Below are 41,871 nucleotides of genomic sequence, written 5' to 3' on the forward strand. Positions count from 1 at the left end.
CCAACAATTCAATTACCTCGAAACCGCAAGAAATTGCTGCTATCGACCTGGGATCTAACAGTTTTCATATGGTCATTGCCCGCGTCGTCAACGGCGCGTTGCAGGTTTTAGGGCGCCTGAAGCAGCGCGTGCATCTGGCTGATGGTCTGGATAGCAATAATATGCTCAGTGAAGAAGCCATTGAGCGGGGTCTGGCTTGCCTGGCCTTGTTTGCCGAGCGTTTGCAAGGTTTCTCACCAGATAATGTCTGCATAGTGGGAACACATTCACTGCGACAAGCGGCGAACGCAGAGACTTTCCTCAAGCGCGCCGCCGAAGTTATTCCTTACCCGATCGAAATTATTTCGGGTCAGGAAGAAGCGCGTCTGATTTTCATGGGAGTCGAACATACCCAGCCGGAGAAAGGCCGTAAACTGGTGATTGATATCGGTGGTGGTTCAACCGAGTTGGTGATTGGCGAAGATTTTGAACCTCTGCTGGTTGAAAGCCGCCGTATGGGGTGTGTCAGTTTTGCGCAACAGTTTTTCCCACATGGCGAAATCAGTAAGACAAACTTTAAACGCGCCCGCCTGGCTGCTGCACAAAAGTTGGAAAATCTTGCCTGGCAATACCGCATTCAAGGCTGGCAATATGCTCTGGGTGCATCCGGCACCATTAAGGCCACCTACGAAGTATTGGTGGAAATGGGCGAGAAAGACGGCTTGATCACCCCAGAACGCCTCGAAATGCTGGTTGAGCAAGTACTGCAATACAAACACTTCTCTGCACTAAGCCTGCCGGGGTTATCGGAAGATCGCCAATCGGTATTTGTGCCAGGTTTGGCTATCTTGTGTGGTGTGTTTGATGCATTAGCAATCAAAGAGTTACGTCTGTCTGATGGTGCATTGCGTGAAGGCGTGTTGTACGAAATGGAAGGCCGTTTCCGTCATCAAGATATCCGTCAGCGCACAGCTAAAAGTTTGGCCGAACACTACAATATTGACCGGGAGCAAGCCCGTCGGGTACTGGAAACCACCGAGCAACTTTATGCTCAATGGATGGCGCAGAATACCAAGTTGGTACAACCGCAGCTGGAAGCCTTGCTAAACTGGGCAGCCATGCTGCACGAAGTGGGGCTGAGTATTAATCACAGCGGGATGCACCGCCATTCTGCCTATATATTGCAAAATACCAATCTGCCCGGCTTCAATCAGGAGCAGCAATTGCTGCTGGCAACCTTGGTGCGTATGCATCGTAAAGCCATTAAGCTTGATGAGTTGCCACGCTTGAATTTGTTCAAGAAAAAGTATTATTTGCCGTTAATTCAGTTATTACGCTTAAGCACGTTATTGAATAATCAGCGCCAATCGACCACCACACCGGAAACTCTGCGACTGATAACTGACGATAGCCATTGGACATTACGTTTCCCAGCCGGTTACCTGGCACAAAATAATCTGGTACAACTGGATTTTGAACGTGAACAGGCTTATTGGGATGATGTGGTTGGCTGGAAGCTAATCATTGAAGAAGAAGCAGCGGAAGAAACCGAATCTGAGGCCGATAAAGCGTAATCAGGATAAGTGATTGCAGCAAGGCAGCAAATAAGAGAGTCCCGATGAGCTTACTTATTTCTTAAGATCAAGACCAGTAAGTGATTCGGGTGAACGAATGCAGCTAACATTTATTGATATAAATCAGGCTGCAATTTCAAGGACGCAGGGGAAAGGGTAAATATGAAGAGACGGCCATCGACCCAACTAACAAAAATCATCTTGCTGGTGAGCTTTCTCATTCTATTTGGCCGCTTATTGTTCGCAGGGATCGCCTCTATTTCTCATCATCAGGAGCGACGTGAAGCACAACGAGTTGAATTGTCAGTGGATGGTGAACTTCCTGGCCCGCATGAGACAGATGTTAGCCCCTAGATTTTCGCACTCATGCGCTCGTTTTATATACACGGACATCACACATTATGCCAGTACCAATCATTCCGGTTTCGTTTTCTGCTGCGGCCAAAAAAACCTCTAAAAATAACGCGAAAAAACTGGCAGAAATACGCAATCGAATACTATCCCTCTTATTAAATAATAAAGCCTTAGTCGATGGCATTCTTGGCCGTCAGGATGAGCGGGAAAAACTCAGTGATGAGCAATTAGCTGAACAAACTTTAGAAATCAAAACACTGCTCGACGATCTGCACGCCGCTGACCTTGCCGACTTACTCGAAGCCTTACCCAACGATGAACGTTTGGCATTGTGGCGGTTAGTCAAAAACGAGAAACGCGGTCAAACGCTGGTCGAAGTCTCTGAAACAGTGTGGGATACACTGATCAAAGAGATGAGCGATAAAGACCTGTTGAAAGCGATGCGCACCTTGCATGTCGATGAACAGGCTTATCTGGCTGAATACCTGCCGCGTAACTTGATGGGCCGCCTGTTAACGTCACTGGATCCGGATCAACGCGCTCGGGTACGGGAAGTTATCCAATATGGCCGTGATACTGTCGGTCAGATGATGGATTTCGAACTGGTGACGGTTCGGGCTGATGTCACCCTCGCCACCGTGCAGCGCTATTTGCGTTATCGGAAAAATATCCCTGATGCTACAGATAAAATCTTTGTTATTGATCGCAAGAATACCTTACTGGGCGAACTGCCGTTAACTGCCATCCTGCTCAACGCGCCAGATACCCAGGTATTTGAGGTAATGGAGAGCAACCCGACGACTTTCCAACCGGAACAGAAAGCAGAAGATGCCGCAGGTGCCTTTGAGCGTTATGACTTGATCAGTGCCGCCGTTATTGATGCGAAAGGCAAACTGATGGGCCGTTTGACCATCGAAGAGATCGTTGACGTGGTCAATGAAGAGAGCGACACCACCTTAAGGCGCATGGGGGGGTTGAGCCCGGAAGAAGACGTGTTCTCCCCTGTAGGCCGTGCGGTTCGTACCCGTTGGTCATGGCTGGCCATCAATCTCTGCACCGCGTTTGTCGCCTCAAGGGTCATTGGATTATTTGAAGACACCATCTCACAGTTAGTGGCATTGGCCGCATTAATGCCGATTGTCGCCGGCATTGGCGGTAACACCGGTAATCAAACCATCACCATGATTGTGCGCGCCCTGGCATTGCACCATATCCAACAGGGTAATGTGACCTTCCTGATGTTCAGAGAGCTAGGTGTCGCACTGATTAATGGTCTGGTGTGGGGTGGGATTATGGGGGTGGTCACCTACCTGCTCTATGGCGATCCCGCTATGGGCGGCGTGATGACGCTGGCAATGATGCTTAACTTGTTAATGGCGGCACTGATGGGCGTCATTATCCCGATGACCATGGCCCGTTTAGGCCGAGATCCGGCAATCGGTTCCAGTGTCATGATCACAGCTATTACCGATACTGGCGGCTTTTTCATTTTTCTGGGACTCGCCACTCTATTCTTAGTTTAATAATTATGATAATAAACAAATAATTAATTCAGCATCGAGCCAGAAAATCGCAACCATCCATGCTTAGCTATACTAAACTACTGAATATGACCGTTTTTCAAATACGGTCTATTTTTATGTGATGGATTTCCCCATCACAATCAACATGTTTGCGAGCAAAATAAGGCGTTATATGGATCTCAGCGCGGCTGAAAAACCGGCTCCTGACAATAAAACACTGCTACACATCACTATCATCAGCATCGTGGTGTTTTTGCTCGCATTATTTTGTATCCGCCTTTCTGAGCAATCAGAAAATCTGGCTCCTTTATGGTTCCCAACCGCAGTATTGATGGTGGCACTGTTCCACCACCCCATGCGCTATTGGTCGTGGCAATTATTGTCCGCAGGAATATGTATTGTTGCCGCCAATTATATTTTATATGGAATCAGTTGGTTCCCGCTGCCGCTGACATTGATAAACCTGACAGAAGCGGCTGCCGGCGCCTGGTTACTGCGTAAATTTCTCCAACCTAAAGATCCGTTAAATAACCTGTTCAGTTGGCTTAAATTCTCAATTTGTACCGTGGTTATCGTCCCCCTGATAAGTGGGCTGGCAGCGGCGTGGTATTTAGCGCCGCAAAACGGCAGCTTTACCCAAGTGCTGACGGTGTGGTTTATGTCTGAAGCCATCGGTATGTTGGCTTTAGGGCCAGTCGGGCTACTGTACCGCCGGGGTTATTTTAATATAACCAACAAAACCAAAGCGCTGTTCGACATGACATGGATGATGATAGTGTCACTGTCAGCTTGCTATCTTGGTTTGATGTATCTGCCATTTCCCTTTACTTTCATCATCATGGCATTGATCTGGACCTCCATCCGCTTGCCGCGTTTTGAAACCTTTACTATCTGTTTTCTGGCCACCTTGCTGATTGCAATGATGATCAATTTCAACCTGTTTACCCTTCAGGTTGATACCAAACTATCAGTACAGGCATTTTCCTTTATTCCATTATTGATGGTGCTGATTCCACCTCACGCTATGGCGATGGTGATGCACGCCTTTCGCATGGAAAAAGAACATATCGTTGAAAGTGAAAACCGCTTTCGCAATGCGATGGAATACTCGGCTATCGGCATGGCTCTGGTGTCGCCGGAAGGTAAATGGATGCAGGTCAACCAGGCACTGTGTAAATTACTGGGATACCGGCAGGAAACCTTACTCACCCTGACTTTTCAGCAAATTACTCACCCGGAGGATCTCTCCGCCGACTTGAAATTGCTTGATGATTTGTATCATGGTCATATCCCCAGTTATTCGATGGAAAAACGCTATATCCGCAGTGATGGCGAGGTGGTATGGGCGCTACTGGTGGTCAGTGTGGTGCGAGACCATGAGCAACAGCCGCTCTATTACATCTCGCAGGTCGAAGATATTAATGATCTGAAAAAGAGCGAGATAGTTAACCGCCGTCTGATGGAGCGCATCACGCTGGCAAACGAAGCCGGTGGGATCGGTATCTGGGAATTGGATATCAGAAAGCAGCTGATCAGTTGGGATAAACGGATGTATGAACTTTATCATGTTCCGCTCAATACCCCGGTTGATGAAAGGGTCTGGCAGCAATACATTCACCCGGAAGATATCAACCGCGTAAAGCGTGAGTACAGTGCAGCCCTCACTCAACGTCAGCCGTACCGGCTTGAATTCAGGCTATTGCTGCCCAATGGCGATATCGTCCATTTGCGTAATCAGGCCAATATGATTTGCGACAAAAATGGCAATATTTTGCGCCTGATTGGTACCACGCTGGATATGACCGAAATCAGAAATCTGACTGAAGCACTGCATGAAGAGAAAGAGCGGTTACATATCACGCTCGATTCCATCGGCGAGGCTGTGGTGTGTACTGATCAGGAAATGAAAATCACCTTTATGAATCCAGTCGCAGAGAAAATGACTGGTTGGGCAAATACCATCGCACTGGGCCAACCCATACAGCATATTATTAAGCTCACTGATGGTATCGATGGGCCGGAAATTGATAATCCGATAGAACATTGTCTCACCCAGCGCCCTTATTCCTCACTGAATGAGTCGATGGTATTGCATCATCGTGACGGGCAACATTACGACATTCAGGAATCTGTCGCGCCACTGAAAACACTGGAGGGAACCATTGTTGGGGCGGTTCTGGTGTTCCAGGATGTCGGTGAGTCGCGCGCTATGATGCGCAAGCTCAGCCACAGCGCCTCTCACGATAACCTTACCGGGCTGCCAAATCGCGCCAATTTTGAAAATAAGTTGAAGGCCGCCATCCAAAAAAGCATCGATTTTGACCAACAACACGCGCTGGCCTTCCTTGATCTGGACTATTTCAAAGCGGTTAACGACAGCGCAGGGCACCCTGCGGGTGATGCGCTGCTCAAAGAACTCAGTCAATTAATGCGCCAGCATCTGCGCAACAGTGATTGTGTCGCGCGGCTGGGAGGTGATGAATTTGGTTTACTGATGCTCAATTGCACCCTACCTCACGCCAAAGCTATCACCCAAAGTCTGGTATCCATGATCAATGGGTATCATTTTTACTGGGAAGATAAGCTATACCGTATAGGTGCCAGTGCCGGTGTGACACAAATCAGTAGCAGCAATAGCCAGCGCAGCGAAATCATGGCGCAGGCTGATATCGCCTGTTATACCGCCAAACACAGCGGGCGTGGTCAGGTTTATCTCTATCAGCCGAGGCAAAAGCAGCTGTTAGCTCGCCAGCACGAATTGCTGAGTCGGGAAGATGTAGAACGTATTCTCAGCGAGAATCAACTATTGCTACAGGTTACCCCGACCGCACCGCCGAAAACGCCGTTGTCAGTGTGTTTCTATCAGGTCAGTTTCGAGATTGATCGGCCACAAAGCCCGCTTGTCAGCCAGTCTGCCTTTGAGGAGGCGGCAACGTTGTATAATTTGCTGCCGAAAGTCGACAGTTGGATATGTGAGCAATTGTTAGTGGAACATGCCCAGGCCATTCATCAGAAAGGACTGGCGCTGGCGATCCCGCTATCAGAATTGGCGCTGCTCAAAGAGGATTTCCGTCAATCACTGCTCACACTGGTGCAACAGACCCTATTGCCGCCACAAAGCCTGTATTGGATGATAGATGAGTCCACATTACTGCAATATCCGTTTGCGATTGGTAACTTCCTCGCCAAACTGCAACAGCTAGGCTGCAAGCTCATTGTGAAAGAGTTTGGCCATAATCTGAATGATTTTGAATTATTAGCTGAGCACCGCATTGATTACCTGAAATTTAACAGCGAATTAATCGCCCATATTCATATTAATCAAATGGACGAAGTGCTGATATCCATTATCAATGGCACCGCACAGCGCGCGAATATCGCTACACTGGCAGGCCCGGTAGAATTAGCGCCGACTTTGAGTAAATTGATTGATATCGGTGTTGATTTAGTCGACGGCACAATGATTGGCCGCACTGAACCCTTATCTGAAGTACTTAACAACGGCTATTTCGCGATAAAATAGCACGATAAAATAGCCCGATATCCTGTCTTGACGATTGCCCCACTGACCACTCTAAGGTAAAGTCGCCCCCTTTTATTTGGCCTGGGGGCAATTATGTTCATTGGATTTGACTACGGCACAGCAAACTGCTCAGTTGCCGTGATGCGGGATGATGCTCCCGAGTTGCTGGTGCTGGAAAATAATGACGTCTATTTGCCCTCTATGTTGTGCGCCCCTACCCGCGAAGCCGTGAGTGAGTGCCTGCACCGCCACTGGCAGGTACCAACCGGCAGTGACGAAAACCAGCAACTGTTACGCCGCGCCATGGCGTTCAATCGCGAAGAAGATATTCCGGTGACAGCTGACAGTGTGATGTTCGGCCTGTCAGCGCTGGCTCACTATATTGAAGATCCCGAAGAAGTTTACTTTGTAAAATCGCCTAAATCCTTCTTGGGTGCCAATGGATTAAAACCGCAACAGTTGGCGCTGTTTGAGGATTTAGTCTGCGCCATGATGTTCCATATCAAGCGCCAGGCAGAATCGGTCTTGGCCGCTGAAATCAGCCAGACAGTAATTGGCCGCCCGGTTAACTTCCAGGGTTCTGGCGGTGAAGAAGCCAACCAACAAGCTGAAGGTATTTTACTGCGCGCCGCGCAACGCGCTGGTTTTCGCGATATCGCCTTCCAGTTTGAACCGGTGGCCGCTGGGCTGGATTTTGAGGCCACACTCAAGAACGAGAAAACCGTGTTGGTGGTAGATATCGGCGGCGGGACCACTGACTGTTCAGTACTGCTGATGGGGCCGAAATGGCAAGGTCTGGCTGATCGCCAGCAAAGCCTGTTAGGCCACAGTGGTTGCCGTGTCGGCGGGAATGATCTCGATATCATGTTGGCATTCAAGCAGCTGATGCCGCTGTTTGGTATGGGTAGCGAAACCGAAAAAGGGATTGCGATGCCGTCGTTACCCTATTGGAATGCTGTTGCCACCAATGATGTTCCGGCTCAGAGCGATTTCTATAGCACAGTTAATGGCCGTTTCCTGCGGGATTTGATCCGTGATGCCGCTCATCCGCAGCAAGTTGAGCTGCTGCTGAAAGTCTATCAACAGCGCTTAAGTTACCGCCTGGTGCGGGCCGCAGAAGAGAGCAAAATTGCGCTTTCCGAGCAACAACAGGTCGCCGCGGCACTGGATTTTGTGCAACCAGAGTTGGGGCAAACTATCAGCCAACAACAGCTCGCCGAAGCCATATCCCAGCCACTGCAACGCATTCAAGAGCAAGTCAGTCTGGCGCTAGCCACCAGCCACGTCACTCCAGATGTGATTTACCTGACCGGCGGTAGCGCTCGTTCCCCGCTACTACGCGCGGCATTACAGCAGCAATTGCCGGGTATTCCATTAGTGGGTGGTAATGATTTTGGCTCCGTCACCGCCGGGTTAGCGAGGTGGGCGCAGACGTTATATCGGTGATATTGATGGTGGTGATTGGTGATCGATTCGGTTGTTAGAGCAGACCGGAGCATCTTTCGGTTGATAGTCGTTCAGTGATCACTTTACCTCTGCGGCCTCAACCGAGCAGGAGGGCAAGCCAGCGCGAGTCGCATCCATGCTCCAGCGCGGTTTTCGCCGCCGTCCATGGCGGCTCACTCGGGCCATCGTCTTTGTCGGTAATATCCCTAATTGCGCTCAAGGTCAAAAGCCAATTCAAAACCCTTGTTTTGACCTTGAAGTTAAAAGCACATTTGAGCAGCCGAGTGAAGAATGAAGGTAGGTGCATCGGAGGCTAAGTTAGCTCGGTGCTCTAACAACCGAACCGGCTCACTTAATCAATCAACTAAAACAATTTTAAATGTCAGAATTGTAAACTCCACTCCCCAACCCCTGACAATACTTTCATATTTCCTCCATTTTTATCCGGTAAATCCCCGCTAAACTAGTAACATATAAAAATTCTCATTTTTGCACCTGCGTGCGCATAAACAGATCAATAAAAGGGATTCTCCGCCATTATGAAAGCTCAATCCAAACGCACTTCCCGGTTACTGATGTTATTGGGGGTAGTGGTGGCGATTATTGTTGCTGTGTTTGTCTGGCGTCATTTCAGTGCAGCCCCGCAGAGCAGTGCGCCCGGCGCACAACAAGTCGCGAGTGGCAATAGTTCCGCCCGCGCTGGGGGGCGGCGTAATATGCCGATGTCTCCAGTACAAGCCGCCACGGCTACCGAACAAGCGGTGCCACGTTATCTCACCGGTTTAGGTACGGTGATTGCCGCCAACACCGTGACGGTCACCAGTCGGGTTGACGGTCAGCTAATGGCTATCCACTTTGCCGAAGGCCAACAGGTCAACGCTGGCGACTTACTGGTCGAAATTGACCCGCGCCCATACGAAGTCCAACTGACCCAAGCTCAGGGGCAGCTCGCGAAAGATCAAGCCACACTGGATAACGCGCGTCGTGATTTAGCCCGTTACCAAAAACTGGCGAAAACCGGCCTGATTTCACAACAGGATCTGGATACCCAAGCCTCGCTGGTTCGCCAAAGCGAAGGCAGTGTAAAAGCTGACCAAGGGGCTATCGATAGCGCCAAACTGCAACTGACTTATAGCCGCATTACCGCGCCTATTTCCGGCAAAGTCGGGCTAAAACAAGTGGATGTCGGCAACTACATTACCAGCGGCACCGCCACTCCGATTGTGGTTATCACTCAAACACATCCGGTTGATGTGGTCTTTACCCTGCCAGAAAGTGATATCCCAGCCATTATGCAAGCGCAGAAAAATGCGGCAAAAAATAATACGACTGTCCCGGTTGAAGCCTGGGATCGCACCAATAAACAGCTGTTGGCTCAGGGCTATCTGCTCAGCATTGATAACCAGATTGATACCACCACCGGCACCATTAAGCTAAAAGCCCGCTTTGCCAATGAAGATGACGTGCTGTTCCCGAATCAATTTGTCAACGCGCGTATCAAAGTAGATTTACTGCAAAACGCCGTGGTAGTTCCAACCGCTGCGGTACAGATGGGCAACGAAGGCAGCTTCGTCTGGACGTTAAATGACGAGAACAAAGTCAGTAAGCACTTAGTTACTACCGGAATTCAGGATAGTAAACAAGTGGTTATCAGCGCCGGGCTGGATGCCGGTCAGCGCGTAGTCACTGACGGTATTGATCGCCTGACGGAAGGTTTACAAGTTGAAGTGGTCACGCCGCGCGCAGCGGATACCACGCCAACCGATGCAGCAGAAAAACCCGCTACGGCTGAGAAAGCCACACACCGTCGGGGCGGAAAACCAGCGACGGACGCATCGGCGGGCAGTACCACCACTGTGGCGGAGAAATCCTGATGCAAGTGATGCCTCCAACTCCGGGCGGCGGGCCATCACGGCTATTTATCCTGCGCCCTGTCGCCACCACCTTATTTATGGTCGCCATTTTGCTGGCGGGGATTATCGGTTATCGCGCTTTGCCGGTTTCCGCCCTGCCGGAAGTGGATTACCCCACCATTCAGGTGGTCACACTCTATCCCGGCGCGAGTCCGGATGTGGTGACCGCCTCCATTACCGCACCACTCGAGCGCCAGTTTGGTCAGATGTCTGGCTTGAAACAGATGGCGTCACAAAGTTCCGGTGGCGCGTCGGTTATCACCTTGCAATTCCAGCTCACTTTGCCGCTGGATGTGGCCGAGCAGGAAGTGCAGGCGGCGATTAACTCCGCCACTAACTTGCTGCCAAGTGATCTGCCCTATCCACCGATTTACAGTAAGGTAAATCCGGCGGATCCACCGATTCTGACGCTAGCCGTCACCTCCACCGCCATCCCGATGACACAAGTGGAAGACATGGTGGAAACCCGCATTGCGCAAAAGATCTCGCAAGTCACCGGCGTCGGTCTGGTCACCATTTCAGGTGGGCAGCGCCCTGCCGTGCGGGTTAAATTGAATGCCCCGGCGGTAGCTGCTTTGGGGCTGGACAGTGAAACCATTCGTACCGCCATCAGCAATGCCAACGTTAACTCCGCCAAAGGTAGCCTGGATGGGCCAACCCGTTCGGTAACCTTATCCGCCAACGACCAGATGAAGTCGGCTGAGGATTACCGCGACCTGATTGTTGCTTACCAAAACGGCGCGCCAGTCCGCTTGCAAGATGTCGCCACCATCGAGCAGGGCGCAGAAAATAACAAACTGGCGGCCTGGGCCAATAACCAGCAGGCCATTGTGTTGAATATCCAGCGCCAGCCGGGGGTCAATGTGATCGCTACCGCCGACAGTATTCGCGAAATGCTGCCGGAGCTGATCAAAAGTCTGCCTAAATCGGTTGATGTCAAAATACTGACCGACCGCACCACCACTATCCGCGCCTCGGTCAATGATGTGCAGTTCGAGTTACTGCTGGCCATTGTGTTGGTGGTGATGGTGATTTACTTGTTCCTGCGTAATGCAGCGGCCACGATTATCCCCAGTATTGCTGTGCCGCTATCACTGATTGGGACTTTTGCGGCGATGTATTTTCTCGGTTTTTCAATCAATAACCTGACATTAATGGCGCTGACCATTGCCACCGGTTTTGTGGTCGATGACGCCATTGTGGTGATTGAGAATATCTCGCGCTATATCGAAAAAGGCGAAAAACCGCTGGATGCCGCGCTGAAAGGGGCCGGTGAGATTGGCTTTACCATTATTTCACTGACGTTCTCATTAATTGCCGTATTGATTCCACTGCTGTTTATGGGTGATATCGTCGGCCGCCTGTTCCGTGAGTTTGCGGTGACATTGGCGGTGGCAATCCTGATTTCAGCCGTGGTATCCCTGACACTGACGCCAATGATGTGCGCACGCATGCTCAGTTATGAGTCACTGCGCAAACAAAACCGCTTGTCACGCGCCAGTGAGAAGTTTTTTGACTGGGTGATTGCCCATTATGCGGTGGCACTGAAAAAAGTCCTTAAGCACCAATGGATTACTTTGGGTGTCGCGCTGAGCACTTTAGTGCTGACAGTATTGCTTTACCTCATCATGCCCAAAGGATTTTTCCCATTACAGGACAACGGATTGATTCAAGGTACGCTGGAAGCGCCACAATCGGTTTCATTCAGTAATATGGCGGAGCGCCAGCAGCAAGTGGCCGCTATCATCCTGAAAGATCCGGACGTCGAAAGCCTGACCTCGTTCGTCGGGGTGGATGGCACCAACGCCACACTGAACAATGGCCGGTTACAGATTAACCTTAAGCCATTGGAGAGCAGAAAGGATCGCATCCCAGAAATCATCACCCGCCTGCAACAGAGTGTATCCGGCGTTCCGGGTATTAAGCTCTATTTGCAGCCAGTGCAAGATTTGACTATCGATACTCAACTGAGCCGCACCCAATATCAGTTCACCCTGCAAGCCACCTCGCTTGAGGAACTCAGTACCTGGGTGCCGAAACTGGTCAGTGAATTGCAGCAACAAGCGCCATTCCAAGATGTGACCAGCGACTGGCAGGATCAGGGGTTAGTGGCATTTGTGAATGTCGACCGAGACAGCGCCAGCCGTCTGGGGATCACTATGGCAGCCATCGATAGCGCGTTGTATAACGCATTTGGTCAGCGGCTAATTTCCACCATTTATACCCAAGCCAATCAATATCGGGTGGTGTTGGAGCATGACGTCAAAGCCACGCCGGGGCTGGCGGCCTTCAATGATATCCGCCTGACCGGCAGTGACGGCAAAGGCGTCCCATTGAGCAGTATTGCGACCATCGAAGAGCGCTTCGGGCCGCTTTCTATCAACCATTTGAATCAGTTCCCGTCAGCCACCATCTCATTCAATTTGGCACCGGGCTATTCTCTGGGTGAGGCGGTGGAAGCCGTGACACAAGCGGAGCAAGCCATTCAACTGCCGGCTGACATTACAACGCGTTTCCAAGGCTCGACGCTGGCGTTTCAGGCCGCACTCGGCAGCACGCTATGGCTGATTATTGCCGCCATTGTGGCGATGTATATTGTGCTCGGCGTGTTGTACGAAAGCTTTATTCACCCGGTCACTATCTTATCGACCCTACCGACCGCCGGTGTCGGCGCGTTATTGGCTCTGATGTTGACCGGCCATGAGCTGGATGTGATCGCCATTATCGGGATCATTCTGCTTATTGGCATCGTGAAGAAAAATGCCATCATGATGATCGACTTTGCGCTGGCCGCCGAGCGCGATCAGGGTATGACCCCCTATGACGCAATTTATCAGGCCTGCTTATTGCGTTTCCGCCCAATTCTGATGACCACCCTGGCCGCGCTGTTTGGCGCATTGCCGCTGATGCTCAGTACCGGAGCCGGTGCCGAACTGCGCCAGCCGCTCGGGGTGTGTATGGTCGGAGGGCTGATTGTCAGTCAGGTGCTAACTCTGTTTACCACACCGGTTATCTATCTGTTGTTCGATAAACTGGCACGCAACTCCCATGGCAATTCCCATAATCATCAGGATATTGATACACCAGCATTGCCGAATGGACGGGAACAGCCGTGAAATTCTTTGCTCTGTTTATTCAGCGCCCGGTGGCCACGACTCTGCTGACACTGGCGATAACGCTAAGTGGGGTGATCGGCTTTAGCTTATTGCCGGTCTCACCACTGCCGCAGGTCGATTACCCAGTGATTATGGTCAGCGCCTCCATGCCCGGCGCGGATCCGGAAACGATGGCGTCATCCATTGCCACACCACTGGAGCGCGCACTGGGAAGAATTGCTGGGGTCAATGAAATGACCTCAACCAGTTCATTGGGTAGCACGCGGATTATTCTGCAATTTGATCTTAGCCGCGATATTAATGGCGCAGCTCGTGATGTGCAGGCCGCACTCAACGCCGCTCAGAGTTTGCTCCCATCAGGGATGCCCAACCGCCCGACCTATCGCAAGATGAACCCGTCGGATGCGCCGATCATGATAATGACCCTGACTTCGGATACTTTCAGTCAGGGGCAATTATATGACTTTGCCTCAACCCAACTGGCGCAGAAAATTGCCCAGACCGAGGGCGTCAGTGATGTCTCCGTCGGTGGCAGTTCCCTGCCAGCGGTGCGGGTAGAACTGAATCCAAGTGCGCTGTTCAATCAGGGCGTGTCGCTGGACGCGGTGCGTCAGGCGATCAGTGCTGCTAACGTGCGCCGCCCGCAAGGTTCAATCGACAGCAGTGAGCAACATTGGCAGGTGCAGGCCAATGATGAGATCAAAACTGCCGAGGGTTATCGCCCACTTATCATTCACTACAACAATGGTTCACCGGTGCGGCTACAAGATGTCGCCAATATCGTCGATTCTGTGCAGGATGTGCGCAATGCCGGGATGTCCGATGGCAAACCTGCCGTGCTGTTGGTGATCAGCCGTGAGCCGGGCGCAAATATTATTGCCACCGTCGACCGAATTCGCGCCGAACTCCCTGCACTGCGCGCCTCGATCCCCGCCTCGATTGAGTTGAATATTGCTCAGGATCGTTCGCCGACTATCCGCGCCTCACTGGATGAAGTGGAGCGCTCACTGGTGATCGCCGTAGCATTGGTGATTTTGGTGGTGTTCCTGTTCCTGCGATCGGGCCGCGCTACTTTGATCCCCGCGGTCGCCGTGCCGGTTTCGTTGATCGGCACCTTTACTGCCATGTATTTGTGCGGTTTTAGCCTCAATAACCTGTCGCTGATGGCGCTGACCATCGCCACCGGTTTTGTGGTTGACGATGCTATTGTGGTGCTGGAAAACATTTCTCGCCATTTAGAAGCTGGCGTGAAACCGATGGCTGCTGCCCTGCGCGGGGTGCGCGAAGTCGGTTTTACCGTGCTGTCGATGAGTATTTCTCTGGTGGCGGTGTTTATTCCGCTGCTGTTGATGGAAGGATTACCGGGGCGATTATTCCGTGAGTTTGCCGTCACATTGTCGGTGGCAATTGGTATCTCACTGGTTATTTCGTTAACCCTAACGCCGATGATGTGCGCCCATTTATTACGTGCACAACCGACAGGGAAACAACAACGTATTCGTGGATTCGGTAAAGTGCTGCTAGCTATTCAGCAAGGTTATGGCCGCTCGCTCAATTGGGTGCTGGGCCATACACGCTGGGTGATGGTTGTGCTGCTTTCCACTATTGCTCTGAATGTTTGGCTCTATATCAGCATTCCAAAAACCTTTTTCCCCGAGCAGGATACCGGCCGCATGATGGGCTTTATTCAAGCCGATCAAAGTATTTCGTTCCAGGCGATGCAGCAAAAACTGAAAGATTTCATGAAAATTGTCAGTGCTGACCCAGCGGTCGATAATGTCACCGGCTTTACCGGCGGTTCGCGCACCAACAGTGGCTCGATGTTTATCTCATTGAAACCACTGAGTGAACGTAGCGAAACGGCGCAACAAGTGATTACCCGGTTGCGTGGAAAATTGGCAAAAGAGCCGGGAGCCAGCCTGTTCCTGTCTCCAGTCCAAGATATCCGTGTTGGCGGCCGTCAATCTAACGCCAGTTATCAATTTACGTTATTAGCCGACGATTTAGCGGCTCTGCGTGAATGGGAGCCGAAAGTGCGGGCTGCTTTGAGCAAGTTACCGGAGCTAGCGGATGTTAACTCCGATCAGCAGGATAAAGGCTCAGAAATGGCCCTGACGTATGACCGAGAAACTATGGCGCGGCTGGGTATCGATGTGTCTGATGCCAATGCGTTGCTCAATAACGCCTTTGGTCAGCGGCAGATTTCCACCATTTATCAGCCGTTGAACCAATACAAAGTGGTGATGGAAGTCGCGCCTCAATATACGCAGGATGTGAGTTCGCTGGATAAGATGTTTGTGATTAACAGCGCCGGCCAGTCTATCCCGCTGTCCTATTTCGCTAAATGGCAGCCCGCTAATGCGCCGCTGTCGGTTAATCACCAAGGCTTATCGGCTGCCTCGACTATCTCATTTAACTTGCCCGATGGCGGCAGCTTGTCTGAAGCGACGGCAGCCGTTGAACGAGCAATGACAGAACTGGGCGTACCGAGTACTGTGCGCGGTATGTTTGCCGGCACGGCGCAAGTGTTCCAGGATACCTTGAAATCCCAGCTCTGGCTGATTATGGCGGCGATCGCCACGGTGTATATCGTGCTGGGGATTTTGTATGAAAGTTATGTCCACCCGCTGACCATTCTTTCAACACTGCCTTCCGCCGGAGTCGGGGCATTACTGGCGCTGGAGTTGTTCGATGCGCCCTTTAGCCTTATCGCCCTGATTGGCATCATGCTATTGATTGGTATCGTGAAAAAGAACGCCATTATGATGGTCGATTTTGCCCTTGATGCCCAACGCAATGGCAACCTTAGCGCCCGCGATGCCATTTTCCAGGCCAGCCTATTGCGCTTTAGGCCAATTCTGATGACCACCTTGGCTGCCTTATTCGGTGCGCTACCACTGGTGTTAAGTAGCGGCGATGGTGCGGAACTGCGCCAACCGCTGGGGATTACCATTGTCGGTGGGCTGGTGATGAGTCAGTTGTTGACCCTGTATACCACGCCGGTGGTTTACCTCTATTTTGACCGGCTGCGCAGCCGCTTTAGCAAAAAGCCGTTAATGAGACTGGAATAATGGCAAATGCTATAGACTTTAAAGTACAGCCAATACACTTGCGGTTTAGGAAGCAGCACCGTGCTGAATACCCTATAGATTTCAAGTTGCAGGAAGGCGGCCAGCGAGGGAATCCCGATGAGCTTACACCAGTAAGTGATTCGGGTAAGCGAGCGCAGCCAACGCATCTGCGGGTTGAAAGATGACGGGTATACGTTGGCAACTGTGGATAGTGGCCTTCGGCTTCTTCATGCAAACGCTGGACACCACCATCGTCAACACTGCCCTGCCCTCAATGGCGGCCAGTTTGGGCGAGAATCCGCTGCGCATGCAGTCAGTAATTGTCTCCTATGTGCTGACGGTGGCGGTGATGTTACCCGCCAGCGGCTGGTTGGCGGATAGAGTGGGCGTTAAATGGGTATTTTTCTCCGCCATTATTTTATTTACCCTCGGCTCATTACTGTGCGCGCAAGCTGAAACCCTGAATGAGCTGATTTCTTCCCGCGTCATTCAGGGAATTGGCGGTGCCATGATGGTGCCGGTTGGCCGCCTGACGGTGATGAAAATCGTCCCGCGCGAGCAATATATGTCGGCGATGGCATTCGTCACATTGCCTGGCCAGATTGGGCCATTGGTCGGGCCTGCGCTGGGCGGTTTTTTGGTCGAATATGCCAGTTGGCACTGGATATTTCTAATCAATTTACCCGTCGGAGTTGTCGGCGCATTAGCTACTTTATGGTTGATGCCCAATTACACCACCCGCACCCGACGCTTTGATATCAGCGGTTTTATTATGTTGGCAATCGGCATGGCAACTCTGACACTGGCGCTGGACGGACACAAAGGATTAGGCCTGCCGCCGCTGGCGATTGCCGGTCTGGTATTGTGTGGAATATTAGCGCTGGCCGGTTACTGGTGGCATGCCAAAGGTAACAGTTCAGCACTGTTCACACTGCGGTTGTTCAACCATAAATCTTACTCTCTTGGCCTGATAGGCAGCATGAGCGCCCGTATCGGCAGTGGCATGTTGCCATTTATGACACCGGTTTTCCTGCAAATCGGGCTGGGATTTACCCCCTTCCATGCCGGTTTGATGATGATTCCGATGATTATCGGCAGCATGGGCATGAAGCGAATTATCGTGCGCGTGGTCAACCGTTTCGGCTACCGGCGGGTGTTGGTCAGTGCCACATTGTTGCTGGCGATCGTCAGTCTCAGCTTCCCATTGGTAGCTTTGATGGGATGGACATTACTTTTGCCGATCGTGTTATTTTTCCAGGGAATGCTCAATGCCCTGCGCTTCTCCACAATGAATACATTAGCGTTGAAAGATCTCCCTGATCGCTTGGCCAGCAGTGGCAATAGTTTATTGTCGATGGTGATGCAGTTATCCATGAGTCTGGGAGTCAGTACCGCGGGGATATTGCTCGGCATATTTGCTCACAATGAAGTTGTCACAAACACACCGGCGACTCACAGTGCATTCTTATACAGCTATATCTGTATGGCCATTATTATCGCGCTACCCGCCCTGATATTTAACCGTGTGCCGCCAGATACCGGCACTAACCGTAATCTGCCTCGCGCATCCGCGAAAGCGGCCAACCGATAAAACAGGTGGAAATATCATGAGAATCGGCATTACCGGAAAACTGTTTATGGCGATATTTGCCACTTGTATGCTGGTGCTCATTACTATGCATTGGGGGGTTAGAGCCAGCTTTGAGCGCGGTTTCATCGATTATATTAAGCAAAGTAATGAACAAAGGATTGCCATGCTGGGAGATGCGCTTGAAGTACAATATCAGCGCTACGGTAACTGGGATTTTCTGCGCAACAATGACCAAATTATCTATCAGATAATGAAGTCTTTTGAGCAAAGTGGTGATAACAGCCGCAATATGCCGCCACATGGCTGGCGTGCTCAGTTTTGGGTGGTCGATAGTCATAATAATCTGCTGGCAGGCCGTACCGACCGAGTACCTAAAGAAGCCAGCCGCCAGCCGATAACGGTAAATAAGCAGGTGGTGGGCTGGGTGATGTCTACCCCGCCGGAAAAACTAACCCGTAATGCTGATATTAACTTTGACAGGCAACAGCGCCGCACCAGTTGGATTATTGTCGGGCTGTCGACCTTACTGGCTGCCGCCGCCACCTGGATTTTATCGCGCGGCATGCTAGCCCCGGTCAAACGTCTGGTAGAAGGAACTCATCGGCTGGCGGCGGGTGATTTTAGTGCTCGCGTGGCCGTCAGTAGCCGTGATGAGTTGGGGCGTTTGGCGCAAGATTTTAATCAGCTTGCCAGCTCACTGGAGAAAAATGAGCAGATGCGGCGCGACTTTATGGCCGATGTCTCGCATGAGTTACGCACTCCGTTGGCGGTACTGCGCGGTGAACTGGAGGCACTGCAAGATGGTGTCCGCGCACCCACACCAGAATCGTTAATTTCACTGCAAGCTGAAGTCGGGATACTGACCAAATTGGTTAACGACTTACACCAGCTCTCACTCTCCGACCGGGGCGCGTTGGCTTACCGTAAAACACAGCTCGATGCAGCCCGTCTGCTGCAAATTGCCATTGCCAGCTTCCGTGGCCGCTTTGAAAGCAAAAATATCACCATCACTACCCACTTTCCGGAACAAGCGGTCATGTTCGGCGATCCCGACCGGCTAAACCAATTGTTTCACAATCTGCTGGAAAATAGCCTGCGCTACACCAACGAAGGCGGCCAGTTAGACATTAGCGCACAACAAGAAGAAGAAACCTTAACGCTGCGCTGGCAGGACAGTAAACCCGGCCTGAGCGACGAGCAGCTACAACGTATCTTTGAGCGTTTTTATCGCACCGAAAGCTCACGTAATCGCGCCAGTGGTGGCTCAGGATTGGGATTGGCGATTTGTCACAATATTGTCGAGGCGCACGGGGGGAAAATCAGCGCCGAACATTCACCTATGGGTGGTCTGCGGATTACGGTAGTATTTCCCCTATTCCATTCAATAGGGTAATTCATGTCATGCACGAACCGCTTCAGTCTGCCAGCCAGTCAGGCACCGTATTGATTGTTGAAGATGAACCCAAGCTCGGCCAACTATTGGTCGATTACCTGCAAGCTGCGGGTTACAGCACTCAGTGGATTACTAATGGAGCCGAAGTGGTCGCCGCAGTTCGCCAGTCTCCTCCGGCCATTATCTTGCTGGATCTGATGTTGCCCGGCAGTGATGGCATCAGTATTTGCCGTGAAATTCGCCGTTTTTCCGATGTTCCAATCATGATGGTCACCGCGAAGACAGAAGAAATTGACCGATTATTGGGATTAGAAATTGGTGCTGACGATTATATCTGCAAACCATACAGCCCACGGGAAGTGGTGGCTCGGGTCAAAACTATCTTGCGCCGCTGCCAGCAACAGCGGGAACAGCCCAGTGAGAGTGCGCCGCTGCTTATCGATGAGTCCCGCTTCCAGGCAAGCTATCAGGGCCATCTGTTGGAACTGACCCCGGCAGAATTTCGTTTGCTGAAAATCCTGGCGACCCAACCTGGCCACGTTTTTAGTCGCGAACAACTACTGAATAACCTGTATGACGATTACCGTGTGGTGACTGACCGCACTATCGACAGCCATATCAAAAACCTGCGCCGTAAATTGGAAGCACTTGATGGAGAGAAGCCATTTATTCGCGCGGTTTATGGCATGGGGTATCGCTGGGAAGCAGAGATCTGTCGTTTACTTTAATCTCATCATCTTAGGTTGGTGGTGACTCAGTGATTGACTACACTCATTAGAGGTACCACCACCAACAGGAGAAACATTATGGCCACGGGTCACTATGAGATTAAGAAGGCAAAGAATGGGCAGTATCATTTCAATCTGAAAGCCAGTAATGGCGAGATCATTCTCACCAGTGAGATGTATGCCAGTAAAGCCTCGGCGGAAAACGGCATATCATCGGTGCAAAGTAACTCCCCACTGGAAAGCCAATATGAGCTGAAACACAACACCAAAAATGAGCCTTATTTTGTGTTGAAAGCGAAAAACCATCAGATTATTGGTGTTAGTGAGTCCTACAGTTCCGAAGCTGCCGCTAAAAATGGTATTACCTCAGTGATGAAAAATGGCCCGACTACCATTATTAAAGATCTAACGCTGTAATTTTATTGATTCGATAGCGCTATTTTACCTAAGTATCCTACTAAAAATGTACTCGCGCGGGGCTATTAACCGCGCCTTTCATTTCAGACTTTCCTGCTCATGTGTTGCTACAAATTCTTTTTCCAGCATTTTTTTTAATATCTGTTGATTACGTGGCAACACCCCTATTTTCAACCCAAAAGGCCGGAAAACTCGCCCAAGGACAGCTAACGTTTGGCTCCCTTTATCTGTCTCAATGTCAGACAAAGTTCTTCTACTAATCTTAACCAACGATGAGAACTCATCTTGAGACATATTCAGCATATCTTTTCGCAGCCGACGCAACAGCTGACCCGTTGAAACCTGATCACTGAAAAACTGCCCCAATAGTTCCAGTAATAAAGCTTCACGCTGCACAGGCAAAAGTTTAACTTTCATAGCTGAGCCCACCGCTGTAATTTTTCATCCAGATAATCAAAAGCCATTCCCGGCATATTCAGAATACGTTCAGGCACACCTCGAGCTTTAAGCCGAGACTTTAGACCTATCAATTTTTGAGCTGTTTGCTGAAATGCTATGAAAACACGATTGGGATCAGCAAGATCTGATAATTCAGCAATAATAGCCTGCCAATTAAAATTCCCTCCCTCTTCATACGGAGAACCCCATTGAGTCACTCTCACTATTCCCTCAGGATCAGCTTTCATTGGTGCAAAATCATAAATCGGTGCAAGCCAAATACCTTTATGCCGCTTAATTAAAGCGGTATTACGACCATGATTGTCAGAGTTACCAAAAGCAATATTGAGTAAATCTCGCTGAATCATCTCAATAACAAGATTTTCCACATTTACAGATTGGCCTAAATCACTAACACGATATTGAGATGTTAGTTTCTGCGCTAAAGTCCGAATAATATCAAAATGATTTAAGTGACTTCCCGGTGGGGCATCCATGACGGAATAAAGCGATTCAAGCCCGTACTGAACACGCTGATTATCAACACAATCAACATCAAAGCGAGGTAGCCATAAAGAAGGATAAATATCCCCTTCAACCAATCTCATTTTCTGCGTATTGATGGTCTCAATGCCAAGACTGGCTAACTCCTGATAAAAATGGTACTCAGAACGTAGAATATCGCAATCTATAGCACTACGTTTCCCTCGCGGAAATTTAACCAGATAGTGAGTATCTTGCTTATTGATACCATCTTGAAAGGTGTCTATCCAGATTTCATCGTTATCTGAACAACATAATAGTAACTTTGGTGCCTCCCCCCCAGCTCCTGTTGCTCCTCCTGCTGCGGCCCCCATTTGTTGAGCATATTCCAGAAATGACGAATCGCGCTCAATGACATCCTGCAATGTAAAACGGATATTCTTTAATTGGCTATCAGGGTGCAATTCGGGTAACGCCTCTTTTATACGCATATTACCAACCGGTGCAATAGTCCCTGTTTTAAGCAAAATATAATCTTGCTCACTTGCCGGCATCGATTGCAGCCCCAATTGATTAACCCAATAGCGACGACTTGCACCTGCGGGCATGATGTCATCAAGAAAGCTAAACCAATGCTTAGATGAATAGGTATAAGCCAATTCAACGGGCAGATTTAAGCTACAACTGAATTCATCATCACGATACATCCACTCAATAGCATAATTGCCGTCATAACCTAATATCGCTGATCCTTGTCTCCCGCTTTTTGGGGAAGCAAAAGTCAGTTCCGCGGCATCATGCCAAGAACCGTGATTAAAGATTTGTATCATCAATTTAGCCACAGACACCTCACGAGCAATATTTTGCTCATTTACAAGAAAATAGACTTAATATGTGCAAAATATTACTCAAAAAAAGTAAGTTAGTCAAAATATGAGCATTATTTTGCTCAGAATATAGATTTACTGGTTATATCAAGAAGCATCAAAAAACGTCCAAATTGATCCAGATCATTTAAACCTTACAAAAATTGTGCGATGGCTGATTTTCATGGTTGCCAAGGTTACAATCCTCGGCTTTTAACCACCCCCTCGGGCGTGGTTCTGACTTGAACTCAGACTGAGAGCCGTTATATGTCTTTAACAAAAGTATCGTCATCTTCATCAGCATCTTCAACCAATACCAATACGCCTTTTACACCAGAATTGTTATCCCCGGCCGGTACCCTTAAAAACATGCGTTATGCCTTTGCTTATGGCGCAGATGCCGTTTATGCCGGACAGCCGCGCTATAGCCTGCGGGTGCGTAATAATGAATTCAATCACGAAAATCTGGCATTAGGTATTCAGGAAGCCCATGCTTTGGGCAAACGCTTCTATGTGGTGGTGAATATTGCCCCGCATAACTCCAAGCTGAAAACCTTCCTACGTGATTTAAAACCGGTAATTGATATGGGGCCTGATGCCCTAATTATGTCTGACCCTGGTTTGATCATGATGGTGCGTGAAGCTTTCCCACAGATGGACATCCACCTGTCGGTACAAGCTAACGCCGTGAATTGGGCGACCGTTAAATTCTGGCAGCAAATGGGGCTGACACGCGTGATCCTTTCTCGTGAATTATCGCTGGAAGAAATCGCTGAAATCCGCGCGCAAGTACCGGATATGGAACTGGAAATTTTTGTCCACGGCGCACTGTGCATGGCTTACTCCGGCCGTTGCCTGCTCTCCGGCTACATCAACAAGCGCGACCCGAATCAAGGAACCTGCACCAATGCCTGTCGCTGGGAATATAACGTCCAGGAAGGCAAAGAAGATGACGTTGGCAATATTGTGCATATTCATCAGCCAATTGCTGTTAAGAATGTCGAGCCGACATTGGGTATCGGTGCCCCTACCGATAAAGTCTTTATGATAGAAGAAGCCCAGCGCCCTGGTGAATATATGACGGCGTCGGAAGATGAGCACGGCACTTACATTATGAACTCGAAAGACCTGCGCGCAATTCAGCATGTCGAGCGCCTCACCAAAATGGGGGTGCATTCGCTGAAAATTGAGGGCCGGACTAAGTCATTCTATTATTGTGCTCGTACCGCACAGGTGTATCGCCGTGCAATTGATGACGCAGTGGCCGGTAAGCCTTTCGATCCAACTTTGCTCACCACACTGGAAGGGCTGGCTCATCGTGGTTACACCGAGGGCTTCCTGCGCCGTCATGCCCATGAAGAACAGCAAACTTACGAATATGGTTATTCGGTTTCAGAACGTCAGCAATTTGTCGGCGAATTTACCGGTATACGTCGTGATGGACTGGCGGAAGTGATCGTCAAAAACAAATTCTCAGTCGGTGACAGTGTTGAGCTGATGACCCCCAACGGTAATATCCAGTTTATCCTTGAAAGTATGCAAGATAAAAAGGGCCAACCGGCAGATGTCGCTCCGGGTAACGGGCATATCATGTATTTGCCGATCCCAGAGGATATTAATGTGGAATATGGCTTGTTGATTCGGAATCTGAACGGGACAAATAGCCGTAATCCTCATGAAAAAGCGTAACGATAAGCAATAAAAAAATAGTGCCATCGTCAGGATGGCATTTTTAGCAAATATTAGAAATGGATCACATCAATTATAATAACACTGGGGTAGGATAGCTCGAGTACAATCAAGAACTAAAAAAGTTTTAAAGCAAGACTAGGAACCACCTCCTTGGCTAGCCCAATCTCCCTTGGGCTGGCCTTTTCTTTTTTATTCAACAACCTATTGATTATAGGTTATTTTCACCATTTTTTATTATTAATGATTCTTGTTAGGGCATTAGATAATAATAAGAATAGCCCCTTATCACAAATAGCCCATTCGAAATAAAATTTATCTTCGCCAAATAAATATTTCAGTAAAAATAAAACCTATTTTTATTATGGCAAACTATTACTGATATTCTGCGTTATTTCTTGAATAATTTGATAGATAAAATAAACAAGTATGGGTTACTGTTACTCTTATTGAAGAAATGATCTGGAGCAAGTTATGACCTCAATGCCACATACCCTTCTCATCCTGAATGGTAAAGAAGCGGGTAATCAAGATGTTCGCAATGCAGTCAGAAACTTGCGTGATGAGGGGGTGATTCTCCATGTTCGCGTGACCTGGGAACAGGGTGATGCAAAACGCTATGTCAATGAAGCAGCGGTACTGGCAGTTGAGACGATCATTGCTGGCGGGGGGGATGGCACTATCAATGAGGTAGCCAGTGCGCTAATGGCATTACCTGAGTCTAATCGCCCCAGTTTGGGTATTCTACCACTGGGCACAGCCAATGATTTTGCCACCAGTTGCAGTATTCCTCTGCAAATAGACAACGCATTACAGTTAGCAATTAAAGGACGAGCGGTTGCCATCGATTTAGCACAAGTGAATGACAAACACTATTTCATCAATATGGCGACAGGTGGCTTTGGTACTCGCATTACCACCGAGACCCCCGAGAAACTCAAAGCCGTGTTGGGGGGCGCGTCTTACTTTATTCATGGCTTAATGCGCATGGATACGATTAAAGCTGATAGTTGTGAAATTCGTGGTCCTGGCTTTGAATGGTCGGGTGATGCCTTAGTCATAGGGATTGGTAATGGTAGGCAAGCCGGTGGCGGGCAACCTCTCTGCCCCGATGCACTGATTAATGATGGTCTGCTGCAATTACGTTTGTTGATTGCTGAAGAATTGCTTCCCGCCCTGCTGACCAGTGTCTTTAGTGGTGAGAAAAACAAAAACGTGATTGAGACCACTTTGCCCTGGCTCGAAATCACCGCTCCCCATGACATCACTTTTAATCTGGATGGCGAACCGTTGTCAGGAAAAAACTTTCGTATTGAGGTTATTCCTAATGCTATCCAGTGCCGCTTACCTCCCAATTGCGAGTTGTTAGGCTAAAGACCTGAACATGGGCTATCAATGATTAGCCCATGAATATCCTAGATTTTATTGCCATTACAGCTTCATCACCTCCCCTGTATCATCCAAAAAATCGTTAAAGTAGCTGCATTTTCCACAGTAAAATCTTTCATTTCAATTCAATTTTCTTTTATTTTTAATATTCACTTTGAAAGGTTTATCTTTCAAAGTGTGATCTATATGCAATAAATAGATCTAAAAAATGATTATGGTAGTGCACATGGCGACAAACAAGATGCTGAAGTTCATTCTGATACCTCAGTGTTTTGCAACCGCTTTAGCAGGCGGAACACTAAATCTCTTTTGATAACAAAAGATTATAAAAACAGCCATAACCTCGATTACAGGAGAAAAAGAATGATTGAACTTATAACCCATGGAGCCGAGTGGTTTATCGGACTCTTCCAAAAAGGGGGAGAAGTTTTTGTTGGAATGGTCACCGGGATTTTACCTTTGTTAATTAGTTTGTTAGTCATCATGAATGCACTGATCAAGTTTGTCGGTCAGGACAGAATTGAGCGATTGGCACAACGTTGCGCGGGTAACCCCGTGTCGCGTTATCTGTTACTGCCAGTGATTGGTACCTTTGTATTCTGTAACCCAATGACATTAAGTCTTGGGCGTTTTATGCCAGAAAAATACAAGCCAAGTTATTACGCAGCCGCATCTTATAGCTGTCACTCAATGAATGGTTTGTTCCCACACATTAACCCGGGCGAGTTGTTCGTTTACCTCGGTATAGCCAGTGGCTTAACCACTCTGGGTCTGCCATTAGGCCCGCTGGCGGTTAGCTACTTCCTGGTCGGGATGGTTACCAACTTCTTCCGCGGCTGGATTACTGACCTGACGACATCCATTTTCGAACGCAAAATGGGCATCCGCCTGGATCGTAACGTACAACTTTAATATGTAATTCAAATACATACTGTGTGGAGCAGATCATGAGTGAATTTATCCGGATTGAAAAAGGCGAAGGCGGTTGGGGTGGCCCATTAGAGTTGCCAATCGTCCCCGGTAAAAAAATTGTTTATATCACCGCGGGTACCCGTCCAGCCATTATTGACCGCATTAGCGAACTGACGGGTTGGGAAGCGGTTGACGGATTCAAAGAAGGCGAACCGCCTGCTGAAGAGATCGCTGTCGCCATTATTGACTGTGGGGGCACCCTGCGTTGCGGCCTGTATCCGAAACGGCGTATACCAACCGTCAACATCCATTCCACCGGCCAATCAGGGCCGATGGCGAAATACATACTGGAAGATATCTATGTTTCCGGTGTGCGTGAAAAAAATATCCATAAAATCAGCAAAACTGATGGCGCAACTGCACAAACAGAACCCGCAGTAGAAGTTGCACCGCAAGCAGCAGCAAACACCGCCAAAGGTGGCCGTGATTACGACACAACGAAGAAAATCACTGAGCAAAGTGACGGTTTGTTGGCAAAAGTAGGCATGGGCATGGGCTCTGTGGTTGCCGTATTCTTCCAGTCAGGCCGCGACACCATTGATACTGTACTGAAAACCATCCTGCCGTTTATGGCCTTCGTCTCGGCATTAATCGGCATCATCATGGCATCTGGTTTGGGTGACTTTATTGCCCACGGTTTGACACCACTGGCCAGCAGCCCGATTGGATTAGTGCTCTTGGCGCTGATCTGCTCCTTCCCGCTGCTGTCACCGTTCTTAGGCCCAGGGGCCGTTATTGCACAAGTTATCGGTGTATTGGTTGGGGTTCAAATTGGTTTGGGGAATATCCCACCACAATTAGCCCTGCCAGCTTTATTTGCGATTAATGCTCAAGCGGCATGTGACTTCATCCCGGTAGGCCTATCACTGGCTGAAGCGAAGCAAGATACCGTGCGTGTCGGGGTGCCATCAGTGTTGGTTGGCCGCTTCCTGACAGGTGCGCCGACCGTATTGATCGCCTGGGCAGCATCCGCCTTTATTTATCAGTAAGACATTATCAATAAGACAGAAGCACTAGATTTTCTGTAATACATTCAACGGTTAAGGATGTACGTATGAATACTATTTACCAGACAACCATTATCAATATCGGAGACAGCGCCCGGGAGGCGCTGTTGGATGACATGCTCATCACCTTCCGCGAAGGGGCACCGAAAGATATTGAAGAGTTCTGTTTTATCCACCAGCACAGCGATACCGATGGGGAATTACAGGCAGGCAACATTATGGAATTGGCCGAGACGCGCTATGTCATCACCGCCGTGGGTGAAGTGGCGACGCAAAATCTGCGTGAGCTAGGCCATATCACCATCCGTTTTAACGGTGATGAGCAGCCTGAATTTCCTGGCTCCATTCATGTCATTGGCCCGACACCGACCGATGTTCCGGTCGGCAGTGCATTGAAATTTATTCGTTAATTTATTTTTGGAGGTGTGTATGACACAAGTAGCAGTAGTGATTGGTGGTGGGCAAACTCTGGGTGCATTTTTGTGCCATGGTCTGGCCGAAGCAGGTTATAAAGTGGCTGTTGCTGACTTGAATTCCGGCAACGCACAGTTAGTTGCTGATCAGATTAATGCCGAATATGGTGCAGACAGCGCACAAGGTTTCCAGGTTGATGCCACCAATGAAAACAGCGTACAAATGCTGGCAAAAGCAGTCGATCAGCGTTTCCATCAAACCAATTTACTGGTTTACAGCGCGGGTATTGCCAAGGCAGCACCTATCACTGATTTCCCTCTGGATGATTTTGACCGCTCACTGCAAGTGAACCTGGTCGGTTACTTCTTATGTGCTCGTGAGTTCTCCCGACTAATGATTCGTGATGGAATTGCTGGTCGTATCATCCAAATCAATTCCAAATCAGGTAAAGTGGGCAGCAAGCACAACTCCGGTTACAGTGCAGCTAAATTTGGTGGTGTGGGTTTGACACAATCGCTGGCACTGGATTTAGCTGATTACGGCATCACCGTCCATTCGCTGATGTTAGGAAATCTGTTGAAATCGCCGATGTTCCAGTCACTTTTACCGCAGTATGCCGCCAAATTGGGCATCAAACCGGAAGAAGTTGAAAAATATTATACCGATAAAGTGCCACTAAAACGTGGTTGCGATTATCAAGATGTACTCAATACCCTGTTGTTCTACGCCAGTGATAAAGCCGCCTATTGTACTGGCCAATCAATTAACATCACCGGCGGGCAAGTGATGTTTTAAAGTTGTTGGTATCAAGCCCAAATCACTGACTCGCACCAGTGATTTGGGTGCCAACTTGCCAAAGGCAGCTAACACTGCTGCAGTGCCAAGACAAAAAGGTAAATCATGTCTCCTACATCCGCACTAATTAGCATTGTCATCATCGCCTGGGTACTGCAAATCTTACTTGGATGGTGGCAAATCAATCGGTTTAACCGTGCTTTTGATCGGCTTTGTCAGCACGGTAAATCGGTCGGTGTTGGACGTTCTGGCGGGCGTTTTAAACCCAGAGTAGTGATGGCGCTGGCTTTTGATGAAAACATGCGTGTCAGTGACAGCATGATCATGCGAGGAATCAGTGTTTTTGCCCGCCCACGCACATTAGCGCACCTTCATGGGTTACATCAGCAGGATTTAATCCCGGATGTGATCTTCCCTACGGATACAGCATGTCAAACTGCACTATCATTAGCGATTAAACCGAAATCATGATATTTTCACAATGAAAGTTATTCTTTTTCATGTGAAAGTTATGCCTGAAAAAGAGGCAATGGAAATACTTGAGCAGGAATCGTTATGAAACCAAAGCAGCGACAAGTCGCTATCCTGGAATATCTCCAGCAGCACGGTAAAACGGCTGTTGATCAACTCGCCGCCCATTTTTCGACCACCGGCACCACAATCCGCAAAGATTTAACCAGTCTTGAAAATGAAGGCGCGGTTATTCGCACCTACGGTGGGGTGGTGTTAAATCGCGACGATGTTGAGCAACCCATCGACCGTAAAACACATATTAATACCGAGAAGAAAAAGCAAATCGCCAAAGCAGCCAGTAAACTGATTAATGACGGTGATAGTCTGGTTTTTGATGCAGGCAGTACTGTGCTGCAAATGGTGCCGCATCTGGCCAAATTCAATAATATTACGGTGATGACCAACAGCTTGCATATCGTCAATGAATTAGTCGAGCTGGATAACAATCAGACTATCTTGATGCCGGGCGGCACATACCGTAAAGGTTCAGCCTCTTTTCATGGCAGTCTGGCAGAATCGGCCTTTGATAAATTTAGTTTCGATAAACTGTTTATTGGTGCAGATGGTGTTGATCTTAATGCTGGTGTCACCACGTTTAACGAAGTTTATCATGTCAGTACTGCTATGTGTCATGCCGCCAGTCGCATCATTCTGCTGGTCGACTCTTCCAAATTTGGCCGTAAAAGCCCCAATGTGGTTTGTGCTCTGAGTGCCGTTGATATCCTGATTACCGATAAAGGTATTAGCGCTGAGTATTTGCAGGAACTACAGAAAATGGGCATTAACATCATTCTGGTTGATAAAGATGACTAATCCACTGCTTACCTATGCCCGTGAAACACTGGAAATTGAGCTAACAGAAGCCCAGCGTTTGTTATCACGTTTGGATAATAATTTTGTCCACGCGTGCGAAATATTATTGGCCTGTACCGGTAAGGCGGTGGTTTCTGGCATTGGCAAATCCGGCCATATCGGTAAAAAAATTGCTGCCTCACTGGCCAGTACCGGTACCCCATCCTTTTTCGTTCACCCCGCCGAAGCATTACACGGTGATTTGGGGATGATTGGGCCGCAAGATGTATTGATTTTTATCTCTTATTCGGGTCGCGCTAAAGAGCTGGATTTGATCCTGCCGTTGCTGGCAGACAGCCACATTCCGGTGATTGCGATCACCGGCGGTTTAGAGTCGCCACTGGCGCAGGGTGCGGCCTGTGTACTGGATATCAGTGTTGAGCATGAAGCTTGCCCGATGGGGCTGGCCCCCACCTCCAGCGCGGTAAATACCCTGATGATGGGTGATGCACTGGCGATGGCTCTCATGCGCCATCGCGGTTTCAATGCAGAAGACTTTGCGCGCTCGCACCCTGGTGGCAGTTTGGGCGCGCGCTTGCTCAACCGAGTTCACCATCTAATGAGGACCGGTGACCGCTTACCAGTGGTAAATGAATCCGACAGCGTGATGGAAGCTATGTTGGAACTGAGCCGTACCGGATTAGGGCTGGTGGCTGTATGTGGTCCTAACCAAAAAGTCGTGGGTGTTTTCACTGATGGTGATTTGCGCCGCTGGTTGGTCAAAGGAGGCACGCTACAGCAGCAGCTCGGAGGCGCGATTACCCGCCCAGGTTTCCGATTGCCAGAACAATGGCGTGCCGGTGAAGCATTAGAAGCACTGCATCAGCATCATATCAGTGCGGCACCGGTAGTTGACCTGGATGGCAAATTGGTTGGTGCTATCAACTTGCACGATCTACATCAGGCTGGCGTTGGCTGATATCCCCGTCATCTTTCAAGTTGCAGGTGTGTTGGCTGCTCTCATTTGCCGCCTTCCTGCAACTTGAAAACAATCAACCATCAGTGCCAGTTAGGGTCTTGCTCTAACTGCTTTTTCAACATAGTTTGAATACTCTCGCTCGGGCGTCCCAACCATTGATAAGTGGCGAACTGACTCGGGGCATCTAGCGCCTCTGGCTTGTCGTCAACCGAAACACGCATCCCCCATGCCTGCCAGACTTGTTTTTCATCCCGGCTAAAGGCAACCCACATAAAATTATTACTACAATCATGGGGTTTACAAATCCGCCCCACTTTATACTGCTGCCCTTCCCAATTTATCACCTCATACGGCGCAGATGTCCCGACCCCCTTACGCGCCCATGCAGGTAAGTTTTTTTGGCTTTTCACCATTTTTTGCCAGCTATTTTTATACACTGGCTGTTGCAGTAAATCTGCTGTGGTAGGCAGGGGTTTAGCTGGTGTGGGCTGAACAGGCGCTGAACTTGCAGGTGTTGAACTTGCAGACACTAAAGCAACATTTGTCGCAGGTTGCGCGAAAGCCCAGGAACTGGCACTGAGTATCGTCGCAGTAACAAGACAATGGAGGGTTTTATGGCCTTTCATTATCGAAAATCCTTATTATCTGATGAATATATACTCTAAATAGCTTGAAGTATGACGGGTATACTCGCCGAATATTGAACTAGCCTCTATACAACAAATTTGCAGACGTGCATGAGTTTGCCTGTCTATGACCCCCAACTGTAGAAAAAGTTGATCCATAGCACGAATTTTCATCTTAATTCTCGTTATAGCGCAATCTGTATGACAGCTTGAGGTAAGCTATAAACCAGATGATGAGTTAATCGTTACCCCGAAAAAGGCCATGTCATGTTGACCCTTGAATTACCCGAAGCCCCCGAAAAACTGTATTACTCCGCCGGGGATGCCCATCCGCTAGACAAGCTCGAGAGCGATAAAATCGTTCAAATGGTCATCGATCTGGATGTTGCCAATTCTGATAGTGAGCATTACGTCACCGGTTGGATGGGGCTAAATAGCGTGGTGGTGATACGTAATTATCAAAACAAGCGCGGTACCGCCAACGGTTTTGTATTGAACAAAGGGGATCGCTATCGGCTGAGTATTCAGTCAATTGAGTTTCGCATCCCTAAGATGGTGTTATGGATGAGTTTTCGTCGCAAGCCGCGCACCATGGAACTGATAACTTACGAAACTTTGGGCGATCAACCCAGTGGCATGCAGCAATATCGTAATATCCTCGAAGAGGAATTACGTCAGCAACTTGATGACGATTGGCGCGAGCTGAATGATTATCTGGGCGCGGCCTGCTGGCAAATCGAAAATGATGTGCCGTTGTGGCAGCAAGCACATCGAGAAATAACCTTGGGTGCCATTAACCAACTCGCTGCGGCCCCTATTTTTCGCACCAAACATTTGCAAGCTGATGGCAATTATACCGGTTTCTGGGCAGGCGATTACTTTTTTGCCGTCAGGCAACCTACGGTCGATAACCCCTTACCCGCGATACAAATTTCCTGGCGAGAAAATGAAAAAGAGATTGGCAGCTATCTGTTCGATCTCATAAAAGATGAGGCCGGCGAGCCAAAGTTGCTGCTGTGCATTCGCCCACGTAAAGGGACTGAAAGTTACCTACTTAATCGTTTTGACGCCCATCATTTGCAGCGGGCCATCGCGATGTTTGCCATGACACAGCGCTATTTACTGGCATAAAAAACAAATTCTAGTGTGTGAGCACAGTTAACACCCCTGCGGCTTCAAGGGCGAAGGGCATTACCACCAGCGGTGGAAATGATGGACCGGCCCGATCCCCTGCCCCACTTCAAGGGTATCGGCTTGTTCCAGCGCCCCTTGCAGATAGTCTTTAGCTGCACTGACGGTATCTGGCCAATTGGCATATCGTGGCCGTAATGCCGCCAGTGCTGCCGACAAGGTGCAACCTGTGCCGTGGGTATGTCGGGTATTAACCCGGCGCGTCACAAAGCGCTGTTCCCCCTGAGCGGTAAACAACCAATCCGGGCTTTCTTCGCCGCTCAAATGCCCGCCTTTCATCAATACTCCCTGGCAGCCTAAGGCCAACAGTGCTCGCCCCTGCTGACGCATTTCTTGCTCATTATGGGCGGGCTGGCAATCCAGCAGTGCCGCGGCTTCCGGCAAATTAGGTGTAATCAAATCAACCTGCGGGAGCAGTAAACGACGCACTGCATCTACTGCCTGCGGTGCCAGCAATGGATCACCACTTTTGGCGACCATCACGGTATCTAATACCACAAATGGGATGGGATAACGGCGCAATTGCGTGGCGACAATATCGACAATTTCCGCATTTGCCAACATGCCGATTTTGGCGCTATCGATACGCACATCACTGAGGACAGAATCTAATTGGGTGGCAACAAAAGCCGGTTCGATAGGATAGACCGACTGCACACCACGGGTATTTTGCGCCACTAAAGCAGTGATAACACTGGTGCCGTAGGCCTGTAATGCAGAAAAGGCTTTCAGATCAGCCTGGATACCGGCACCGCCGCTAGGGTCAGTTCCGGCAATAGTTAACGCATTGATACGCTTCATTAATACACTTCCCTACGCTGGCATAATCCAGATCAGGTAATACGGGTAATATCTCAGCCATACCACGATTTGTGGCAGGCACCCCGAGTCAGAATTGTTATTATCACGGGCAGGTGATAGAAGATCAATAATGTATTAACCAAACCTATGGTCAACCCCGCAGTCTTGGAGATATAACCGAAGCATGAGCATCCAGATTCGTCAGTATCAAGAGAGTGACCGACCATTTCTGCGCACGTTGTATTTGGCATCACGTCAGGCCGCGTTTAGCTGGCTGGATGAGGAACGTTTTCGTCTGGAGGATTTTGACCGCTCCACTCTGGGGGAAACCATTTTGGTGGCGATTGATGGCGATGACCACCTTGGTTTTGCCTCCATATATACGGAGGAGAATTTCCTGCATAACCTGTTTGTTGATCCTAAAGCACAGCATCTTGGGGTGGGTAAGGCCTTATTACTGGCAGCACAACAGCTATTTACTTCTCATGGCTCATTAAAGTGCCTGGCAAAAAACCAGCAAGCTCTGGCGTTTTATCGCAAACAAAACTGGGTAGCAATTGCCTCCGGTAAGAGTAAAGATGGCGACTATATATTAATGCATTGGCATAATGAAAAGATTAAATAAGGATAATATTGATATTTGTAGAATACAAATAAAATCAGGTAATTTACTGATTATATTTTTATTGTATATATTTAAAATAAACCCATATACAACCACTCTTACCCCTGCCAATATTAAATAGGTTATATTTATGAAAGTAACGAATGAAAATATTATAGCACCATCATCAACAATCCTTTACACTCGACCCACAGAGGATATTTTAGCCAGCCATTCAATTGAAGAATTAAAATATAAATATGACCATGCCAACAACAAAGAAAAAAGCATGTTAGAAAAAGAAATATTAAAATATATAATTCTCACTTTTGATTCTAAATCGTACAACTCTGACAGTGAGTATTTTTTACTTAGCGAAGAGAAATCCCTTGAATTCGCGTCAAATTTAGTCCTTGACTTCTCTAAAAATTTTAAACTTGATGATATACAAAAAGTAATAAGTGATAGTGGAAAGTTAGATTTTACAGCCTATCATAATAAAATTTCAAAACACGAAACTGATGGGGATAATACTCATGTGTATAAAGCTAGCCAGCACGAGTACTGGAATAACCATCCATATAAAAAAATCATTTCATGGAGAAAAAATTGGATATTTTAATGACGTTTATGAATAAATATTTCCCTGAAGGGTAACTATATATTAAGGGAGCCGAAGCTCCCTTATCTTTATTTATTAATTACTCTTCACGTAATGCTTTAACATCCTCAGCTTTGATATTCAAAGTGGGTTGGCCAAACTGCTGCAACAGATAATTACTCAAACTAACCACCTGTTCATCCGTTAATGTATTGGCAAAACCGGGCATAAAGACCTCGCCATCATTAGTTTTGCGCGCCACACCGTGAAGAATCACATTGATCAGGTTATTTTGCGTGGCTGCTCCGACCACCGAGTTCTTCATCAATGATGGATAATAACCGTCTTTCACCCCCTCACCGGTAAAACTGTGGCAACTGGCGCAATTCCCCAGATACAAACGCGCACCATCGGTGTTGTTATCTGCGGTGAAAGGCATGCCGCGTAAGGAATTAACACTGGTTGCCGACTGCCCCCAATCCGAGCGACTCTTGGTCTCATCATCGGGATTCAATGGTTTCAGCGTGCGCAAATATACCGCCATCGCATTCAGATCACTGTCAGTTAGGTGGCGCGTACTGTTTTCAATGACTTCCGCCATCGGCCCGGCAGCTTGCGCTTTACCATCAACATGGCCGCTACGCAGATATTGCACCACCTGCTCCTGGCTCCAGCCACCTATTCCAGCATGTGGGTCTGAGGTAATATTGAATGCTGTCCAGCCATCAATATCGGCACCAGAATAGGCTTTGCTGTCTTTCATCCCCATAGTGATATTACGCGGGGTATGACATTCACCGCAGTGCCCGAGCGCTTCAACAAAATAAGCCCCCTGATTCCATTGTGCATCCTTACTGGTATCGGGCTGGAAGCGCTGCCCCTCAAAATTCACCAGATTCCAGAACCACAACCCCCAGCGCTGATTGAATGGGAACGGCATGTCATTCTCACGATTCGGCTGATGCACCGCTGGCAAGCTGAACAAATAAGCTTTAATCGCTTTAACATCATCATCCGTCAGCAAGGTATACGAGGTGTAAGGGAATGCAGGGTAGAGATTTTCGCCGTTTTTACCTTTACCTTCATGTAATGCGCGCAAAAACTCCTCATCCGTCCAACTGCCAATTCCGGTTTCTTTATCGGGGGTGATATTCGGCGAATATAAGGTGCCCATCGGGGTTTTAAAGGCTAATCCACCGGCAAAGGGTTTACCCTCTTTGGTAGTATGGCAAGCCACGCAGTCCGCGGCTTTAGTCAGATATTCACCACGCGCAATTAAATTAGCATCTGCACTGGCATATCCGGCCACAGCTAATCCGAATGCGATAAACAGGAATTTCATTGAGCGACCCAAGGTTTGCTTTTTCATATTACACCTCGGCCTTGAGTGTTTCAGCGATACGCAGAGAGAGCGCGGCAATCGTCAAAGTACAGTTAACCGAACCGACAGTTGGCATCACGCTGCTGCTGGCAATAAACAAATTTTTGTGGTCATGGGTGCGGCAATCACTGTCCACCACTGAATCTTTCGGGTCATTACCCATAATAGTGGTGCCCGTAATATGGTTATTATTGGCGAAGTTATTGTGGAACTGCACTTCTGTGCCGCCCATCAATCTGGCTGCCTCGGCATAGACTTCCTGAGTGTGCACCGCACTTTTGCGCACATAATCATCCATCGCATAGTAAAACTCTGGCTTCGGAATTCCGATGGCATCTTTCTCGGTCGGGCTGGGAATAATGCGATTTTCTACATGCGGTAGGATTTCGTGGAAACTATCGAACTGCACAAAGCGCGCTGCCCGATCGCGGATTTTCGCATCCAACTGAGGCCCAAGCTGCAATTCCCCCTGCTTGAGTAACTCAATTGTGACCTGATCAGTGCGGGACAAGTTGGATAAATGAATCTTTTTCGCCGCATATTCGGATCGAAATGCACCATCTCGAAAACCAATCAAAGAGGTCATTTCCTGCGGGCCGCGCCCCGGCCATAGCGGTTCATTAGCCATAAAGGTCACGCCTGTGCCTGGGTGATCCATCAGATTGCGCCCAACCATATCGGAGCTATTCCCAACCCCAAGCGGATTTTTATCACTGGTGGACATCAGCATCAGTTTTGGCGTTTCAATACCATTGGCCGCCAGCACAAAATACTTACCCTCAGCGCGATGCTCATTACCCTGCGCATCCTTAAATAAGGCAGCGATGATCTGCTGCTGGTCATTGACTTCCAGTTTATAAACCACGGCTTGTGGGCGGATAATAGCACCTGCAAGCTCGGCTTTTTCAACATGGGTAATGGCGTTATACATCGCCCCTATCGGGCAAATTGGCATGCAGTTATTGTTGCCACAACAGGTGGGACGGCCATCATAAGGGCGACTGTTGCGCGCCACCGGCTCGGTCACAACATCAAATTTGCTACCATTAAAAGTGTGACTGTTTAGCACGGTTTTAATGCGTTGTTCATTCCACGACAGTGGCAGCGGTGCCATTGGATAAGGTGCGCTGCGCGGTGAGCCAAGATCTTCATCACTCGGCCCCCAAACCCCTAACTCCTGCTCTGCGCGTAAATACCATTTTTCCAACGCCGCGTAATCAATTGGCCAATCGCGCCCAACGCCATAGATTGTTTTTAGCTTGAAATCATTCGGCAGGAAACGCCAGGCTGATGCTGCCCAGTGCCAGGTGGTACCCCCTACCGCACGAATATATTGGACATCGTATGGGTGTTCGCCCTTTTGAATCAGATAGTTATTATTAGGGTTAGATTCTGGATGAGGGGCATAAGAAGTTGAGGGGTAAGGTGCCATATTGTCTGATTTGTCGGGCTGATTGCGGAAGTTTTCCACAATCTCCCAGCGCGAAAGGCGTGGGCCAGCTTCTAGTACCAATACTGATTTGCCAGCCATCGCCAGTTGATGCGCAACCAAGCCGCCAGCAACGCCCGAACCAATAACGACGATATCCGCCTTGAGTGTGTCAGCCATAAATGTATTCTCCAAAATTATAAGGCGACATCAGGCTTTGCAGCCCAGTATCCGGGTTTATTCGGGCAATAAGAGCGAATAACCAACACATCGGATACCGCATCGAACATCAACGCATTTTCATAACTGATAACTGCCGCATCAGTTCCTTCACCAATGACACCCACATACCAACCTTGCAAGATCTGCCGGGCAATCTGCTGCTGTAATGGCAGCCATTGATGAGGCTCACCAGCGGGCAGAGGTTGTAATAAGGCGAGTTTTTGGTCAAAACCACCGATTTTACCAAGCAATACTTGATAGATTCGCTGACCAACCTGCGCATTAAGCTGGCGTTTACCCGTCAGTGCGCGGGAAACCAACATGAATCTTTCAAAGTTCTGCGGCGAAGTTTGAGTTGATGCTGCGAAAGCATCCAAAGAGAGGGGGTTCATCAGGCTGCTGACCAGCCCGACACCGACATAACCTAGCAGGCGACGACGCGAAATACCGCGCAGCTGAGGTATCGCAGAGCGAGTTACCGACATGTTTTTTCTCCACAAAAGAGCACGCGCACAGTATTCATCTGTTGAATAAATGGACATGCTATCGGCATGGCGTTAACAGATGCGGGTTACTGCGAGCTAAACTGCCGTATGAAACACCCTGCGGCAGTGGCAATCTTGACTAGTAATGAATGGACTTCCCGCCTGATGGCGATGTGAGTTATAAGATAAATATGTTAAACATTTAGTTTAGTTGTAAAGATTCGTCAAGATTATACATCCCTCAATGAGAGGGTAAAGTTAAATGTGATGCACGTCACATTTTGTAACTATGGTGGCTAGTTATTCCCCCATTCGATTAATACATCGACTCGATTTAGGACATAAGCGGCCTGATGCCAAATTTTGGTGTATTCATCGGAGCCATAAATCTGCAAAAACTCGATCAATAGTGTTTTTGTTTGCTCCAATGCTGGTTTATCGGCTGGCTGATTCCTCTTCTGTTCAAAAAGCATCTCCAGCGCTTCAACCTTTTGCAGGAAAGCCGCCAATTCACCAGTCCATTCATTTATATGCAATCTATGCGCTATTTGTGATAACAACCAAGGGATATAGTCACGGCTGAGGTCAGTATTTAGTACCTGATAATCAGTTGAAGACCAACGGGTGTTTGTCCCTCCACACGGGGTATTATTTTTATCTTGAGCGGCACTTAACTCGCAAATGCCTTTTTCCATCTCAAGAATATGGGCTAAAGCCAGGCTATTAATGGATATTGCATCCTGTGGTTTTCGATCACTAAAATTAATCGCCTGGCCAATATGCTCACCCACTTTCGGACCAATAACGCCGCCTCTGAAATTTATCTTCTGTGGGTTTTCATTAATATAAAAGTGTAGTACTTTATTTTCATGTCCATTAACTAAAAAATTATATTGATCATCTGTTATAAAATTCCACCTATGTGTATATTTATTATAAGCAATACCATTATCACAGCGATATTCAATTGCGTTATCACTATAGCTACTACGGTTATAAGTGAAATTGAGTGGTAAGTCATGCCCCTGCGCTACTGGGTTATTAATTAATGAAAGGCATGATGCTTCTTTTAATTTCTGTTCATCACTGTATTTATTATAAGAAATTAAAGATTTGGTCTCTGCATTGTAGTAAATATGCATACCTATTTTATCTCCGCCAAAATAGATATTAATATCATCGGCTTTATCTAAATGATTAACTATAACATCTCTATGGCCGGAATCATTTAATGCTTCAAACGTCTCTTTATATTGAAGGAAAGGTCTTACCGCAGATGACTTCATATTATCAATGTAGGGTTCATCAAACCATATTGTATTTTCGTTAATTTCAACCTCAGAATGATAACTTTGATTTCCTCGGCCAAACAGATGATTCATCACATTGGGTCGTGAATGTAAACTCACATAAAAACCCTGCTCATCTAATGACAGAGCCGTGCCCGTGCCTTTATTAACCAGCACTGTCTGATCTTTTATTTTTTGAGGGAACCAAACCTGCCCTTTATTTCCTATATCGCAATAGCTAAATGTCACATCAGCAGCTAAATTGCCCTTCCTACGATCGGCCGGAAACAAACAATAGAGGTTACGATCAAACCCTTGCCCAGAAAAAGCGGTCATGATCTGCCCTGCGTGGCTATAAAAGACAGAGGAACTTTGACTGTCGATATCTATAGGTTGATCCTTTCTACTTAAAAGAATACTGTGCCCGCGGCTCAAATAATAATTGTAGTTGAGATACCTTTCTGGAAACAGATGAGAATGATAGTTAAAAATAATTCGATTATTACTGGAGTACAATTTTTTAGGTAAAACACGATAAGAACTTATATCAGATATCAAGCCGTACTTTTCCAATTCAGCAGAATTGGTGCTTTTATAAAGCGATGCCGATTTCCCCGTAAATGAAAAATCACTAAAGACATCAACCTGGAGATTTAATGGTATTTTAATAGAGGCTATATTATTGTTCCACTGACTAAATAACCATTCATCTTCAGTATAATATGGCACACAAAACTTCTTTGCTCCTCCTTTTTCTATATAACCATCATTAGAGTAAAAACAGACATTATCCTCATCAAAATGATTAGACATTGAACTGTATGAAATAAAAATTAATGCATAAAATACCTTATTAATCTGATTATTGATATTCATGCTTCACCTTTTAAAATAAGCAAGCAGAAACATGCTATTTTTTTGCATGACCCGATGTGCAATAATTAACTTTTTTATACTCACACACACATAAACAACTTAAAAGAACAATCTGTGAAAAATTAATTCATTTTTTATTTACATTAAAAGATAAAAACATAATTACTGTTTTTCTTATGACCAACATAAAAAAGCCTCCGAAATATCGGAGGCTTCATTTAGATTAGAAACAATACCTTATTAGAGAGGCTTATTCCCACTCAATTGTGGCAGGTGGTTTACCGCTGATATCGTAAACTACGCGGGAAATACCATTGACTTCATTAATGATGCGGTTTGAAACACGCCCCAGGAAGTCATATGGCAAATGCGCCCAATGTGCTGTCATGAAATCAATAGTTTCAACCGCACGCAGAGAGACAACCCAGTCATATTTACGACCATCGCCCATCACTCCGACAGAACGAACTGGCAGGAACACGGTAAAGGCCTGACTGACTTTATTGTACAAATCTGCTTTATGCAGCTCTTCGATAAAGATAGCATCCGCGCGGCGCAGTAAATCACAATATTCCTTTTTCACTTCGCCGAGAACGCGCACACCCAAACCTGGGCCTGGGAATGGGTGACGATATAGCATGTCGTATGGCAGGCCCAGTTCGAGGCCGATTTTACGCACTTCATCTTTAAACAGCTCTTTCAGCGGTTCAACTAAACCCAGTTTCATCTCTTTAGGCAAGCCGCCCACATTGTGATGCGATTTAATCACATGCGCTTTGCCGGTGGCAGATGCAGCGGATTCAATCACGTCTGGGTAGATAGTGCCCTGTGCCAGCCATTTAACTTGTTCTTGCTTACAGGCTTCTTCGTCGAATAACTCAACAAACACGCGACCAATGATTTTACGTTTGGCTTCTGGTTCATCAACACCAGCCAGTGCCGTCAGGAAACGATCTTCTGCTGCCACATGAACAATGTTCAGGCCGAATTTATCGCCGAACATTTCCAACACCTGATCCGCTTCATTCAAACGCAGCAGGCCGTTATCAACAAACACACAAGTCAGACGTTTACCAATGGCACGGTGCAGCAGCATTGCGGTCACGGATGAGTCAACACCACCGGACAGACCAAGAATGACGTGGTCTTCACCGATTTGCTCACGCAAACGCACAATAGCATCTTCAATAATGGTGGCCGGAGTCCACAGTGCTTCACAAGCACAGATATCCAGAACAAAGCGCTCCAGCAGGCGTTGACCTTGCTTGGTGTGCGTCACTTCAGGGTGGAACTGCACGCCATAAAAACGTTTTTCTTCGTTAGCCATAATGGCAAACGGGCAGGTATCAGTGCTGGCTACGGTGACAAAGTCAGACGGGATTGCGGTAACTTTGTCGCCAT

34 protein-coding genes and 1 riboswitch are annotated in these 41,871 nt (G+C 48.1%); of the genes, 24 read left to right on the forward strand and 10 right to left on the reverse strand.

Translation table 11 applies throughout. From position 1 onward, the window contains the following. The 5 genes from ppx to yegD form a co-directional block, all read left to right on the forward strand. The coding region (gene ppx / locus ACNSO8_RS21185) for an exopolyphosphatase (RefSeq protein ID WP_418395800.1) at positions 1 to 1,553 on the forward strand (1,553 nt) is incomplete at its 5' end. A gap of 162 nt (positions 1,554 to 1,715) precedes the next feature. Further along, positions 1,716 to 1,907 (forward strand): YfgG family protein, encoded by a 192-nt coding sequence (locus ACNSO8_RS21190; protein WP_011815811.1) that lies wholly within the window; start codon positions 1,716 to 1,718, stop codon positions 1,905 to 1,907. Positions 1,908 to 1,954: 47 nt separating this feature from the next. Beyond that, complete coding sequence (gene mgtE / locus ACNSO8_RS21195) at positions 1,955 to 3,430, forward strand: magnesium transporter (protein WP_005162151.1); 1,476 nt, start codon at positions 1,955 to 1,957, stop codon at positions 3,428 to 3,430. A gap of 172 nt (positions 3,431 to 3,602) precedes the next feature. After that, positions 3,603 to 6,953: a diguanylate cyclase gene (locus tag ACNSO8_RS21200; protein WP_418395801.1), complete on the forward strand. Its 3,351-nt coding sequence runs from the start codon at positions 3,603 to 3,605 to the stop codon at positions 6,951 to 6,953. 93 nt (positions 6,954 to 7,046) lie between these two features. Then, the gene (gene yegD, locus ACNSO8_RS21205) at positions 7,047 to 8,399 is read left to right on the forward strand and encodes a molecular chaperone (protein ID WP_019081788.1); all 1,353 of its coding nucleotides are present in this window, start codon (positions 7,047 to 7,049) and stop codon (positions 8,397 to 8,399) included. A gap of 97 nt (positions 8,400 to 8,496) precedes the next feature. On the opposite strand, the gene ACNSO8_RS21210 is transcribed toward yegD, so the two are convergent. After that, entirely contained in the window at positions 8,497 to 8,619 is a 123-nt protein-coding gene (locus ACNSO8_RS21210; RefSeq protein ID WP_408576858.1) for a hypothetical protein, read from the reverse strand. A gap of 319 nt (positions 8,620 to 8,938) precedes the next feature. Between ACNSO8_RS21210 and ACNSO8_RS21215 the strand changes: the two genes are divergently transcribed. The 7 genes from ACNSO8_RS21215 to ACNSO8_RS21245 all read left to right on the forward strand — a co-directional run bounded on the left by ACNSO8_RS21215 (position 8,939) and on the right by ACNSO8_RS21245 (position 20,628). Further along, on the forward strand, positions 8,939 to 10,273 hold the full coding sequence (locus ACNSO8_RS21215; RefSeq protein ID WP_418395802.1) for an MdtA/MuxA family multidrug efflux RND transporter periplasmic adaptor subunit: 1,335 nt from the start codon (positions 8,939 to 8,941) through the stop codon (positions 10,271 to 10,273). Next, positions 10,273 to 13,428: an MdtB/MuxB family multidrug efflux RND transporter permease subunit gene (locus tag ACNSO8_RS21220; RefSeq protein WP_418395803.1), complete on the forward strand. Its 3,156-nt coding sequence runs from the start codon at positions 10,273 to 10,275 to the stop codon at positions 13,426 to 13,428. Before ACNSO8_RS21215 ends, ACNSO8_RS21220 begins: the two co-directional genes overlap by 1 nt. Further along, entirely contained in the window at positions 13,425 to 16,499 is a 3,075-nt protein-coding gene (mdtC, locus tag ACNSO8_RS21225; RefSeq protein ID WP_268215990.1) for a multidrug efflux RND transporter permease subunit MdtC, read from the forward strand. The genes ACNSO8_RS21220 and mdtC overlap by 4 nt, the downstream gene beginning before the upstream one ends. Before the next feature lie 181 nt (positions 16,500 to 16,680). Further along, the gene (locus ACNSO8_RS21230) at positions 16,681 to 18,090 is read left to right on the forward strand and encodes an MFS transporter (RefSeq protein WP_057630547.1); all 1,410 of its coding nucleotides are present in this window, start codon (positions 16,681 to 16,683) and stop codon (positions 18,088 to 18,090) included. A 16-nt stretch (positions 18,091 to 18,106) separates the two neighbouring features. Then, positions 18,107 to 19,483, forward strand: a complete 1,377-nt coding sequence (gene baeS, locus ACNSO8_RS21235) for a two-component system sensor histidine kinase BaeS (protein ID WP_057630545.1) — start codon at positions 18,107 to 18,109, stop codon at positions 19,481 to 19,483. Between the two features lie 8 nt (positions 19,484 to 19,491). Then, positions 19,492 to 20,211 carry a two-component system response regulator BaeR gene (gene baeR, locus ACNSO8_RS21240; protein WP_019083694.1) on the forward strand — a complete coding sequence of 240 codons (720 nt, stop codon included), beginning with the start codon at positions 19,492 to 19,494 and terminating at the stop codon, positions 20,209 to 20,211. Positions 20,212 to 20,289: 78 nt separating this feature from the next. Further along, the gene (locus ACNSO8_RS21245; protein ID WP_046050445.1) at positions 20,290 to 20,628 is read left to right on the forward strand and encodes a YegP family protein; all 339 of its coding nucleotides are present in this window, start codon (positions 20,290 to 20,292) and stop codon (positions 20,626 to 20,628) included. A 78-nt stretch (positions 20,629 to 20,706) separates the two neighbouring features. Here the strand turns inward: ACNSO8_RS21245 and ACNSO8_RS21250 are convergent, their stop codons facing one another. After that, positions 20,707 to 21,045: a helix-turn-helix transcriptional regulator gene (locus ACNSO8_RS21250; RefSeq protein ID WP_019081796.1), complete on the reverse strand. Its 339-nt coding sequence runs from the start codon at positions 21,043 to 21,045 to the stop codon at positions 20,707 to 20,709. After that, positions 21,042 to 22,391, reverse strand: coding sequence for a type II toxin-antitoxin system HipA family toxin (locus ACNSO8_RS21255; RefSeq protein ID WP_230079552.1), 1,350 nt, complete (start codon positions 22,389 to 22,391; stop codon positions 21,042 to 21,044). The genes ACNSO8_RS21250 and ACNSO8_RS21255 overlap by 4 nt, the downstream gene beginning before the upstream one ends. Before the next feature lie 291 nt (positions 22,392 to 22,682). Here ACNSO8_RS21255 and yegQ point away from each other — a divergent pair, with 291 nt between their 5' ends. The 9 genes from yegQ to gutQ all read left to right on the forward strand — a co-directional run bounded on the left by yegQ (position 22,683) and on the right by gutQ (position 30,965). Then, entirely contained in the window at positions 22,683 to 24,104 is a 1,422-nt protein-coding gene (gene yegQ, locus ACNSO8_RS21260) for a tRNA 5-hydroxyuridine modification protein YegQ (RefSeq protein ID WP_019081798.1), read from the forward strand. A gap of 483 nt (positions 24,105 to 24,587) precedes the next feature. Beyond that, the gene (yegS, locus tag ACNSO8_RS21265; protein ID WP_268216034.1) at positions 24,588 to 25,478 is read left to right on the forward strand and encodes a lipid kinase YegS; all 891 of its coding nucleotides are present in this window, start codon (positions 24,588 to 24,590) and stop codon (positions 25,476 to 25,478) included. Positions 25,479 to 25,856: 378 nt separating this feature from the next. Beyond that, positions 25,857 to 26,405 carry a PTS glucitol/sorbitol transporter subunit IIC gene (locus tag ACNSO8_RS21270; RefSeq protein ID WP_004391259.1) on the forward strand — a complete coding sequence of 183 codons (549 nt, stop codon included), beginning with the start codon at positions 25,857 to 25,859 and terminating at the stop codon, positions 26,403 to 26,405. Between the two features lie 35 nt (positions 26,406 to 26,440). Next, positions 26,441 to 27,454: a PTS glucitol/sorbitol transporter subunit IIB gene (locus ACNSO8_RS21275; protein ID WP_019081800.1), complete on the forward strand. Its 1,014-nt coding sequence runs from the start codon at positions 26,441 to 26,443 to the stop codon at positions 27,452 to 27,454. Between the two features lie 65 nt (positions 27,455 to 27,519). Further along, positions 27,520 to 27,882 (forward strand): PTS glucitol/sorbitol transporter subunit IIA, encoded by a 363-nt coding sequence (gene srlB / locus ACNSO8_RS21280; RefSeq protein ID WP_019081801.1) that lies wholly within the window; start codon positions 27,520 to 27,522, stop codon positions 27,880 to 27,882. Positions 27,883 to 27,901: 19 nt separating this feature from the next. Beyond that, positions 27,902 to 28,681, forward strand: coding sequence for a sorbitol-6-phosphate dehydrogenase (srlD, locus tag ACNSO8_RS21285; protein ID WP_019081802.1), 780 nt, complete (start codon positions 27,902 to 27,904; stop codon positions 28,679 to 28,681). A 105-nt stretch (positions 28,682 to 28,786) separates the two neighbouring features. Then, positions 28,787 to 29,152 carry a transcriptional regulator GutM gene (gutM, locus tag ACNSO8_RS21290; RefSeq protein WP_005172508.1) on the forward strand — a complete coding sequence of 122 codons (366 nt, stop codon included), beginning with the start codon at positions 28,787 to 28,789 and terminating at the stop codon, positions 29,150 to 29,152. 84 nt (positions 29,153 to 29,236) lie between these two features. Further along, positions 29,237 to 30,007 (forward strand): glucitol operon DNA-binding transcriptional repressor SrlR, encoded by a 771-nt coding sequence (gene srlR / locus ACNSO8_RS21295; RefSeq protein ID WP_005162210.1) that lies wholly within the window; start codon positions 29,237 to 29,239, stop codon positions 30,005 to 30,007. Continuing rightward, positions 30,000 to 30,965 (forward strand): arabinose-5-phosphate isomerase GutQ, encoded by a 966-nt coding sequence (gutQ, locus tag ACNSO8_RS21300; protein ID WP_050157517.1) that lies wholly within the window; start codon positions 30,000 to 30,002, stop codon positions 30,963 to 30,965. Before srlR ends, gutQ begins: the two co-directional genes overlap by 8 nt. Positions 30,966 to 31,045: 80 nt before the next feature. On the opposite strand, the gene ACNSO8_RS21305 is transcribed toward gutQ, so the two are convergent. Continuing rightward, a complete protein-coding gene (locus ACNSO8_RS21305) occupies positions 31,046 to 31,591 on the reverse strand; it encodes an inhibitor of vertebrate lysozyme family protein (protein WP_057630543.1) in 546 nt (181 codons plus the stop codon). Between the two features lie 267 nt (positions 31,592 to 31,858). Here ACNSO8_RS21305 and ACNSO8_RS21310 point away from each other — a divergent pair, with 267 nt between their 5' ends. Then, positions 31,859 to 32,722, forward strand: a complete 864-nt coding sequence (locus ACNSO8_RS21310) for a hypothetical protein (protein WP_418395804.1) — start codon at positions 31,859 to 31,861, stop codon at positions 32,720 to 32,722. A gap of 60 nt (positions 32,723 to 32,782) precedes the next feature. Here the strand turns inward: ACNSO8_RS21310 and thiD are convergent, their stop codons facing one another. Continuing rightward, entirely contained in the window at positions 32,783 to 33,583 is an 801-nt protein-coding gene (gene thiD / locus ACNSO8_RS21315) for a bifunctional hydroxymethylpyrimidine kinase/phosphomethylpyrimidine kinase (RefSeq protein ID WP_418395805.1), read from the reverse strand. Next, positions 33,576 to 33,679: riboswitch (TPP riboswitch) on the reverse strand. Its footprint overlaps the gene before it by 8 nt. An 88-nt stretch (positions 33,680 to 33,767) precedes the next feature. Between thiD and ACNSO8_RS21320 the strand changes: the two genes are divergently transcribed. After that, positions 33,768 to 34,208, forward strand: a complete 441-nt coding sequence (locus ACNSO8_RS21320; RefSeq protein WP_418395806.1) for an N-acetyltransferase family protein — start codon at positions 33,768 to 33,770, stop codon at positions 34,206 to 34,208. A gap of 130 nt (positions 34,209 to 34,338) precedes the next feature. After that, positions 34,339 to 34,809: a hypothetical protein gene (locus ACNSO8_RS21325; protein WP_019083702.1), complete on the forward strand. Its 471-nt coding sequence runs from the start codon at positions 34,339 to 34,341 to the stop codon at positions 34,807 to 34,809. A gap of 79 nt (positions 34,810 to 34,888) precedes the next feature. Here the strand turns inward: ACNSO8_RS21325 and ACNSO8_RS21330 are convergent, their stop codons facing one another. From ACNSO8_RS21330 to guaA, 5 genes are all read right to left on the reverse strand, one after another. Next, a complete protein-coding gene (locus tag ACNSO8_RS21330) occupies positions 34,889 to 36,157 on the reverse strand; it encodes a cytochrome c (RefSeq protein ID WP_050159870.1) in 1,269 nt (422 codons plus the stop codon). A gap of 1 nt (position 36,158) precedes the next feature. Then, positions 36,159 to 37,778, reverse strand: a complete 1,620-nt coding sequence (locus ACNSO8_RS21335) for a GMC family oxidoreductase (RefSeq protein WP_019081810.1) — start codon at positions 37,776 to 37,778, stop codon at positions 36,159 to 36,161. Between the two features lie 17 nt (positions 37,779 to 37,795). Continuing rightward, on the reverse strand, positions 37,796 to 38,305 hold the full coding sequence (locus tag ACNSO8_RS21340; protein WP_046050436.1) for a sugar dehydrogenase complex small subunit: 510 nt from the start codon (positions 38,303 to 38,305) through the stop codon (positions 37,796 to 37,798). A gap of 296 nt (positions 38,306 to 38,601) precedes the next feature. Next, positions 38,602 to 40,470, reverse strand: a complete 1,869-nt coding sequence (locus ACNSO8_RS21345; protein WP_408576865.1) for a hypothetical protein — start codon at positions 40,468 to 40,470, stop codon at positions 38,602 to 38,604. 250 nt (positions 40,471 to 40,720) lie between these two features. Beyond that, a partial coding sequence (gene guaA, locus ACNSO8_RS21350) for a glutamine-hydrolyzing GMP synthase (RefSeq protein ID WP_418395807.1) occupies positions 40,721 to 41,871 on the reverse strand: 1,151 nt, incomplete at its 5' end.

It is taken from the genome of Yersinia sp. LJYL362 (assembly GCF_048323875.1).

Coding starts and splice junctions, on each gene's coding strand:
- ACNSO8_RS21305 (WP_057630543.1), bottom strand. CDS start 31,591: ATGAAAGGCCATAAAACCCTCCATTGTCTTGTTACTGCGACGATACTC.
- ACNSO8_RS21215 (WP_418395802.1), top strand. CDS start 8,939: ATGAAAGCTCAATCCAAACGCACTTCCCGGTTACTGATGTTATTGGGG.
- ACNSO8_RS21345 (WP_408576865.1), bottom strand. CDS start 40,470: ATGAATATCAATAATCAGATTAATAAGGTATTTTATGCATTAATTTTT.
- ACNSO8_RS21325 (WP_019083702.1), top strand. CDS start 34,339: ATGAAAGTAACGAATGAAAATATTATAGCACCATCATCAACAATCCTT.
- yegS (WP_268216034.1), top strand. CDS start 24,588: ATGCCACATACCCTTCTCATCCTGAATGGTAAAGAAGCGGGTAATCAA.
- baeR (WP_019083694.1), top strand. CDS start 19,492: ATGCACGAACCGCTTCAGTCTGCCAGCCAGTCAGGCACCGTATTGATT.
- ACNSO8_RS21245 (WP_046050445.1), top strand. CDS start 20,290: ATGGCCACGGGTCACTATGAGATTAAGAAGGCAAAGAATGGGCAGTAT.
- mgtE (WP_005162151.1), top strand. CDS start 1,955: ATGCCAGTACCAATCATTCCGGTTTCGTTTTCTGCTGCGGCCAAAAAA.
- thiD (WP_418395805.1), bottom strand. CDS start 33,583: ATGAAGCGTATCAATGCGTTAACTATTGCCGGAACTGACCCTAGCGGC.
- ACNSO8_RS21340 (WP_046050436.1), bottom strand. CDS start 38,305: ATGTCGGTAACTCGCTCTGCGATACCTCAGCTGCGCGGTATTTCGCGT.
- ACNSO8_RS21275 (WP_019081800.1), top strand. CDS start 26,441: ATGAGTGAATTTATCCGGATTGAAAAAGGCGAAGGCGGTTGGGGTGGC.
- ACNSO8_RS21250 (WP_019081796.1), bottom strand. CDS start 21,045: ATGAAAGTTAAACTTTTGCCTGTGCAGCGTGAAGCTTTATTACTGGAA.
- ACNSO8_RS21190 (WP_011815811.1), top strand. CDS start 1,716: ATGAAGAGACGGCCATCGACCCAACTAACAAAAATCATCTTGCTGGTG.
- srlB (WP_019081801.1), top strand. CDS start 27,520: ATGAATACTATTTACCAGACAACCATTATCAATATCGGAGACAGCGCC.
- ACNSO8_RS21330 (WP_050159870.1), bottom strand. CDS start 36,157: ATGAAAAAGCAAACCTTGGGTCGCTCAATGAAATTCCTGTTTATCGCA.
- ACNSO8_RS21200 (WP_418395801.1), top strand. CDS start 3,603: ATGGATCTCAGCGCGGCTGAAAAACCGGCTCCTGACAATAAAACACTG.
- ACNSO8_RS21320 (WP_418395806.1), top strand. CDS start 33,768: ATGAGCATCCAGATTCGTCAGTATCAAGAGAGTGACCGACCATTTCTG.
- srlD (WP_019081802.1), top strand. CDS start 27,902: ATGACACAAGTAGCAGTAGTGATTGGTGGTGGGCAAACTCTGGGTGCA.
- ACNSO8_RS21230 (WP_057630547.1), top strand. CDS start 16,681: ATGACGGGTATACGTTGGCAACTGTGGATAGTGGCCTTCGGCTTCTTC.
- ACNSO8_RS21220 (WP_418395803.1), top strand. CDS start 10,273: ATGCAAGTGATGCCTCCAACTCCGGGCGGCGGGCCATCACGGCTATTT.
- ACNSO8_RS21270 (WP_004391259.1), top strand. CDS start 25,857: ATGATTGAACTTATAACCCATGGAGCCGAGTGGTTTATCGGACTCTTC.
- gutQ (WP_050157517.1), top strand. CDS start 30,000: ATGACTAATCCACTGCTTACCTATGCCCGTGAAACACTGGAAATTGAG.
- gutM (WP_005172508.1), top strand. CDS start 28,787: ATGTCTCCTACATCCGCACTAATTAGCATTGTCATCATCGCCTGGGTA.
- ACNSO8_RS21335 (WP_019081810.1), bottom strand. CDS start 37,778: ATGGCTGACACACTCAAGGCGGATATCGTCGTTATTGGTTCGGGCGTT.
- yegD (WP_019081788.1), top strand. CDS start 7,047: ATGTTCATTGGATTTGACTACGGCACAGCAAACTGCTCAGTTGCCGTG.
- srlR (WP_005162210.1), top strand. CDS start 29,237: ATGAAACCAAAGCAGCGACAAGTCGCTATCCTGGAATATCTCCAGCAG.
- ACNSO8_RS21310 (WP_418395804.1), top strand. CDS start 31,859: ATGTTGACCCTTGAATTACCCGAAGCCCCCGAAAAACTGTATTACTCC.
- baeS (WP_057630545.1), top strand. CDS start 18,107: ATGAGAATCGGCATTACCGGAAAACTGTTTATGGCGATATTTGCCACT.
- yegQ (WP_019081798.1), top strand. CDS start 22,683: ATGTCTTTAACAAAAGTATCGTCATCTTCATCAGCATCTTCAACCAAT.